Genomic DNA, 57671 nt, shown 5'->3' with positions numbered 1-57671 from the left:
TGCCGCTCGTCGTGTCACCGACGGCGACCAGCGCCGCGTTGGCGTCGAGCGCACTCGCCGCACGACCGGCGGTCTGACCCGCCACCGTCTGCTCCTCGCCGTCGGCGACCGGCGACAGCAGTACGAAGGCGATACCGTGCTCGACGAGGGTCTCCGTCGGGTCCAGTCCGCTCTGCGACGCGAGGTTGCCGGCGAGCTCGGCGACGACGCGGTCGTCCGAGGACACGCCGGGGGCCGTCTGGGCGATGGTCGACTGGCCGTCGAGCGTCTCCCCCTGGCCACGGATGACGACCGCGGTGATGGTCCCGTCGTCGCCGGGGGTGATGACGAGGGTGCCGAGCCGAGGATCGGTCTGCGTCGCGGCCGTCACGTAGGCGGGCAGCTGGCGACCGGAGCTCTCACGGACCACCGAGGTGCCGAGAGGCTGGGCGAGGGCGAGTGGGAGGGCGATCACCGCGGCGGCGAGGACCATGACCAGCGCCGGAACCGCCCGGAACCGTGGGATGCGGTCGAGGCCGAGGGTCGCAGCACCCACGATCCCGAGCCAGTACAGGCTGATCGCCGCGCCGGCCCAGACGGGGACGGCCGTTCCGGCGGCCGAGGCGAGGAGGAGATGCGTGGCGAACACGGCCGACACGAGTCCGAGGAACGCCGCGATGAGCAACGGGACGGCCCGTCGGGACCCCGGGAGGAACAGGGCCAGCAGAGCGAGGATCGCGAGCGGCGCGAGCAGCGCGGGCACCACGATGGCGGGAGCCGCACCCGGCAGTCCGAGCGCTGCACCGAGCTGGCTCCATCCACCCAGGCTGCCGCCGGGGAAGCCGAGGGACAGTTGCCAGCCGGACGCCGCGGTCGCAGGCGTCGCGACACCGGGGTCGGCGAGGATTCCGAGCCAGTTGTTCCGGTGGAGCCCCTGCTGCCAGATGAGCGGAGCGAACAGCGCGATGGCGGGGATCGGGACGAGGCCGACCCTGGCGACACCACGACCGGCGAAGACCATCGCGACGACCCAGATGACGAGCAACGCCGGGGCGAGGGACGGCGAGCTCGCGACGATCGCGGCGAACAGGAAGGCGCTCGTGCCGGCTGCGGCCCACGACCGGGACGCGACCACACCCGCGTAGAACAGCCAGGGCAGCAGGACATGGACGATGACGGCCGCGGGACGTCCATCGGCGAGTGCGGTCAGGAGCGTCGGGGCGAGCGCCCAGAGCAGCGCCGCCACCGCTCGAGGACCGCTGCGCTCCGTGAGCCGGGTGGCAGCGAACCAGGCGCCGAGCGCCGAGAGCGGCAGTGCGAGCAGGAAGAGGAGGACCAGGGAGAAGGACGGCTGCCAGAAGGTGATGGTCCCGAGCACTGCGAGGACCGCGCTGAACGGGTCGGCGGCACCGACGAAGCCGAGACCGACGTCGCGCCACCCGAAGCCGATGTGCTGCCAGAGTTCGCCGACCGTCGCCGAGAGCGGGAGGAGTCCCCCGCCGGTGAGGTACGTGGCTCCGAGGAGCGGAGCGAGGATCGCCGCTCCGATGACCGCCGTCGCGAGGACGACCCAGGCGCCTCCGCCGGAGAAGAAGCGAAGGTCGCGTTCCTCACCGATGAAGCCGATCTGCGTCGCCTCCCGCGCGAGCGCGCGTTTGCGTCGGACCTCGTCGAGTCGCATCCGCAGGCCGGCGATACTCGACCAGCCCAAGGTGCGGTTCTTCGCGAGCTGGCGCCGCGCACTCCCGACCTTCGTCCCGGAGAACGCGACGGCGAACGCCGCCGAGAGCTCGCCCAGCACGAGCTCGGGTTGCTTCTTCACGAAGTGGCCGATGACCCGCAGGATGGCGAGGGGCACGAGGCTGAGCCAGTGCACCGGGACCATGATCCCCGGCGCATAGACGAGGCGACGGTGGAGCTGTGCGGCGCGGGCCTGGCGGTGGCGACGGCGACGCGCGCCGAGCCGGTTCGACCAGGAGGGTCCGGCGATGCCTTCGCCGGCTGAGGCGACACGCGCCGTCGGCACGACCGCGACCAGGTAGCCCGCGAGGCGGGTCCTGATGCAGAAGTCGAGGGCGTCGTCCGCGACGAGGGCCTGGTCGAAGCCGCCCAACCGGTCCCACAGCTGATGGCGCACGAGCATGCCGGCCGGACCGACCGCCATCACGTCGTTCATCGTGTCGTGCTGGGCCTGGTCGAGCTCGTCCTCGACCACCGGGACCGCCGCCCCGAGGGTGGTGATCGTCTCGCCGTAGCGACGGAGGAACGACGCGTCGTCCCAGTCGAGGATCTTCGGGCCGGCCACACCGACGGACGGCGAGACCTCGAGGGCGCCCAACAGGGCGGCGAGCGCCGTCGGCTCGGGAGCCGTGTCCTCGGAGAGCAACCAAAGCATCTGCTCGGCGTCCTCCGGCTGATCGGTGACGCGGACGCCGGCGGCCACGGCCTGCGCGAAGCTGAGGTCCTCGGTCGAGGTCACGAGCTTCATGCCGGGGACGCGACCGAGTTCCTCGATCGTCGCCTCACTCGCGCGGGTGGCGACGGCGATGATCCCGTCCGCCGGACGGGTCTGGGCACGGAGGGCGTCGAGCGTGCGTGCGAGCGGCTCTGAGCCGTCGCGCACCACGAGAATCGCCGTTACTCGGGGAGACATCGGATTCAGACTAAGCGGGTCCGGCCGGAAGAGCGGGAACCGAGCGGGCGCGCCCCGAATCGGGGGCGTTCCGGTGAGCCGGGAGCGGTTCGGCCAGCGTTCGAGGAAGCGTCAGACGGCGCGCTTGCGCAGCTTCCGGCGCTCGCGCTCGGAGAGGCCGCCCCAGATGCCGAAGCGCTCGTCGTTCGCGAGCGCGTACTCCAGGCACTGCGACTTGACGTCGCAGCTGGTGCAGATCCGCTTCGCGTCGCGCGTGGATCCACCCTTCTCGGGGAAGAACGCCTCGGGGTCGGTCTGCGCGCACAGCGCATCGGTCTGCCAGGAGAGCTGGGTGTCGTCCTCGCCCTCCGCAGCGGGCTGACGGACGCCGGGGACTCCCAGATTGACCGGATCGACGAACCAGTCGTCGGGTACTCCGGCACGATACTCAGGAATCGCCATACCGTCTCCCCACCTACTCGTACCCTGCGCCACGCGGCGCGATACATAATTACACCCTTGTAGTTATGGTCGAGTCAAGTCGCACATCGTAAAGCCTCAATCGCGAGGTGAGGGTTCGCGACGCGCCGAGTGTGACCCGAACTGGGTGTCGGGGCACGTCGGGGCGGATCGTGCGGCCGCGCGACGTCAGTCGGCGGCGCGCCTGGCCCGCCATGCACTCTCCACCATCTGGCGCAGATCGTGTCGCATCCGCCAGTCGAGGTCGCGCGCTGCGAGCGCGCCGGACGCGACGATCCGTGCGGGGTCGCCCGCCCTCCGCGGCATGATCTCGGGGGTGAAGTCGATCCCGGTCACCTCCGCCATCGCGGTCATGATCTCGCCGACGCTCGACCCGTCGCCGCTCCCGAGGTTGTACGCCGCCTCGAGGGGCTCACCCGCATCGAGCCGCTTGGCCGCGGCGACGTGCGCGGCCGCGAGATCCGCGACGTGCAGGTAGTCGCGGACGCAGGTGCCGTCCGGCGTGGGGTAGTCGTCGCCGTTGATGCGGGGCGTGCGTCCGGCGAGGAGCGCGTCGAAGACGAGGGGGAAGAGGTTGTGCGGGCTCGTGTCGTAGACCTCGTCCGTCCCGGAGCCGACGACGTTGAAGTACCGCAACGAGGTGTGGCGAAGCCCGGTCGCGACACCCTGGTCGCGGAGCAGCCACTCGCCGATGAGCTTGGACTCGCCGTAGGGCGACTCAGGGGCCTTCGGGGTGTCCTCGGTGACCAGGTCGACGTCCGTGGTCCCGTACACCGCGGCGCTCGACGAGAAGACGATGCGCTCCACCCGGTGCTCCTCCATCGCGGCGAGCAGCATCGCGGTGGCCGTGACGTTCTGGGCATAGGTGTGGAGTGGGCGCTGCACGGAGACACCCGCGTACTTGTACCCGGCGACATGGACGACGCCGCTCAGCTCGAACTCGGAGAAGGTGCGCTCGAGGACCGAGCCGTCGAGCAGGGTTCCGCGGACGAACGGCACTCCGGCCGGGACGAAGCGCTCGTGCCCGCTCGACAGGTCGTCGAGGACGACGACGTCGATCCCCTCCGCCTGGAAGGCCCGAACCACATGGGCTCCGATGTATCCGGCTCCGCCCGTCACCAGCCACGCCACGATGTTTCCTCCAGGGAGTCCTCCACCTGCCGTGCTGCAGACGGAGTGACCAGACTACTGGAGGCGCGTGCGTCGTGCGCCGGCACGGCTGGGGACACGGCGATAGCCGTCGGTCAGGACGACACGGAGGGTCGCGGCGGAAGCGACGACCGCGGTGAGGACGATGATGATGCCGACGACGAGTGCGATGATGGACATGTCTGAAACTCTAGGAATGGCGAAAAACTGCCACCAGTGGCAGGATGGACGCAAAGCAGCACATTCCTGCCAAATCGATCATCCGGAGGTCCCATGCTGTCGAAGGTCGCCCTGCTCGCCATCCCGGGGCTGCAACCGTTCGAGTTCAGCGTCGTCTGTGAGGTCTTCGGCATCGACCGGTCGGACCAGGGCGGTCCCGCCTTCGACCTCCGCATCGTCACGAAGGACCCTGGACCGGTCCGGATGAACCTGAGCGACGACGGTGCGCGGGGCTTCGACATGATCGTCGACGACGACCTGTCGTTCGCGGCCGAGGCGGACCTCGTGGTGATCACCGGTCGTGGTGGATCGCGTGCCGGAGCGGTCGACGAGGCCTACCTCGACGTCCTCCGAGCGGCGGAGGCACGGGGTGCCTGGGTCCTCAGCGTGTGCAGCGGGTCGTTCGTCCTCGGTCAGGCCGGGCTGCTCGACGGTCGGCGCAGCACGACCCACTGGATGTACACCAGCGAGCAGCAGACGATGTTCCCGGGCACCACCGTCGACCCGGACGTGCTGTTCGTCGAGGACCGCAAGGTCATCACGGGCGCGGGGACCGCTGCCGGCATCGACGCGTGTCTGCACCTGGTACGACAGGAGTACGGCGCGGCGAGCGCAAACGTCATCGCCCGCCGGATGGTCGTCCCGCCACAGCGTGACGGCGGTCAGGCGCAGTACGTCCTCTCCCCCGTCGCGGCGCAGCAGTGCGAGTCCCTCGCCCCGGTGGTCGACTGGATGCTCGACCACCTCGCCGAGGACCTGCCCATCGGGCGCCTCGCGCGGCAGGCGCACATGTCCGAGCGGACCTTCGCACGCCGCTTCCGCTCGGAGCTCGGCAGCACGCCGGCGGCCTGGCTGAACCGGCAACGCCTGTTCCGAGCCCAGGAGATGCTCGAACGGACCGACCACGGTGTCGAGCGCATCGCGGCGGACACCGGGTTCGGCACCGCGGCGGTCCTCCGTCATCACTTCGACCGCGTCCTCGGCACCACGCCCGCCGCCTACCGGCGGAGTTTCGGGGTGCGGGAGAGCGCCTGAGCTGGGTGGACCGGACCACCCGGCCGGGCGGTCCGGCCTGGGTGGTCAGGCCTGGGTCGTCGCCAGGAACAGGGTCCCGGTCCCGGAGAAGCGCAGCTCCGCCTCGTCGGGCGTGATGAAGGCGTAGCCACCTCGACCGAGCTCGATGGACGAGGTGGCTCCGGTGATCCGCACCGAGCCGTCGACCACGATCGCGATCCCGGGGCCGGGGAGCCGGAACGACGACTCCTGCTCGGACGGCTCATCGGACAGGTCCACCCGCAGCAGCTCGAAGTCCGGCACGTCCGGGACGAAGAGGCTGAGCCCCCCACCCAGGTCCGTCGGGGTGAGCCACGGCACCGGCCGCGGCTCGAACTCCAGGACCTCGAGCAGCTCGGGCACGTCGACGTGCTTCGGGGTGAGCCCGCCGCGCAGGACGTTGTCGCTCGCGGCCATGAGCTCGACGCCGATGCCGCGGAGGTAGGCGTGGATGTTCCCGGCTGGGAGGTACAGCGCCTCTCCTGCTCGCAACGTCACGAGGTTGAGGAGGAGGGCGACCGCGATGCCGGGATCACCCGGATACTCCTGCGCGAGCCGCCCGACCAGGGCACGCTCGGCGTCGAACGCGCCCGAACCGGGAGCCGCGGCGGACACGACGAGGGCGTCGAGCAGCCCGCCGGGGAGCTGCTCGAGCAGGATCCGCACGGTGTCGCGGAGCCCGTCGGGGGCGGCCAGCATCCCCCGGAGCATGGTGATGCGCGCCGCAGCAGCCGGATCGGGCGCCGAGGCCACCAGCTCGGCGAGCAGCGCATCGGTCGCATCGAGCTCGCGGAACCCGCAGAGCGCCTCGAAGCCGTCCCGGAGGGCGACGATGAGTTCCGGCTTGTGGAGCGCGTCCTTGTAGTTGCGGTGCGGAGCGTCGAGCGGCACCCCTCGTGCGTTCTCGGCGGCGAAGCCCGCGGCGGCGCGGTGCAGGTCGGGGTGGGCCTGCAGCGAGAGCGGATGGGCCGCTGCGAGGACCTTGAGGAGGAACGGCAGCGAGCCGTGCCCGCCGAGCGCGGTGGGATCGGCGGCGAGCCAGCGCTCGAGGTCGGCGTGTCCCCCCACCGTCGACGGATCCGCGATCGGCGTCGGCGCCCCGGGGTGTGCGCCGAGCCAGAGTTCCGCCTCCGGACGTCCTGAGCGCTCGGACCCGAGCACCTCCGCGATCGCCGTCGACGACCCCCACGCGTAGTCACGAGGAGTGGCACGGAGCGGCACGAACATGGTGGGGCCCTTTCGACGGACGAGGGTGACGCGCCAGCCGGACCCTGGGGCCGCTTGGCGTCGTCCTACAAGCCGTGCGACGCGGTCGCCCGGCACCGTGCACCAAACTACCAAGCCGTTGTCCGCGCCGAGCACACCTGCCTAGGCTGGCCGGGACGCCGATCCGGCGCCAGCGGACGCAATGGAGCAACGGACCATGATCTTCGAACCCCTCGCCAGCGACTTCTACGGCTTCGAGAGCCTTCTGACGGCTCCCGAGCAGGAGGCCATCGCCCGCCTCCGAGCCTGGGCCGAGACCGAGGCGAAGCCGATCGTGAACGAGTACTGGGAGCGGGCCGAGTTCCCGAAGCACCTCATCACCCCGCTCCTCGAGCTCGACGTCGCCCGGTGGGCCTGGCCGGAGACGACGCCGTTCGAGAACAGCGCCGTGTTCCGCGGCCTCGCCTCGATGGAGCTCTCCCGGATCGACGCGTCGATCTCCACCTTCGTCGGGGTGCAGGACGGTCTCACCATGGGCTCGATCAGCGAGTGCGGCTCCCGGGAGCAGCAGGACGAATGGCTCCCGAAGCTCGCCTCCGGCGAGGTCCTCGGTGCCTTCGGACTCACTGAACCGCAATCGGGGTCGGACAGCGCACAGGGGCTCCGCACCACGGCGACGAGGGACGGCGACGACTGGATCCTGTCCGGCTCGAAACGGTGGATCGGCAACGCGACCTTCAGCGACATCACGATCATCTGGGCGAAGGACACCGCCGACGGTCAGGTGAAGGGCTTCATCGTGCCGACCGACTCCCCCGGCTACTCCGCGACCAAGATCGAGGGCAAGATCAGCCTGCGCATGGTGCAGAACGCCGACATCACCCTCGAGAACGTCCGGGTCCCCGAGCGCCTCCGGCTGCAGCACGCGAACTCCTTCCGCGACACGGCGAAGGTACTGCGACTCACGCGCGCCGGCGTCGCCTGGTCGAGTGTCGGCGTCGCTGTCGGCGCGTACGAGGCGGCGGTCGCCTACGCCAAGGAGCGCGTGCAGTTCGGCAAGCCGATCGCGGGCCACCAGCTGATCCAGGACCTGCTCTCGAAGTGCCTCGGGAACATCACGGCATCGATGGCGATGTGCGTCCGGGTCTCGCAGATGCTCGACGAGGGCACCCAGCGCGACGAGCACTCCGCGCTCGCCAAAGCGTTCTGCACCGCGCAGATGCGCGAGACGGTCGCGTGGGCACGGGAGATCATGGGCGGGAACGGCATCGTGCTGGACTACCACGCCGCCCGGTTCTTCGCGGATGCCGAAGCCCTCTACAGCTATGAGGGCACGCGGGAGATGAACGCGCTCATCGTCGGGCGGGCCATCACCGGCACTGCGGCGTTCGTCTGACCACCGCGCTGGACCAGGGCCTCGGTGGCGGCCGCAGCCGCTACCCTGGGGGCACGATGCTGTCCACCGAACCCGCCCCGCCCCGCCCGCCGGCAGCGCTGACGACACGCGCACTCGTCGTCAGGCACGTCGCGGTGTTCGCGACGTTCGCGGTCCTCGCCGGGACGTTCTGGACGAACCTCTTCACCATCTGGGGGTACACGGCGGTGGCCCTGGTCTCAGGCGGCGCCGCGCTCGCGTGCCTGATGGTCGTCCGCCCGAACTGGCGGCGCACCAGGGTGCCGTGGTCGCTCGTCGGTTACGGGGTGCTGTCGATCGTGTCGCTCGCCTGGTCCGCCTACCCCAGCGGCACGGCCGCGACCCTGCTCGGTGCGGCGCTGTGCACGATCCTCGGCGTGACCCTCGCCGGCTGCTTCACTTGGCCCGAGGTCATCCGGGTCCTCGGCCGTGCCGTGACGTGGGTGCTGTCACTGTCCCTCCTCTTCGAGTTCGTCGTCGCAGCGATCATCCGGCACCCGGTCCTCCCGAACTTCTACGCCGGGGACTCGGCGGACCCGCCCCTGCTCGACTACTGGTCGCGGGACCTCCTGTTCTCCGGAGGACGCATCCAGGGCATCTCGGGGAACGCCAACCTCCTCGCCGTGGTGGCGCTGCTCGGGATCATCGTCTTCGGGCTCCGGCTGGCGGCGCGCCGCGACGAGCCCGGCGCAGCCAGGCTGACCGGCCCGGAACGTCGCTGGACCCTGCTCGTCCGCCTCGGTCTCTCCGTCGTGATGTTCCTCCTGAGCTTCTCGACCACCATCCTGCTCGCCGCCGTGGTGACGGCGGTGGTCCTCGCCGCTGCACTCGCGATCCGTCGGGCGCCTCGCCCGGAGGCGAGGACACCGGTGTACCTCGGCTTCCTCGGCATCGGGGTCGTCGGCGCGGTGGGAGCGGTCGTCTTCCGGACGCAACTCCTCGGCCTCCTCGGGAAGAGCCCGGACCTCACCGGTCGACTCGACATCTGGGCGACCGTCTGGCGCCTCATCGAACAGCGGCCGGTCTTCGGTTGGGGTTTCTCGAGCCCGTGGGCACCGTGGGAGCCGCTCTTCACCGACCTCGTCATCCGACGCGGCGTCCGACAGCTCCAGGCGCACAACGCCTGGCTCGACGTCTGGTTCCAACTCGGCGTCGTCGGCCTCGTGCTCTTCGCCGCGGTCGTCCTGTCCATGTTGACCCGCACCTGGTTCCTCGCCGTCGACCGTCCACGCGTCGACCTCGACGCGCGGCGTCCGTACACGGCACTCTCGCTCGCCCCCGTCCTCATCGCGGTCTCCCTCGTCGTGCAGTCGGTCGCGGAGAGTCGGTTGCTCATCGAGTCCGGCTGGGTCCTCCTCGTGCTCCTCGTCGTGAAGACCAAGCAGGAACCCGCCTGGCCGATCCCCGCCGTCGCCGCGTCGTCCGATCTCGCACCCGCGCACCGGCGCGACGTCGTCGGCGGATGAGCCCGGCGTGAGACCGGCGGACTTCGACGCGTTCTCCGTCGCCGCGCGCGTCCTGTCGTCTGCGCCGTTGGCCGCCGCGTTCGCCACCATCGCCGTCGCGACCGCCTTCGGTGAGCACCTCGTCACGAGCCTGATCGGTGTCGCCGGGTTCAGCGCGATGCTCGTGGGCCTCGCGACGATCGGCACGGGCATCCTCCTCGCACGCCTCCCCATCATCGAGTGGCGTGGCCTCCTGCCGATCTCAGTCCTGCTGTTCCTCGCCTGGAGCGCGCTGTCGCTGGTGTGGAGCGCCACGCCGCTCGCAACCGTGCCCGCCATCGGCGGGCAGCTCGCGTGGGCCTTCATCGCCATCGTGATCGCGCTGACCCGTGACACCATCCAGATCGTCCGGGCGACGGGCACCGCCTTCCGCGCGCTCCTCGGCACCTCGCTGGCCCTCGAGGTCGTGAGCGGCGTCCTCATCGACACCCCGCTGCCGTTCCTCGGGATCAGCGGGAACCTCGCCTTCGGTGGCCCGTTGGAAGGGGTCTTCGGAAGCCGGAGCGCCCTCGGCATCGCGGCCCTGCTCGGTCTCGTCACCTTCGTCGTCGAATGGCGGACCCGTTCCGTGCGTCATGGGGTGACGATCGGGTCCATCGCCCTCGCCGCCGGGCTCATCCTGGGCACGCGCTCGCCGAGCGTCGCGCTCCTCGCCGCGGCCCTCGGCATCGCGACCGCAGTGCTCTACGTCTTCCGACAACTCCGACCGGAACTGCGCCGCACCTGGCAGTTCGTCCTCCTCACCGTCCTCGCGCTCGTCGGCCTCATCGGGTACCTCTTCCGGTCCGAGGTGTTCCGCGTCCTCGGTCTCGGGCTCGAGATCGAGCAGCGTTACGCACTCTGGCAGGAGACCCTGCGACGCCTGGCTCCGAGCGAGATCAACGGCTGGGGATGGACGGGCGGCTGGGTCTCCGACGCTGTCCCGTACCGGTTCATCGACGCTGGCCTCGGCCGCACGAACGACTCGGCGCTGAACGCCTACCTGGACGTGTACCTGCAGCTCGGACTGATCGGGCTCGCCCTGTTCCTCCTCCTCGGCGGCCTGGCGCTCGTGCGGACCTGGCTCATCGCGACCAACCGGCGGAGCGTCGTGCACGTCTGGGCTGCGCTCATCGTCGTGACCCTGCTCGCATCGGGCGCTGCCGAGAGCAGCCTGCTGCTGAGCGGCGGGTGGTTGCTCCTCGTGGTCTGCGCCGTCATCGGTGCCGGCGGGCTGAGCTGGCGGCACAAGCTCCCCGAACGCTGAACCCGGCCGCGGTTCCGGATCACCGTGCATCGGTTCCCGGGGCGACGACCGCTCGCACCGTCTGCGCGAGGATCCTCAGATCCACCGCAGCCGACCAGTTCTCCACGTAGTACAGGTCGAGATCGACCGAGTCGTCCCAGGAGAGGTTGGACCGCCCGCTGACCTGCCACAGTCCGCTCATACCCGGCTTCACCAGGAGGCGTCGCTGCGCGAGCAGGTCGTAGCGCTCGACCTCCCAGCCCCGATGGGGCCTCGGACCGACGAGGCTCATCGAACCACCGAGCACGTTCAACAGCTGCGGCAGCTCATCGAGCGAGTATTTCCGGAGGAGCCGTCCGATCGGCGTCACGAGCGGATTGTCCGGGGCCTTCGTCAGCAGTTCGTCCGCGTGCTGCTGCACCGCGAGGGCTGCCCCGGTGTCGGCGTCGGCGGCCATCGAGCGGAACTTCAGGATACGGAACGGGCGGCCGCGCAGACCGATGCGCTCCTGCCGGTACAGCACGGTCCCCCGACTCGTCGTCTTCACTGCGAGCGCGACCGCGAGCATGACCGGGGCCAGGAGCACGAGCAGCGTCGCGGACCCGATGATGTCGAACGTCCGCTTCGCCGCAGCCTTGGCCCCGGATATCTCGAGATGGTCCACGTGGATGAGCGGGATGCCGGCCACCGCCTGCAGGTACAGGCGGGTCGAGGCCACACCCGTGAGCGTCGGTGCGATGATGAACTTCACCCCGCGCTCGCTGAGGTCCCAACCCAGGCGTCGGAGATCTGCGGGGGTGAGTTCGGCGGGGCCGACGAGGATCACGGTGTCCGCTTGGACCTCCATCGCGGCGTCGAGGATCGACGGCCGCCCGGCGAGGACCGGGGCGTCCGCGATGCGTGCATCGTCGTCGATGCCCGGGGTCGCGACTCCCACCACCCGATGCCCTGCCCAGTCGCCCCGTCGCATGCGCTCGGCGACATGCACCGCGTGGTCGCGGTCACCCACGAGCAGCGTGCGGTAGACGAGCGCGCTTCCGCGCCGCCGCGCACGGAGGTGTCGACGGGCGCCCCAGCGGACCGCCAGGAGCAGGGCGACCCCGAGCGGCATGGCTGTGAGCAGGAACCCGCGTCCGATCTCGAGCTTGAGGAGGTAGGACGCCATCGCCACGGTGCCGAAGACCGTCGTCGTCACGACGACGACCCGTCGATACGGCGTCCAACCGTCCGCCAGGACCCGCGGGTGGCGCGACCGGGCAGCGGCCAGGGGCGACCACCACGCGACGGCGAGCGCGAAGGTGACTGCGGGATAGCCGAGGTCGAAGCGTCCGAACGACCCGACGACCTGCACGGTCCCGTGCCAGTACGCGTCCCACCACAGGAGCTGGGTCACGCTGAGCGCCACCGTGACGGCCAGGAGGTCGAGGACGAGGATCACGCGTGAGCACCGGCGCTCCCAGAGGCGTCGAGCTTCGACGAAGGGCATGACGGTGGCCTTCCTAGGTTCGGACCGATCCAGTCAGCCGGACCGGTCCCGGCTGGGGTCGCAAACGAGTCGACCGATGTTCGAGCATAATGTATTCCATCAACTCATATCCGCTGATGCGAGCGGGCCGGACGGAGTGCCATGACCTATCTCGAGACCATGCGTCGACGCACGGAAGCGGCGTTCACCGCATTGCACCGAGGCGTCTCCGAGCTCCACTACACGCAGTTCCCCGACCACAAGAACTCCGGCGACTCGGCCATCGCTCTCGGACAGGCCCGGTTCTGGCGGGAAAACGGCATCGCGGTCCGCACCACGTCGAGCGCCGGGAGCATGCCGGAGCGGGTCCGAGACTCGTCGATCCCGGTCCTCATCCAGGGCGGCGGCAATCTCGGAGGCCTCTACCCGGTGCTGAGCGAAGCCCGCTACGACCTCGCGGAGCGCCTCCCTGCCGACACGTTGCTCATCCAGGCACCGCAGTCGGTCGTGTTCCCCACGGATGCAGACCGCCGGGCGTTCTCCCGACGGTTCGCCGCCCGGCCCAACCTGCGGGTCGCCGTCCGCGACCAGACCTCCTACGACCTCCTCCGCGACGAGGTCGAGGACCTCAGCCTCTCGCCGGACGCGGTGCATCTCCTCGGCTCGATCAGCGCCCCCGAACCGACACAGCGGCGCATCGTCATCGCCCGGACGGACGACGAGACCTCGGGTCGGCTCGCGGGCTCCGAGAGCGCCGACTGGCCAGCCGACCCCCTGGACCTCCGGGCGCACGAGTGGCTCGGCTGGCGGGCGGCGAAGCACCCGGCCCTGAAGCCGCTCATGGCGCGGGAGCACGAGGCGTGGATGCGACGGGCGGAGCGCCGCTTCTCCGCGGCGGTCCGACTCATCTCCCGCGGCGAGGAGGTCGTCACGGATCGCCTGCACGCCATGCTGATCGCCCTGCAGATGGGACGCCACGTCATCGCGATCGACAACAACAACCGCAAGCTGACCAGGTACGCGGAGACCTGGTTCGGCGAGCTCCAGCCGTCGTTACGGTTCGAGCACGCTCCGCACACGCTCCGTCCGTGACCGCCCGGCAGTCTTCCGAACCCCTGACCCGGCGGGAACTGACCCGCGCCCGGGCCGACGCCGCCGCCCGCCGGACCGAGTACCGCCATCGGCTGATCCAGCGGACACCCGGGATCGGCGATCGCGGGCACCACCGTCCGTTCGTCGGCGGGTCGCTCCTCATGATCGCCTCACTCCTCGCGCTCGCCTGGGTGGCAGCCGAACAACCAGGACTGCCCGGGCACTTCGCGAATGACGAGGGCACGATCATCAGCGTGAACCGGGGGACGTTCACCGAGGCCGACTCGTCGTTCCAGCTCATCGCCGCGGTCTACCGCTGGATGGGCCTCGCCGAAATGCCGACGCTCGCCGCGCTCGTCGGTGTCGCGAGCTACCTGCTCGTCCTGACGGTGGCGATCTCACGCACCCGGACGACGACGGCCGAGTGGGTGGACTGGGCCATCATCATCTGCTGCGTCGCGCTCGCCGCCGTCTACCACGGCGCATACACGAAGGACCTGCTGACCGTGGGAGCGGTCCTCGCGCTCGTCGTCAACCGGGGACGAGGCCTGCCGGCCGAGCTGGTACCGGTGGCCGCGATGCTGCTGTACGCCCAGGGCTTCCGCACGTACTGGTTCCTCGTGGCCGGTCTCTACCTGGCGCTCCGTCTCGCACTGCGGGCGCGGCGCGGCTGGACAGCCACCCTGGCGCTCATCCTGGTGCTCTACGCCGGGCTGTCCGTCGTCTTCCCGCTGGTCGTCGGTGTCGACCTCGACCACTACCGCCTGATGGTGAACGAGCACCGCACCGCGGAATCGGTCAACACCTTGATCGTGCAGTTCTTCCCCGGTGCCGGCCCCGTGTCCGGGTTCGTCAACAGTGTCCTCACCTTCGCCTCGTTCGTCATCCCGATCCCGCTGATGCTCCGCGGCGGGGCGATCTACCTGGTCGTGGCGCTCGTCCTGCTCGCCATCTGGGGGTCGCTCATCGCCGCGATCCGGTCGGCGAGGATCCGAGCGCCCCGCGGCTCGTCGGTCCTCACGGCGTTCCAGAACCGGTTGTTCGCGGCGATCCTCGCGTTCCTGATCGTGCAGTCGATCTTCGAGCCGGACTACGGCTCGTTCCTCCGGCATCTCACACCGATGCTCATCGTCGCCGTGTGCCTCCTCCTGAGCCTGCGGCCCGGAGCGACGGGAGCCTCAGCCCGGCGGGGGCCGACATCCGCCGCATGCCGTCGGGGTCAGCGACCCGTGGGCACGACGGATGCTGCCGCGACGCGCACGTCGGCTGCGACGCGCACCCAGGAGAACGGACCCGCTGCAGCGAGCACCCCCGCCGTGGAGAGCGCCTGGTAACGACCGGCGTCGGCGAGGAGCTCCTCCAGCGCGTCGGCGAGCGCGGTCGACGTCACCGCCGTGGCCACGATGCCCGATCCTGACGCGATCGCCTGCTCGGCGAGTCCGCCGACCGGCGTCACGACGGACGGCACCCCGAGTGCCATTGCATAGGCGAGCACACCGGACTGACTGGCCTCGGTGTACGGCAGCAGGGCGATGTCGAAGCCGTCCACCACGTCGACGATCTCCTCCTGGGCGACCCAGCGGTTCTCCAGTTCGTCGTCCGGGTGGTGCAGGAGTGCGAGGGCGTCGTCGGTCCCGGACCCGACGACCCGAAGCCGGACGCGGACACCGCGAGCCCGCAGTTCGGTGATCGCCGCCACACCGAGACCGAGCCCCTTGTACGCCGACAGCCGACCGAAGCATCCGACGACCGGAACGCCCTCCCGGTGCGTCGACCGGACCACGGCACGGCCCGCATCGACCCGGTACGCGGCGTGGACGGTCTCGTGGACACGGTCCGCGCGGAACTCACCACGGGACGTGAGTGCAGCGGCGACCGGGGCGGAGAACACGATCGCTCCGTCCGTCGCCCGACGCTCGGCACGACGCAGGAGGTGCTCGAGCCGCGAGAAGTCCCCGGGGTGCATCGTCGCGTCATGGACGCAGAGCAGACTCCGACGACCACCGAAGCGGAACACGGGCGCGACCACCCCCTGCCAGAGCTGCTCCATCGCGATGACGACGACGTCGATGCGATGCCGACGGAGGAAGCGGTCGAGCCGGAGCGCCGCCCAGAGGAGGCGCGGGAGGCCGAGCACCGCGCCGCGCTTGTCGCGATACGTGCGGATCGTGAAGAACGGCACCCCGAGGGCGACGAACCGCTCCGCCACCTCGGCGTCGAGGGAATAGGACACGACGACATCGCAGCCGTCCTCCTGAAGCGCCTGAGCCAGTTCCTGGGCGAAGAGCGGGCCTCCCCCGGTCCGACCCCACTGCACGACCGCGACGCGCATCAGGCCACCTGCGGTATCCGGTACGCCTCGGCGAGGGCCGCCCGTTGGCGGGCCGGGGTGTGATCCTTGAGGCGTTCCGACCAGCGGGAGACGTTCCGCTCCGCCCAGGTGGCGAACGCCTCCGGGCCGGCCAGCCTCCGGGCGACCATCACCTCGAGGCCGCCGTCGAGGGTGAGGACGTCCGGGAGCGCCCCGAACGCGGCGATCGGGCGGACGAGCGTCGGGACGCCGGCCTGCACGGCCTCCAGGACGGCGAGCGGAAACCCTTCCCAGGCGGCAGTGTGGAGGTAGACGTCGCTCCGTGCAAGGCGCGAGCCCACCTCGGCGTGCGGGATCCAACCGGTGACCTGGACGCCGGCCGCCTCCAGCCGGGTGACGTCGTCGACGCGGCCGCCGCCCATCCACACGGGAGCGACCTCGACCCCGCCCGACCGGATCGACGCGACCGCCTCGGCGAACCGCATCGGATCCTTCTGCGGAGCGATGCGTCCGAGACTCGTGACCCGCAGCGGCCGATGGAGGTCCGGGTCATCGTTCCGGCGAGCGCTGGGAGGCGGAACCGCGACCACGTTCGGCACGTGGACCACCCGTGGCCGCAAGGGTCCGCGCCGTTCCGCGGTTGCCGCCTCCCCCTCGGAACAGGCGGCGATGGTCTCGACGTTGAACGAGAGCAACCATTCCACGGCACGGAACGCTCGACGACTCCATCGCGGGAGGTCGGCACGCTCGAACGCGTAACAGTGCGGGGTGTAGACGATGCGGGACCGCGGCGAGCTGCGCATGGCGACACGGGCGTACGCACCGGCGAAACTCGAGTGGGCGTGCACGATGTCCGCGCCCGTCCGACGCCGTGCGCTCCTGATCGCGCGCACGGCACCGAGCCGGCTCCGACCGAGCGCGGTGACCGACGCGAAGCGGTCGAACAGGCTCTCGTCGACCGATGCCCCCACCGGAACCTCGGCGAGCAGATGGTGTTCGACCCCGGCGGGCGCGTTCCGGACGTACGCGTCGATGGCGACCGGAATACCGCCCGCATAGCAATCGGTGACATGGAGAACGGTTGCGGTCATGGGGCGCCCTTCGATCGTCGACCGTCGAACGGGCGCGACGTGGCCAGCGCGCGCTTCCGGCAGCGAACAGTCTGATGTTCATCTAACATATGACATATATTAGTGCCACCACCAGCCTTGGGAGTTCACCGCATGCCCGCTCCGATCCGCCGCCTGTTCCGGCGGTGCACGCAGGTGTGGTCCAACGGATCCGGCCTCATGCGCGCGTGTGTCCTCCTCTGGTTGTTCGCAGGCGCAACCCCACGGCTCGCCGTCTTCGAAGGACGCTCTCCGTCGTTGCGGATCCTCGGGTCCTTCGAAGCGGGAACCCGGCTGAAGATGCGGGCCGTGACCCTGCGCTCAGCACTGTCGACCAGCCCCGAGGGCGAACTCATCCTGGGGGACCGCGTGTTCATCAACCAGGGCACCACGATCCACGCTCAGCGCTCCATCCGCATCGGCGATCGCGTCTCCATCGGTGATGGCGTCCGCATTTACGACACCGGATTCCATCCCGTCCGGCCCGAGCAGTCGGTCAAGACGGAACCGATCGTCATCGAGGACGACGTCTGGATCGCCGCCGGCGTCACGATCCTCCCCGGCGTCACCATCGGCCGGGGGTCGGTCATCGGCACCGGCGCCGTCGTGACCCGGCCCATCCCCGCAGGCTCCCTCGTCGCCGGGCCGGCCGCCGTCGTCATCGACGGGTTCGACGTCCCGGACGACTTCAGACGCACCGGGCGATGAGGCACACAGAGACAACAGACGTCGCCGGACTTCTCCGCGCCCAAACGATATGGTGGCATCCTCCCCCCGCGCCGGACCAGCCAGCTGGAGCATCATGCTGTCCATCGTCATCCCGTGCCGGAACGGCTCGCGGACGCTCGCATCCCAACTCGACGCCATCCTGGCGCAGGCGACGGACCTCCCCATCGAGATCATCGTGGCCGACAATGGCTCGACCGACACCACCGCAGAGCTGGTCCAGACGTTCCATGCTCACGACGACCGCGTCCGTCTGGTGAGCGCCCACGGGACCATCGGGATCAATCACGGGCGCAACGTCGGCATCCGAGCGGCCAATGGCCAGTACATCCTGTTGTGCGACGCCGACGACCTCGTGCAACCCGGCTGGCTCGCCGGCCACGCGCAGGCATTCACCCAAGGAGCCCTATGCGTGGGCGGCGGCGTCGAGTTCACCCTCGACGACGGTACGGTCATCGACCACATCCCGGGGGTCGTGACCGTGAACTGGGACGTCCCCTCGCCCATCGGCGCGAACTGCGGGTTCCGCCGGGAGGTCTTCGACGGCATCGGGGGCTTTGACGAGTCGTTCCGCGGAGGCGGCGACGAGACCGACTTCTTCTGGCGCGCGCATGCCGCGGGCTTCCCGACCACGGCGGTGCCGGACGCACTGGTCTCCTACGCCTTGCGATCGAAGCTCTCGGACGTCGCTCGGCAGTTCTTCGGATACGGCCTCGGAACCGTCGCCCTGTATGTCGCCCATCGAACCTGGGGAATGCCGAGATCACGGTGGTGGCAGGCTCCCGTCGTGATCGCGATCGCAGCAGCGCAGCTTGTCGCGCCGGACCCGCGACGACGACGCAAGGCTGTCGAGCGGATCGCAGTCCGCGCAGGTCGACTCGTCGGTAGCGTGCGGCATCGCACCATGTATCTCTGACGAGCACCGGAACCGCCCGGCGCAGTGCGCCCCCCCCGACCAGAGCGACGCCACGGTCACCACCACCACACCTTGTTCCGCCGCGCGTCGAGTCGATAGGAATCAGCCCGTGGACGCGAGGTGATCGGGACAGCGGGAACGCCGCCGACGAGGGTCCATTCCGGGACGTCTCGACTCACGACGGCGCCGGCCGCGACGACCGCCCCCTCACCGATCGTCACCCCCGGAAGGATCACCGCCCGAGCACTGATCCATGCGCGGTCGCCGATCCGGACCGCTTCTGACACGAAGGCGAAGTCATGCGAACGGAGGTCGTGCTGTGCCGTCCAGATCTGCGCGCCGCTGTTGATGCTCACGTGCGATCCGATGGACAGGCCGCCCCGCGCATCCAGCGTGACATCCTCCGCGACGAAGCAATCCTCCCCGAGCGCCAGACGGCGAGCCGCGCGGACCTGCAGTCCGTGATGGATCGCGCACCCTCCGCCGATGGCCGCCCCCCACGACCGGAGTGCCGCCACACGAACGTCATTGCTCGGCACTGAGGAGGCCGCCCGCAGGGCGACCATCTCGGCTGACCCGACGATCAAGCCCACTCGTTTCCGTACCATTCTTCATCCCCGCTCGAATCAGTCGACACGATCAACTAAAATACCGAGTATACAAACATCACATCTCATGAAGGGGACCTATGCTCTCGATCGTCATCCCCTGTCGGAACGGGGCGGCCACACTGCATCGACAGCTCGACGCGCTCCTCACCCAGGAAAGCGACGAGGCGTTCGAGATCGTCGTCGCGGACAACGGTTCCTCCGACTCCACGGCCGAGATCGTCAGGCGATACGCCCGTCTCGATGCTCGCGTCAACCTCGTCGACGCGAGCGGGAGACCCGGGATCAACCACGCCAGGAACAGCGGCGTGGCAGCCTCGCGCGGGCGGATCGTACTGATGTGCGACGCGGACGACGTCGTTCGACCGGGCTGGCTCACCGCCCATACCAGGGCGTTCGCCGCGGGTGCGGAATGCGTCGGCGGGGCGGTCGATCGACGACTGCCCGACGGACGCCTCGTCACCAGCGATGAGGGTGTCTACCGCACGCTGTGGAACGTCCCTTGGCCGGTCGGCGCAAACTGCGGCTTCGCACGAACGGTCTACGACCGCGTCGGCGGGTTCGACGAGTCGTTCGTCGGCGGCGGTGACGAGACCGACTTCTTCTGGCGCGCGGCACGACTCGGCTTCGAGACGATCGCGGTGCCCGACGCTGTCCTCGACTACACCCTGCGTGGCGACCTCCGCTCGGTCGCGAGGCAGTTCTTCGCCTACGGCCGCGCGAATGTCAGGCTGTACCGGGAGCACCGGCCCGCCGGTATGCCACGGTCGCCCTGGTGGTCCATGCCCGCGGCCGTCAGCTCCGGGGTCCTCCTCCTCCTGTCGAGCCGCCCGTCGAGCTTGCGGCGCCGTCGAGCAGTCGAGCGGCTCTGCTCTCGGGCCGGTCGACTCGTCGAGAGCCTCCGTCTCCGGACGCTCTACCTGTGACGCCTCGATGATCAACCTCGCGTGGTCGGTGCTCGAGCGGGTCCTGCCGCGCGCGGCCTCGGCGCTCATCATGCTCGTCTTGGCCGCGAGCCTCGCGCCGTCCGTCGTCGGCATGTACGCGTGGATGGTCCTCGCCCTCACGCTGGTCCAGACCGTCGGCGACACGGCCGCTCGGCAGACCGCCGTCGTCCACGACGGGACCGCTTCCGGGGCACGCTTCATCGGACGATTCCGGGTGTGGTCCGCCGTCGTCGGAGGAGCCCTCCTCTCGGTCGTCGTCATGGCGCTCCTCCTCACACACGCGGAGCAGGACCGGTGGCAGGCGCTCGCCCTCGCGCCGTTCGTCCTCGTCCCCGCCGCGTCGGCCGCCGGTATCGATGCCCTGGTCAGACTGCAGCGATCGGGGCGTTGGAAGGACATCGCATCGAATCAGGCATGGTCGTCGACCTGCTCCCTCCTGTGCAGCGTGCCGACGCTGGTCGCGACAGGGTCGCTCCTCGCGAGCGCGCTGCAGGCGCTCCTCGCCGAAGCCGGGTTCGCCGTCCTCAACCGTCGGCGAGCGGCGCGACTGGGACGTGGAGCAGACACCGGGACGCGACCCTCGGAGCTGACCGGCGGCGTGTTCCGCGACTACCTGCACACGGCGCTCTTCGCCCTCCTCGGTTGGGGACAGGGACAGACCGACCGCCTCTCGATCGGGGGTCTTGCGGGCGGGTCGCGCCTGGGGCAATACGCATTCGCCATGTCGTTGTCACGCAGCATCGGCGACGCGGCGGCGCTTGCCGCGGTCAACGTCCTCCGGCCGGCCCTCACCGAGGCGGCACGTGACGGCCGAGGGTCCGAGATCGTCGCGGTCACGGAAGCTTCGCTCCGACGATCGCTGGTCCTGGCGGTCGTGGCCGCCGTGGCGACGAGCATCGGGGTTGAGCTGATCGTGGCCCCCTTCCTCGCAGACGACTGGGACCCCGCCCTCGCACTCGTCCCCGTCCTCGCCCTGTCGGTCGCTCCCTCGGTCGTCGCCTGGTCGATCACAGCGGTCCTCCAGGCCGAGAGCCGGATGCGCTGGGCGAGTCCGATCAAAGCGGTCGGCGTGCTGCTGTCCCTCCCGGTCGGCCTCGTCGCCCTCCAGGACCTGCAGCTCGCGGCCTGGCTCGTGAACGCCCGGGAGCTCGTCGTGATGGCGCTGCTCCTCCTCGCCGCGCATCATCGGGCGCCCTGGCGGGGCGGCCTCATCGCCCTCGGCGTCGTCCTGGTCGGCGCGGCCATGTGGCATCTGACCCGAGGCTAGGCCGGCTGCAGCAGGTCCCTCACGATGTCCAGTGCCCCCTGGCTCGCATACCGCTGGTACTCGCCGCGGGGAGCACGCAGCATGACGGGGAGGATCCGTCGCCACCGAGCCGGGGCGAGATCGGCCCGGAACCGCTCGAAGGCCGCTTTGGCGACGACGGCCGAGCGATCGGCGAGCGGTGCGGGCTCACGGGCCTCGTCGAGCCAGGAAGCGAGCCCGGCGACGCGATCTGCGATGTCGCGGTTGCGCTGGCGCCCCGGCTGCATCAGCCTCGAGACCTTGTACGCCAGCGTCGGCTCGACGATCCCGATCTGGTTCGCGCCGTGCTGCCGGTAGTCGACGAGCGGTTCATCCAGGAACTCGATCGGTCCTCGTGATGCGGCGACGATCGCCAACCACTCGTCGTGGACCCACGGTGCGGGGAACGGCGCGGCCGCGTCGAAGACCGCACGTCGGAACATCGCGGTCGCGCCAGTGACGAGGTTGCGTCGCAGCAACACGCCGAAAGCATCACCAGCCCGGATCCCGTCGCGTTCGTGCGGGCCGATCGACAGCGACGCGAAGAGCGTGGTGCCGAGGGACACCCCGTCGGCTCCGACGAGCCGGGCGTCCGAGCACACCATCTGCAGCTCCGGACGCGCGTCGAAGGCGGCCAGGGCACGCTCGACGCGGTCGGGCCGCCACACGTCGTCCTGATCGGAGAGGACGATCAGGCTCCCCGTGGTCGCGCGGATCGCCCCCTCGAAGTTCTTCGTGACGCCGAGTGGACTCGGATTCCGCAGGACGCGCACCGGGACGGACGACTCAGCGGCGAAGCGCTCGACGATGGCGGATGTCCCGTCAGTCGAACCGTCGTCGCTGACCACGATCTCGCCCGGGAGCACGGTCTGCGCGAGCATGCTGGCCAACTGCTCTTCGAGGAACACGGCGCCGTTGTAGGTGCACAGGGCGACGGAGACGCGTCCGTCGACTGCTGCTGTTGCTGGCATGGACCCGCCCCTCACCGCTCATCGGACCGCGGACCAGCCTATCCCGCCCGCCCCACTGGTATCCTCGTGCCTTATGCCCCGCGTAGCCGTCGACCTCCTCTCGTACACCGGAACGAAAGGCGGTATGGAGACCTACGCGCGCGAGCTGTACCGCGAGATCGGCCGACTCGGCAGTGAATTCGAGTTCGTCGGACTCGCCAGCAAAGAGGGATACCAGCTCGACCGTTCCTGGTTCCCCGGGGACATGATCGACACCGGTATCAGCGGCGAGAACCGTTTCCGGTGGGCGATCGGCGAGCTCTGGTCGATCGGTCGTATCGCGAAGCGTCACGGTGCGGATCTGTTGCACTGCCCGGCTCTGCTCGGTCCTGCCCGGAGCAGCATGCCCACCGTGATCTCCATGCACGACATGCTCTACTGGAGCCAGCCCCAGATGATGAGCACCCCGGCGTTCACGGAACCCGTGAAGTTCATGGAGCGCCTGGGTGCACGGAACGCCAGCCGGATGATCACCATCAGTGAGGTGTCCCGGCGCGAGATCATCACCTACCTCGGCTTCCCGGCAGACCGCATCGACCTCATCCCCCTCGCCGGAACCGCCCTGCCGATGGGCGAACGACGACCGGACAAGGAGCACCCCTTCATCCTGGCGACGGGCAACCGGCGCCCGCACAAGAACTGGGCTGGTCTCATCAGGGCGTTGCCGCTCGTTGACGAGGCGATCCGCCCTCGGGTGGTCATCACCGGCAGCCACGGTGAGGACCCTCTGCGCGCCGTCGTCGACGAGGTCGGCATGCACGACTGGGTCGAGCTGCGATCCTGGTTGACCAGCGAGGAACTCGGTCACCTCTACGAGACCGCGACCGCGCTCGCCATGCCGTCGTTCCACGACGGCTTCAGCCTGCCCGCCCTCGAGGCCATGATGGCGGGGCTCCCCGTGCTCATCTCCGACATCCCCGTGTACCGCGAGGTCGCCGGCGATGCGGCCGAGTACTTCGATCCCCATTCGCTCGAGTCGATCGCCACTGCCATGACGACGGCGGTCAGTGACCCCGCACGGATGGCCGAACTCGCCGATCAGGGCAGGGAACGCGCCAAGCAGTTCTCCTGGGAACGCGTGGCGACACGCACGCTCGAGACCTTCCGGACCACACTCGCCTGACACGGCCGCGGCTGGCCGACGGGCCACCGCCATCCAGCCGCGTCGCCTCACTCCGACTGCGGCTGGATGACCGGGATCGACTCGGTGTCGGCCGGGCCGAGCGCGATGGTCGGCATCGAGACGGTGATGAGTGAGCCGTCGGCACGGCGGCTGCCCTCGATGTCGCTCGCGCTCGGCTCGCCGACGAGGTGCGGACCCTGGTTGTCGAGCGGAACGGTGACCGTCGTCCCGGCCTCGACGAGGACGTTGCCGCCGCCGACGACGAACGAGGCGGAATCGCCCTCCTCGACGGTGAACCGCATCTCGGTGCGCCGGACGGAGATGCGCACGCGCGTTCCCTTGACCGTGAGCCGGAAGGTGATGCCCTGCCAGTCGACCGGCAGACGCGGCGAGAAGGAGATCACGCCGCCGTGGTCACGCATCCCGGCGAAGCCGAGCACGAGCGCACTCCACACGCCACCGGTGGAGGCGACGTGCACGCCGTCCGGGGTGTTGCGGTGCAGGTTCGCGAGGTCGACGAACAGCGCCGACCAGAAGTACTTGAGCGCGAGACGCTGGTACCCGACCTCGGCGGCGATGATCGACTGCACGACCGCCGACAGGGTCGAGTCGCCCGTCGTCAGCGGATCGTAGTAGTCGAAGTCGGCGAGCTTCTCCTCGTCGGTGAAGTGGTCGCCCTGCAGGAGCAGCGCCAGCACGACGTCCGCCTGCTTGAGCACCTGGAACCGGTAGATGACGAGCGGGTGGAAGTGCAGGAGCAGCGGGAGGTGCTCGGGAGGGGTGTGGTCGAGGTCCCACAGCTCCTTCTCGAGGAACTGGGCGTCCTGCGGGTGGATGCCGAGCCGCTTGTCGAAGGGGATGTGCATGTGCTCGGCGGCGCGCTGCCACTCGCGGACCTCGGCGTCGTCGAGCGAGAGCCGCGTGACCAGGCGTTCGAAGGAGGCCGGATCGTCCTCGCGGAGGCGCTCCACGGCCTCGACGGCCGACAGCAGGTTCGACCGCGCCATGACGTTGGTGTAGAGGTTGTCGTTCACGACGGTCGTGTACTCGTCGGGCCCCGTGACCCCGTAGATGTGGAACGAGTCCTTGCCGTTCGCGCGCCAGAAGCCCAGGTCGGCCCACATGCGCGCCGTCTCCACGAAGATGTCGACGGCTCCGCGGGCGAGGAAGTCCTCATCCCCCGTCGCCGCGACGTACTGCCGCAGCGCATAGGAGATGTCGGCGTCGATGTGGTACTGCGCCGTGCCGGCCGCGTAGTACGCGGACGACTCGAGCCCGTTGATCGTGCGCCACGGGAACAGGGCGCCGTGCTGGTTGAGCTCGGTCGCGCGGGAGCGGGCGGCGTCGAGCATGTTCTGACGGAACCGGAGGGCGTTCCGCGCGACGAGCGGTGCCGTGTAGCTGAGGAACGGGAGGACGTAGACCTCGGTGTCCCAGAAGTAGTGGCCGCCGTACCCGGAGCCGGACACGCCCTTCGCCGCGACACCGCCGCCGTCCGTGCGTGCCGACGCCTGCGCCAGCTGGAAGAGGTTCCACCGGGTCGCCTGCTGGATGGCCGGCTGTCCGTGGACCTCGACGTCGGAGCGCGCCCAGAAGTCCTCGAGCCACAGCTCCTGGTTGCGGATCGCCGACTCGATGCCGTTCTCGGCGGAACGGTCGAGCGTGCGGGCGCAGCGGTCGGCGAGTTCCTTCGGAGGGACGGCGTTGGAGGTGTGGTAGCTGATGATCTTGGTGAGCTTCGTGGGCACACCTGCGCGGCCGCGGATCGTGTACACGTGCTTCGCGAGGTCGGCCTCGATGTGCGTCGAGACCTCGTATTCGTTCTCGGTCTCGATCGTGTGGTCGGCACCCGCCACGATCGTCATGCCGGAGTTCGTCGTCTGGTACCCGAGCATCGCGCGCGGACCGTCGATGAGCTTGTACCGCGGCTGCAGCACCCGCTCGGTGAGGGACTCCGCCTTGCGCGGGTCGCCCATCCCCGGCTCGGGTGCGTTCGTGAGGTAGTCGTCCTGACGGTCCTGCCGGTTGATGATCTGGCTGGAGAGCACGAGCGACGCGTCCGCGTCGAGCAACGTGACCTCGTAGTCGAGGACCGCGAGATGGCGGTCGGTGAAGGACACCATGCGACGGGAGCGGATGTGGACCCGCTTGCCCGAGGGCGTCCGCCATTCGAGTTCACGGCTGAGGACACCGGTCTTGAAGTCGAGGCGACGCTCGAAGCTCAGGAGGTCGGCGTCGTTGAGGATCAAGGGCTCGTCGTCGACGTAGAGGCGCACGACCTTCGTGTCGGGCGCGTTGACGATCGTCTGACCGACGCGGGCGAAGCCGAACGCCTCCTCGGCGTGACGGATCGGCCAGGTCTCGTGGAACCCGTTGATGAACGTGCCGTGGACGTGGCCGTCGCGGCCCTCCTCGACGTTGCCGCGGAAGCCGAGGTAGCCGTTGCCGAGCGCGAACAGGGTCTCGGTCGTGCCCTCGTCGTCCGCGTCGACATGGGTCTCGACGAGCGCCCAGTCGTCGAGCGGGAACCGGTGACGGTCGAGCGGGTCGCTGGTGATGTGGTTCATGCCTGGTCCTCGGAGGAGTCGTGGGGTGCCGTGAAGGTCTGAGAGTCGGCCGGATCGTCCGGCCCCGCTGTTCGCGAAGCCGACCGCAGTGGGTCGACGAGCTCGTCGAGGTCGTCGACCACGACGTCGGCTCCCGCATCGATGAGCGCCTGGTGCCCGATGCCGCGGTCGACGCCGAGCACGAGACCGAAGTCGCCACGTCGACCGGCCTCGACCCCGGAGTGCGCGTCCTCGACGACGACGCATTCAGACGGCGCGTAACCGAGCAGACGACCGGCCTCGACGTAGGTGTCCGGCGCGGGCTTGCCGGCGATCCCCTCGCGCGCGGCGACGACGCCGTCCATCACGACCGGGAACCGCTCACCGAGTCCTGCCGCTCGGAGGACGACCTCGGCGTTCTTGGAACTCGACACCACGGCGACCGCGAGCCCTGCCTCCTCGACCGTGTCGAGGAAGGTCGACGATCCTGGGTACGCGGCGATGCCGTCCGCTTCCAGGACGGCCGTGAACACCGAGTTCTTCCGGTTGCCGAGACCGCACACGGTCTCCAGCTCAGGCGCGTCGGTCGGCGAACCCTCGGGAAGCGTGATGCCGCGTGACGCGAGCATCGCGCGCACCCCGTCGTACCGCGGCTTGCCGTCGATGTACTGGAAGTAGTCGGCGTCGGTGTACGGCTCGGTGATCCCGTGGGCGACGAGCTCGTCGGTGAAGAGCTTCGCCCAGGCGTGCATGTGGATCTCGGCGGTCGGGGTGATGACGCCGTCGAGGTCGAACAGCACCGCCCGGCAGCCGAGGAGCCGCGAGGCCGCCTCGTCGAGGGTCAGGACGTCGTTCGATGGCGCGTTGATCGGCTGGGTCACGGTGCACGGTCCTCGTCGGTTTGGGGGAAGAGGTGGACAGTGGAACGGAAGCTGCTGCGGACCGGTGGGGCGGCCGCGCAGACCCAGCCTAGGAGAGTTTGGCCACCACGTCGTACACGCGGTCGATACCGGCGTGGACCGGGAAGTGGTGGTTGCCGACGAACAGCCCGTCCTCGTGGATCTTGTCGGCGGCGGGGAGTTCGGCCGGGACCTTCGCGTCGAGGTACTTCATGACCGGGTTCTTCGTGAAGTTGCCCGCCACGATGGGCCGTGACTCGATCCCCTCGGCAGCGAACGCCTGTACGACCTCCTTGCGTCGGCCGGCGAGCGCGCCCTCGAGCACGAGGGAGAAGCCGAACCAGCTGCTCTCGCCCTGCTCGCGCTGGATGCGCACGGAATCCAGGTCGGCGAAACGTTCCGTCCAGTACACGGCGTTCTCCCGACGACCCGCGATGAGCTGTGGGACCTTCTGGATCTGCTCGATGCCGATCGCGCCGGACATCTCGAGCGGACGGACGTTGTAACCGGGAAGCACGAAGCGGAAGAGGTCGTCCCACTCGTCGCCCGACTTGTCGTGGACGGCGTTCTGCTCGGGGAGTCCACGGGTCCAGCCGTGGGCCCGCAGCGAGATGAGCATCTGCGCCGTGGCCTCGTCGTCCGTCAGGATCATCCCGCCTTCCATCGTCGAGATGTGGTGGGAGAAGAAGGCGCTGAACGTGCCCATCGCTCCGACCGTTCCGGCGAACCGACCGTCGTCCTTCGCGCCGAGCGACTCGCAGTTGTCCTCCAGCAGGAGGAGACCGTGACGTTCGGCGAGTGCCGTGAGCGCCGCGAAGTCGTTCGGGTTGCCGAGGAGGTTGACCGCGAAGATCGCCTTGGTGCGCGGGGTGATGGCGGCCTCGGCGAGCGACAGGTCCAGGTTGAGGGTGTCGACGTCGATGTCGACGAAGCTCGGGATGAGGCCGTACTGCTGGAGGGGGTAGTAGGTGGTGGCCCACGACACGGCGGGCACCAGGACCTCGTCGCCCGCCTGCAGGTCGACCCGGTCGTCGAGGACGGCTGCGGCGATCGCGAGGAGGTTCGCGCTCGACCCGGAGTTGACCATGACGCCGAACCCGGCGCCGAACGCACTGGCGAAATCGCGCTCGAACTGCGCGACGAGCGGACCCATGGTGAAGCGGCCGCTGTCGACGACGCGCTGGATGGCGGCGTACTCCGCGGCATCCCAGGAGGAGGTGGCGAGGGGGAAACCGGAGTCGAAGGTGTCGTCGGTCATGCTGTCTGTGGCTCCTGAGCTGCGAGATAGGCGTGGTAGCTCGCGGCGACGCCGGCCGCGAGCGGGGTGGTGGGGTTCCAGCCGAGCGCACGGGCGGCGGCCGAATCGAGCAGGCGCTGGTGCACGCCGGAAGGCTTGGTGTCGTCGTACCGGAAGTGACCGGTGAAGCCGGCGGCGCGACCAGCTGCTTCGTAGTACTCGGTGATGCTGTGGTCGACACCCGGCCCGAGGTTGAGCGTGACGGGCCATGGGTCGAGTGAGCCGAGCTGCGTGACGAGCCACGCCGCGAGATCGGGCGTGTAGGTGAATTCGCGTCGGGCGGTGCCGTCGCCCCAGACCTCGACCTCGTCGGAGCCGCTCGTCACGGCGGCGTGCACCTTACCGAGGGCGGCGGCGATGAGGTGCGCCTGACCGTGGGTGTAGTCGTCGCCCGGGCCGTAGAGGTTCGACGGCACTGCTGCGCGATAGGCGAACCCGTACTGCCGACTCGCGTACTCGCAGAGCTTCGTCCCGGCGATCTTCGCGAGCGCATATCCCTCGTTCGCGCCCTCCAGCGTGCCGCTGAGGAGCGCGCCCTCACCGATCGGCTGTGGGAGCCCCTCGGGGTAGATCGCCGCGCTCGACACGTAGAGCAGCTCGGGGACGCCGGCGTCGATCGCGCCTCGGATGACCGAGGTGTCGATCAGGAGGTTGTCGAGCAGGAAGTCGGTGGGACGCTGCAGCTTCGCCTGGATGCCGGCTACCTTCGCGGCGGCGTGCACGATCGCGTCCGGCGACGTGCGCCCGATGAGGGCGGCGACGGCGGCACGATCGGTGAGGTCGGCGTCCGCGCGCGTCGCCACGATCAGTTCGTCGGCGGCGCGGAGCGTGGGCCAGACCTCGGCGATGCTCGAACCGAGCATGCCGGCACCACCCGTGAGGAGGACGCGCACCGCGCCTAGACCTCCGCGGTGTCGATGTAGGGCTTGCCCGACGCCTCGAGCTCGGCGACGTCGGAGTCGACCATGATCTGCGCGAGGCGCGGTGGCAGCACCTTCGGGGTCCAGCCGAGGACCGACTCGGCCTTCGCATAGTCGCCGATCAGCGCGTCGACCTCGGTGGGACGGAGGTAGCGCTCATCGAACTTGACGTACTTCTCCCAGTCGAGGTCGAGCCGCTCGAAGGAGAACTGGAGGAAGTCCTTGACCGTGTACGCGGTGTTGGTGGCGAGGACGAAGTCGGTCGGTTCGTCGGCCTGCAGCATCCGCCACATGCCCTCGACGTAGTCGGGCGCGTAGCCCCAGTCGCGGACGGCGTCGAGGTTGCCCATGTACAGGAAGTCCTGCTGGCCGGCGGCGATGCGCGCGGCGGCACGGGTGATCTTGCGGGTCACGAAGGTGCCACCACGCCGCGGCGACTCGTGGTTGAACAGGATGCCGTTGACCGCGAACATGCCGTAGGCCTCACGGTAGTTCCGGGTGATCCAGTAGGAGTAGACCTTCGCGACGCCGTAGGGCGAACGCGGGTAGAACGGGGTCTCCTCGTTCTGCGGCGGTGGCGTCGCACCGAACATCTCGGAGCTCGACGCCTGGTAGAAGCGGCAGTGGAGACCGATCTGGCGGATGGCCTCGAGGAGACGGACCGTCCCGATGCCGGTCGTGTCGCCCGTGTACTCGGGCTCGTCGAAGCTGACGCGCACGTGGGACTGGGCGGCGAGGTTGTAGACCTCGTCGGGCTGGATCTCGGCGAGCAGTGTTGCGAGGCGCGAGCCGTCGGCCAGATCGGCGAAATGCAACTGGAGTCGGGGCGAACCGTCGTGGGTCGTCTCGGGGTCGTAGATGTGGTCGATCCGGCCGGTGTTGAAGGTGGACGCGCGCCGCACGAAGCCGTGCACCTCGTACCCCTTCGACAACAGGAGTTCTGCGAGGTAGCTGCCGTCCTGGCCGGTGATACCGGTGATGACGGCCTTCTTGACGGGGGCTGGCGTCGTGGGAGCCGGCGTCACAGGGGTTTCAGTCATGGGGTTCCGCTCTGGATCGAATCGTGTGGTCGGGCCGGGCGTTCTTTCGAGGAATGCCGCACTGCCCGAGAAACGTTGCTAGCTTACCCGAGTGACGCTCGACATCATGATGCCCTTCTACGGACGCTTCGACCACTTCAGGGTCGCCGTCGAAAGCGTGCTCGCCCAGACCGATCAGGACTGGAGACTCGTCATCGTCGACGACGTCTACCCGGACCTCGCACCTGGTGAGTGGGCGAGGTCGCTCGGCGATCCGAGGATCGAGGTCTTGCGCAACGCCGAGAACCTGGGGGTCAGCCGCAACTTCGACCGGTGCATCGACCTCGCCACAGCCGATCGTTGTGTGCTCATGGGCTGTGACGACGAACTCCTCCCGGACTTCGTCGCCCGCATGTCCGTCCTTGCCACCGAGTTCCCGGAAGCCGATCTGATCCAGCCGGGCGTCGAGGTGATCGACGAGGACGGACACCTCGTACGGCCGGTGGGTGACCGGGTGAAGGCGCTGCTGCGCCCCCGTGGCCCGAAACCGGAGCTGCTGTCCGGCCAACGTCTGACGACCAGCCTCCTCCGCGGCAACTGGGCGTACTTCCCGTCGGTCAGCTGGAAGGTCGCGACGGTGCGACGCTTCGGATTCCGGCACGACCTCCAAGTCGTTCAAGATCTCGCGCTCATGATGGAGATCTTCCGGAACGGCGGATCACTCGTCGTCGACGACGTTCCCGTCTTCCGGTACCGGCGACACACCGGGAGCGTGTCGTCCTACACGGCGGTCGACGGACGGCGTTTCCAACAGGAGCGTCAGGTCTTCGCCGAAGAGTCGGAGCGGCAGCGCGCACTCGGCTGGACGAAATCGGCCCGGGTCGCGCGAACACACCTCACCTCTCGCCTGAACGCGATCCTCCAGCTCCCGAAGGCACTGTCGGCGAAGGATCGCGCCGGCCTCAAAGTCCTCCGCACCCACATCCTCTCCTGACGTCCGACGCTGGTGGATCGCCACGGCTGAGTAGGATTGGCGGCATGGCCACGCTTCTCGACCGAACCCTCATCGTCATGCCTGCGCTCAACGAGGAGGCCTCGGTCGGAGACGTCGTGCGCGAGGTGCACCGGAAACTGCCCGGTGTCTCAGTGCTCGTGGTGAACGACGGCTCGACGGACGACACCACGCTCGTGGCCTCCGCCGCCGGTGCTGCGGTGATCGAGCTACCGTTCAACCTCGGGGTGGGCGGCGCGATGCGCGCCGGCTTCAAGTACGCCATCGCGAACGGCTACCGCAACGTGGTGCAGGTCGACTCCGACGGCCAGCACGACCCGGAGGGTGTCGTCCGACTCGTGGAGGAGCTCGAGACGGCCGACCTCGTGCTCGGTGCCCGATTCGCCGGCGAGGGCGACTACGAGGTGCGAGGACCGCGTAAGTGGGCGATGGTCGTGCTCTCCGGCGTACTCAGCCGGATCGCCCACACCCGCCTCTCCGACACGACGAGCGGGTTCCGCGCGACGGGACCACGCGCCGTGCGTCTCTTCGCCGAGCACTACCCCGCTGAGTACCTCGGCGACACGATCGAGTCACTCGTGATCGCCGCACGCGCCGGATGTGTCATCAGGCAGGTACCCGTCGCCATGCGTCCGCGCGCCGGTGGCACTCCGTCCCACAACCCGGTCAAGGCGGCGAAATATCTGGCGAGGGCCGGACTCGCGCTCGCCTTCGCCCTGATCCGACCGCCGGTACCGTTGAAGGGCGAAGGAGAGGTGGTGACGGCATGATGCCGCTCGGTACCTACATCCTCGGCATCGTCGGAGCGCTCCTCACCCTCGGGATCGTCATCGAGATGCTCCGCCGCCGCTCCCTGCGCGAGCGGCACGCCGTCTGGTGGCTGATCGCCGGTCTCCTGGCGCTCGTCATCGGCGTCTTCCCGCAAGTCCTCGTCTGGGCGGCTCAGCTCATCGGCGTCGAGATCCCGACCAACCTCGTCTTCTTCGTCAGCATCTTCATCCTGTTCCTCGTCAGTATCCAGCACAGTTCGGAGCTCACCACGCTCGAACAACGTTCCCGCACGCTCGCCGAGGAGAGCGCACTCCAAGACCTGCGGATCAGGGAACTGGAACGGCGACTGGGCGAGCTGCAGCGGGACGACGGGTCCCGCGAAGCCTGAGCCTCGCGATCGGCTGGTCGACGAACCACCACAACCCGTAGCCGAAGGCGACCGAGACCGCGGCGGTGCAGAGGATGCTCGGGATCCAGTCGAGTTCGGGGTTGCCGTGGATGAGCAGCTGCTGGACGGGGAAGCCGATCAGGAAGATCCCGTAGCTCGGGTCGCCGAACCGACCGAGGGAACGCAGCACCGGGATCGGGCGTGATCCGAGGTACACCAGCAGGTAGGGCACCGTCACGTGCGCGACCGGCCAGGTGAGGTCGGGGACGACGACCATCACGATGGCGAGGATCGAACCAGCCGTCAGCGCCGCCGGACCCCGCAGGGGCAGCCGCCACTCACGGATGGCCGCTCCCGCGCTGAAGAACGCCCCGACCCGCAGGATGTCGTGGGTGAAGTTGCCCCAGACGATCCCGTCCGTGCCCACGGCTTCGAGCACCGGCGCGAGCCAGCACACGACGACCATGCCCGACCAGGTCGCGGCTCGCAGGCCCCGCAGCGGAATACTCCCGACGACGGGCACGAGCAGGTACAACACGAACAGAGGGCCGATCGACCAGAGCGCGCCGTTCACGGCGACCGGGTACGGGTTCGACTCGAAGACGCCCGGGAGGACGTAGTTCGGGAGGAGCGTGAGGTTGTCGGCGAGGAACACGAGCGTCTGGGGATGGCCGAGGTATTCCCCGGGCGGCAGGGCGGTCGCCGCCAGACCGATGCCGAGGACTGTGACGAGCAGCGCGACGAACAGACCCGGGAAGACCCGCAGGACCCGGGCGGCGACGTAACGCACCAAACGGGGGCGCCGCTCCCACGCAGCTGGCAGGAGGAACCCCGACACGACGAAGAACACCCACAGACCGAGCGCGGGGAGGTCGTCCATTCCGACCGGGCCGAACGGCGAGATGGCGTCGTCGAGGACGATCAGTGAGTGCCGCACCAGGACCACGAGCGCAGCGATGATCCGCAACCCGGCGAAGCTGTTCCCGGTCACGCACGCTCTCGCGGACGGCGGAGGAGCGCGACGGCGTGGACGACGAGGCCCGTCAGCGGTCCGATGGTGAGCGCGAGCAGCGTCCGCTCATGCAGCCCGAGAGGCAGGGCGAGCGCGGCGACGAGGACGAGCGCGGCAGCGACCCAGCCGGCACTGAACGCCCCGTGCTGGGAGCGGGACAAGGTGGCGGAGCCCGTGGCGCAGAGGACGCCGACCAGCCCGGCGGTCGCGATGAGCAACCCGATCGTCCCCCCGGCGAGCACCTCGTCGCGGCCGAAGAGCACGCCGAGCGCCCAGGGCCCGAGCCACCAACCGAGGAGGCCCAACAATCCGGCGGCGGCGAGGACCAGGACACCCAGTTTGACCACCCAGCTGAGGACCGCCTCGGCATGCGACCGGAACACGATCACCAGGTAGCTCTGCAAGGCGAGGACGACGATGACGATCGGTGCGCGCGTCAAGGTGATGGCGTACGTCAGTGAACCGAACGCGTCGGGCGAGACCGTGTCGCCGGTCGCCTGGATCACGAGCGGCAGACCACTCACCATGATCCCGGTCGCGGTCGACGCCACGACCGTGCGCAAGACGTTCCAAGTGAGCGGTCTCGGGCCGACGTCGATCGTGAAGCGACCGATCACCCCGGATCGGACGAACGGCCAGAGCAGGATCGGAGTCAGGACGAACGGTGCGACGACACCCCAGGCGAGGACATGGACGTCGTCGGTCGAGAGCAACATCACCCCGACGATCGCGAAGCGCAGGACGCCGTCGACGATGGTGAACGCTGCCACGGACGTCCACATGGCCAGTCCATACAAGACGCCGGCGGTGGCTGCCACGATCACGTAGGCCGAGAGGCCGATCACGAGCGGCAGGACGAGCGACCATCCGTCATCCGGGAACACCGTGCCGACCCACAACCAGGCGGACGCAGTGACCACCGCTGCGACGAGCACAGCCGCGACCACGGCGAAGTTGCGCACGACGGGCGCGCGCCTCGGAGCCGTCGCGGCACGGGTATCGACCGGACGCGATGCTCTGGCAACCTCCTGTTGCACACCGGAGAGCGCGCTGACCAACAGGTACAGCGCAGACCAGAACACGGAGAAGGGGGCGTACAGGGCGGTTCCGAGTGCCGCACCGGCGAGGAGCTGGAGGACGTATCCGGCACCGCCACCGATCGCGGTCGCAGCGAGGATGAGGACGGCCCCGTTCGGCCCGCGGCGTGCTGCTGCCGGGGGCGGAACGTCGCTAGCGCCGGAAATCCGAGCCTCCGTACCGCGCGGTCGGATCGAGGGGCGGGACACGCATGAGGTCGTCCCTTCATCTCGGAGCATGGCCCTCCGATCGTACAAGACGGTCGGCGGTTACCAGTCGCCCGAGGGCCGTACGGACCCCGAGACGGCTTCGGGCTCGCCGTGTCCGGGGCGGGCCTCGCGAACCGCCCTCCGGTCACCGGCCGCCCAGGCATGCCGACGGTAGGATGACTGACGGCTGCGATTCCGCGCGCGGACGGCGCCGCCGTTCGCTCGCCACCGATTGGACCGGACCTCCATGGCCTCGCCCCTCACCTCGTCCCCGACCTCGATGGAGACGACGCACCGTTGGGAGCAGCGTCGCTGGCTCACCTTCCTGGTCGCATTCATCGCCGTCCTCGTGCCGAGCATGCTCTGGGCGCTGGCCTCTCCGATCGGCTCGGTCCCGGATGAACCGTCCCACGCGATCAAGGCGGCAGCTGTGGCCCGCGGAGAACTTGTACCCGGCCCCTGGGCCGGAAACCCGACCCTGACGGCCGCGACCGTCCCCGAGAACATCGCGAACGCTCACGACCTCGTCTGTTTCGCATTCAAACCCGAGGTCACCGCCGACTGTCAGCTCCCGGTCCGCAACACCGACCAGACGCTCGTCACGACCGGCACGTCCGCAGGGCTCAACAGTCCCGTCTTCTACGTACTCGTCGGCTGGCCGTCATTGTTCCTCACCGGCGACGCCGCCTTCTTCGGCATGCGGATCGCCGGCGCGGTCCTCTGCGCGATGGCACTGGGGATCATGTTCATGCAGTTGACCCTGCTCCCCCGATTCCGATGGGCGGTCGCGGGAGCAGCAATCGCGGTCACCCCGATGGTCGTCTACCTCGCGGGGTCGATCAACCCCAACGGTCTCGAGGTCGCGGCCGCCGGTGGGCTCTTCGCCACCCTGCTCGCCACGTTCCGAGGGCGGCAGGTCGGCCGCCGCCTCGTCGAGCAAGCCGGCTTCGCGCTGCTCACCGCGTCATTCCTGATCAGCACGAGGAGCATCTCGCTGCTCTGGTTGCTCGTGATCGCCCTCGTCGCCATGCTGCTCGGCGAGCGCGACCGGATCCTGCGTCTGTTCCGCACGCCGATCGCATGGGCGCTCGTCCTCGCGCTCGGGGTCGTCGGGATCGCCTCGGTGCTCTGGTACCTGAACCCGCCGACCCTCGCCGCGCAGACGCCTCCCTCCGCGGTCAGCCCGGTGAGCCTCGCGTTCGTGTTCCTGTTCACCGAGCTCCAGACCGTCGATTTCCTGTTCGGGATGGTCGGCGTGTTCGGCTGGGTCGACACGAGCGCTCCATCGCTGACGATCGCCGCCTGGACGAGCTGTATCACCCTGCTCGTGGCCGTCGCCCTGCTCTGGGGCAAACGGAGCACGAAGTGGGCGATCTGGGTGTTGCTCGCCGTCTGCATCCTGGTCCCCGGCATCACCCAGGTGGCCGTCTATGCGCAGCACGGGTTCATCTGGCAGGGCCGCTACATGCTCGCCATCTTCATCTGCCTCCTCATCGCCGCCGGTGTCGCCCTCGACGACGCCGGTCTCGGTGCAGACGGCCGGGTTCGCCACTTCGTCACCGGCGCCTACGCGTTCCTCTTCCTCGGCCATCTTCTGGCGTTCGTCATGGTCCTGCGCCGGTACATCGTCGGCGCGAACGGCAGCTTGTCGGACATGGTCTTCACTGACGGCTGGGAGCCGCCGTTCGGCTGGAAGACGCTGGCCATCATCTTCCTGGTCGATTCGGTCCTCACGGTGGTGTTGCTCAGACGCGTCTTCGTCCGCTCAGCAGGCGCGGAGATCACCCGTGACGACCAGCTGGTGACTCCCGCCGAGCGCCTTGAGACCGCGGAGATCGAGCGCTTGGAGCCCGACTCGGTGCCTCAGCCGCGCAACCGGACCTGACCCGGAATCAGCTGTCCCGCCGTCGGGACCGTGAAGACGGTCCCGACGGCAGATCAGTGCGGGATGGTGAGGACGAGCGCGAAACATCCAAGCGCGACGATTGCAGTCGGTACCTGCATCGCTCGCCGCGGAGCGAACAGTGCGGCTGCGCAAGCGATCGTCAACGGGAGGAGCGACAGACCGTAGCGAGGCACCAGCGCGATGTATTGGCCGGTCATGACAGCGGACACCGCAGCGAGCATCGGCGCAGAGAAGATGGCCACCGCCAACACGGACGCCGCAAGGTTGCTGGACGAAGAGAGACCGGGCGATGATGCCCAGAGACCGACGACTCCGCCGACGACCAGCAGCGACAACACCCCGACTGGAACGATGGCACCGGGCCCTGTCTGCGCGGGATCGAGCGCACCCTCCGCCATCCCGGGCAGGAAGCGGAACAGTTCCTCCGTGAATGCGGCAAGCGAGAACGGGGCCGGGACGAACAGCGAGCCGGCATCCCCGACAGCCAAGGCTGATCTGACCGACAGCCAAGCGACCTCGCCAGCCGCCGACATCACGAGCGAACCGATACCGATGAGAACCGTCCGGTGCATCAGGACACTCTTGACCCAACCTCCGTCAGGCCGCACCCGGTATTCGCGTATCCGCTCCAACAGGAAGAACAAGGCCAAGGCTGCGAACGGCAGGAGGTTCTGCAGCTTGACAACCGTCGAAACGACGGCCGCAGCGCCGAAAAGCCACATCCACCGAGGATCGGTCCACGCTCTGACGGCAAGGTAGAACGCGACGGCTCCTGCCGTCATGGCCGTGGCATCGGTGCTGACATACGTGTTTGACCAGAAGGCCGCCGACGAACCGACGAGGAGTGATGCGAACGACGCGCTGAACACGACAGGGATACGCAGTCGACGGAGCGCGAAGAACAGAGCCACTGCGGCGATCGCAAGCCAGACCATGCCGGTCAGTCGAGCGGCGCTGATGAAGTCGACGCCGACCAAGATGAAGGGCTGCGCGAGGATCCGCGTGGCCGCAAAGGAGAAGGGCGTGTAGATGTCTGCAGTCGTCTTCCCGTCGTTCGGGAACCCCTTCGGATTCGCGATGCTGTCCGGGTTGCAATGGGTTGGCAATGGGTCGGATATCTGCCTGATGTTCCGGCAGGCGAGAAACTCCCTCGCCACCTCGCCGACCGACTCCCCACGACGCACGACGAACTGGGACGACACCTTCGACACGTAGTCGATGTACATGTACTCGTCGATAGGAGAGACGGTGTCATGTTTCGGTACGTGGACGCACACGAGGATGACGCTCGCCAGGATAAGGAGCACTGCGGCCAGCCGGTCCCACAAACGCGCCCGTCCGGCTGACGATCGCTTCTCGGCAACCTGCCGCACCCTCATGGCCCCGTAACGACCCGGTAGATGTAGAAGCGCAGTGGACCAGGCTGTACCGATTCGACGAGCTCGAGGCAAGGCTGGTCCGACTGCAGCTCTGACAAGACATACGACACGCGGTGCTGCGCGAACGATGCACACGAGTCGAAAGTCAAGAGGATCTGGTCGTCAGCTGGATTCCGAGGATCCGGAGCACCCTGCCCGAACGTCCACGACACGTTGGCCAGGCGATTCCACGCCTTCTCGTCCGTGCCGGCAGGATCGATCTCGTCCCAGATCTTCCGAGATGGAGCGCCCTGGAACCCGTTCAGGGACGGGAGGCCGGACTGAAGCAGCGCGATCGTGAGGAGCGACGTGTTCCCGGCCCCGACCCACGTTCCCGGAGCCTGCGCGTCCACCCGTTTCATCTCCTTGACGACGGAATTACCGTTCAAGTCGTACACCCCGGCGTAGACCGGGTTCACGGTCGCGCCGGTAGCCAACGATATGACCAGCACGATGGCGGCCCCCCAAACGGGCAGCCGCATGGTGAACGCGGTCACGGCGAGAACTGCCAGGATCGAGAGCACGATCCAGGTGTCATCGGCGGTCAATACCGACTGGAACGGCAGGAGGAACCAAGCGACGACGGCCGAGGTACCGGCGGCGGCGATTGCCGTGATCGCCACGACCCACCAGGGGACTCGCGCCATGCCGGAGGCCCTTCGCTCGTCCAGGCGCAGGGCGAGCATCACGATCAGCACGAGCGCGAGGAGCCCGAACGCGTATCGCAGCCGGACGAGCGGGACCCGGTCCAAGAACAGGAGGTGGGCAACGGGATCCCATCCGGGGATGAACATGAAGGCGAGCAGGAGCAGGCCGAGGGCGAGGAGCGCCACGGAAGTCCAGTCCACTCCGGTGCCGCGCTTGCCAGCGACGACCGTCCAGAGAAGCGGGATAGCGAGAAAGAGACCAATGAGCACGAAGGTGGCGGCCTCTGAGGCGTTGATGTCGAGCGGAATCCCCTCGGCCCGGTCGAGGTCGGCAGAGAACGGCGCAGAGAACAGTGCGACGACGTCACGGAGCGTCGCGGCACCGACGAGTTGACGACGTTCACCTGGATACACGGTCGAGCTGAGGCCTCGGATGGTGTCCAACCTCGTCAGCACCCAGACGACCAGCACCGCAGCTGCGGCGATCGCGGCGATCAACAGGCCTCGCAGGGACTTCAACCGCGTTCGGAGACCTTGAACGGACGAGGTGGAGGGTGTCGCCACGGCTCCGACGCCGAACGCGACGGCGACCAGCACCGCCGGCAGGATGAACGGGATGTACACCGTCGTCCCCACGGCGACCGCAAGGTAGGCCGTGACCAGCGGAAAGAGGATCCTCGGCCAATGTCCCCGCGTCCGCAGCAACCACACGACGGTCGTCATCACCAGCAGCGCCCACGCGGCGGGCCAGAAGGTGTTGGGTCCGAACCACCACTGGAAGAACGGAGCGAACGCGAACCCGATCGCGACTAGCCCGGCGAAGACGGGACGACGCGGCAGCAGCGTGACGGCGAACAGGTAGACGGACGCGATGAGTGACAAGAACGGCAACCACCACTTGAAGGCCATCCCGTTGTCCACGGGCAAGAAGGTGAATCCGAGGAGATGCGGCCTGAATGCCATGGACCAGTCGGACGTGGGCAGGTCCTGCAACGTAGAGGCATCGGTGCCCGCAAGGTTGTGGTTCACGATTGGGAGGCCTTGTTCGACCTGCGAGAGTGTCCAAGACGTGTTGACGGCCCACTCGTCACTCCGGATGCCCTGAGGAGCTCCCAACAGATGGTTCGGGTCCTCAGCAGAGTTGAACGCACCGTTCAAGATGCCTGAGGAACTGCCCGTAATCCCGCCGCCGACGAGACCGATGAAGACCACCAGCAGGAGGACGATCGGGACGAGGACGACCCGGCGATTCGGTAAACCTTCGTCGGTTGGTTCCATCGCCTTCGTGAGACGAAGGCGCAGTGGATCTCGATGGCTTCCCGGGGTCATGACCGCCTCAGTGTATCCGATCGTCCCAGGCCGACACGCATCGGCCCCACTCGCAGACTGCGAGCGGGGCCGATGTCAGCTGAACAATCTCGATCGAGGGATCAGTACCGGACGGACTTGCATCCGAGCGACGTGTTGGATCCGACACTCGGCCACGCCGTTCCAATTGCGATCGCGCAGATCTGCGATGTGCCTGGCTGGTCGAGTTTGAACGTCTCGGCGAAGCCGTGGGTCGGCCCCGCCCACGGGTACACCGCAGCGACATCCGCGCGCGTCGCCCCAGCGGTGTACGGGATGCCCCGCACCGAACCATCGGGCCGCGTGATGTAGAAGTGGACCTGGATCGGCATCGATGCCACCTGCTGATCGACAGCCCAGCCATTCACGGCGACCGAACCGTCCGCCGAAACCGTAGCGGAATCGAACCATCCGATCGGTGGAACCGCGGCGGTCGTGATCGTGCGGCAGGCGAGCTGCGTGTTCTTCCCGACGCTGAGCGGCGACACCGCGATGCCGTACACGCAGACGGTGTACTTGCCCTGCTTCGTCAGCGGAATCGACTCCTGGAACCCGTGAGACCCGGTGATGCCGAACACTCGGTTCACATCGTCGCGCGGCTTGTCGGCGTTCCGTCCGTAGCCGGTCGTCTGCCCATCAGGTCCGGTGACATAGATGTGAGCCGGGATCGAGCTGGCGGAGGCACCGGCGTCGAACGTCCATCCTCGGACGTTCAGGGCTGGTGCAGCCGGGTTCAGATCGAACGACACATCGTCGAGCGATCCCGACGGGAATGCACTCACCAGCGTCGTGCTCCGGCAGCCGAATGACGGGTTGGCCCCGACGTTCTTCCAGTACTTTCCGATGCCGTACACACAGACCTTGTAGGTGCCGGCCGCCGTCGCTGGAATGGACATCTCCCATCCGTGAGCGGCTCCCGCGCCGGGATAAGCGGCTCCGACATCGGGTCGGGCCTTGTTCGCCTGCTGCGCGGTCCCGACAGTGCGGCCATCGGGCGTCGTCACGTAGACGTGTGCCTCGTTGACCGCCGTGGCCACATCGGGGTCGAACGTCCAGCCACGAACGTTCAGCGCGGTCGAGGCGCCGGTCCCGGTGGTCGTGAAGTCGTCCCAAGAGCCCTTCGGAGGATTCTGCTCGATGGTCGTCGCCTGACAACCGAGGACTCGATTGTTGCCGGAGAGCCCGATGCCGTAGACGCAGACCTGGTAGGTGCCTCCCCGGTCGACGGGGATCTTCGTCGAGTACCCGTGGGCTGCCCCCGCCCCCGGGTAGGCGTTGCCGACATCAGGCCGCGAGCCGTTGGCCTGGAGCGGGGTCCCACGGACGCTTCCATCGGGATAGGTGACGTAGACATGCGCCTCAATGGACCGGGAGGGCTGATTGGCGTCGAAGGTCCAGCCGCGGACCGTGAGGGATCCGTTGGAACTCCCCGCCGCTGCACTGATCTCGTCGATCACGCCGACAGGGTTCGGAGCGTCGGTCGTCGATCCGAACCAGTCGGTGTACATGCGCCAGAAGTTCCGGTTGCCGTACGCACCGCACCCGTCGCCAGTGCCATAGAGATTGGCGAGCGCGGACGGATTCGGCTGGTAGGGGGTGTAGTTGTAGAGTCCCGCAGTGGCGGCGTTCTGGATGTAGACCTGGCTGCTCCCGCAGGCGGCGTTAGGACTGTACCTGACGGCGTTGACCCGGCCGGGAACATGATTCCAACGTGTGGGGTTCGCCTGGTAGTTCTTGAACTGCAAAGCGGCAGCGTAGACCTGGTTGAAGAACCCGTAGTAGTTCGAGTCGCAATCAGCCGTGTCCGGGCACCCATACCCGGTGGCGCTGCGGTACTGCCGGTCCGATGGCCAGCTGTCGGTGATGATGCCCTGCTCTTTCTCGAGCAGCACGATCATCGCCTTCTGGCTGAACCCGCAGGCGATACCGACCTTCGTGATGATTTGAGCTGCCGTCTCGTTACCCGAACCGGTGTAGGCCGCGCACCGACCGGCGACGGCGGCGCGAGACGGCGTCGCCTGGCGGTAGTCCTTAAGACAGGTGTAGCCGGCTCGACAGGACGGCACCGCCGCGTTGAGGAACGTCTGCACCTCGCCGGCGGACATCGCTCCGCCGTTGTAGAACAATTGGTCCGAGATGATGTACCCGGGATTGAAGTTCCTGGCGTCCGCAGCATTCGCGGGTTGTGCCGTCGGAATGAACGTGAAGAAGCCGACGAGCAGGGCGATGACCGCCACCATTGCCGGGGTGAAGCCGCGTCTCATGGGATCTCCAATACAGAGGTGGTGGAGGCGAGCTCCGGCGTAGTGGCGGAGGCATACTGCACAGCGACCGTCCAGGTACCCGTGCTCAACTCAGTAACGGGCACTTGGACAGTGCCGCATGTCGTGGTCGACTTGTCGGCAAGGCCTTCCGCTTCGCGCGTAACGACCGTGTCACCGAGGGTGAAGGAGAACGTGCATACGCCTCCGTTCTCCAGGACACCAGCGACGTAAGCCGAAGCTGAGGCACTTGCGCCGTCCTCATCCATGGAGGCGAAGACGAGGACGACCTCCGGGGGAACCGCGGTGGGCTGGGCGTCCTTGTCGATCTCGTTACCCGGGGCCAGGGTCGACGGCGAAATGGTCGGCTTCGGCGATGATGGTGACGCTGGGGCAGTGCAGGCGCTGAGTACAAGAGCCGCCATGGCGAGCGTCAAGGCACCCGGGCCGAACTTCCTCATTCGATGGTGCATCCGGGCAATTCCTCTCGCTGGCATGGGGGTACCCCCCGCTCAGGGTACCTGGCGGAGGGCGAGCAGCGCGACACTTGCGGAGCAGCGGCGTGGCACACTAGCCAGAATGTTCGCTGAGAATGCCCTGCCAGGTGGCTGCGACGCCGTCATCGAGTGCTTCGAACGACGGTTCACCGAACTCGCCCCGGTAGCGTGAGATGTCGAGCACGACACGATCGACGAAGGTCTTCGGCGCCGGTCGGGACGTCACCGTGAAGTCGATGCCCGTCACCCGCCGAAGCGAAGCCAGGACCTCGACCACGGACAGCCCGCCGCCACTTCCAAGGTTGTAGACCTCGTGCGCCGGGTTCTGCCCCGCCATCTCGGCGATCATGCGAACGACGTCGTCGACGTAGATGTAGTCGCGGACCATGGAGCCGTCACCCATCTGCACCACGGCCTCACCGAGCGCGATCTGGCGCAGGGCTATCGGGATCAGCCCCTGTTTCTTGTTCGGGTGCTGACGCGTGCCGTACGGATTCGATATCCGCAGAGCCGTCGACCGGAGCCCATGCATGGCCTCGAAATACCTGAGGTAGTGTTCGATCGTGAGTTTACCGATCGCATACGGAGACACGGGCAGGGTTCGGTCCGTCTCGACGTACTCGCGCTTGCCCTGACCACCGTAGATCGCTCCACCAGTTGAGGCGAAGAAGAATCGGTCAACCCCCGCGCTGGCGCACGACTCGAGCAGCTCGACCGTCTGAGCGACGTTCGTTCGAACATCCAGTGTCGGGTCGCTCTCCGCTGTGGCCGGTGTCGTGGTGGAGAGGAAGTGGAAGACGAGGTCCTGGCCCTGAACCGCCGACTCGAGATCTGAGCGGCTGAGGAATTCCCCACGCAGGATCGTGGCTGCCGAGCTTCGGAAGCTCGGCACACCGGAACCGCTGAACCGGTCAAACGCGGTGACCGTGTGCCCAGCGCCGACGAGTGCGTCGACGAGATGCGACCCGATGAACCCGTTGGCTCCGATCACCAGCGCCCTAGCCACGCATCGCCCGTTCGAACGCCTCGACGAATTGTCGACCGCTATCGTCCCAGCTGGTGTGCTCGAGCGACTCGGACATCGCGATGGAGCGCTCGAGCGCGTCCTCGCGCGAGACGACCTCCACGAGACGCTTGGCGATGGCGCCCGGCGCGGGTTGTACATATTCGATGTACGGGTTGTCGGAGACCAGGCGGTTGTTCGGAGCATCGTTGACGACCGGGGCCACCCCACTGGCGATGAGTTCGAGCGGAAGGAGCGACATGTTCGACAACGAGAGCACGAGCCCGGCTGCACAGCGGTTGTAGATCGGGTTCAGTTCCGAGATGGAGAGCCCGGAGAGGTTCTGGTACGGGAACGGGATGTCCCAGTCCGAGACGTCCCATCCCGCCATGTTGATGGTGTACTCCGGCCGCTGCTTCGCGAACTCCGCGAGCGCGATCACCCCGAGTTCGAATGCCCGTCGAGGTGTGACCGGTCTGGCGTAGAAGAAGATCTCCTTGCGAGGCTGGCGGTTTATCAGGCTGTAGTGCGTGCGATCGACCGAGAAGTCGAAGTGGTCCGTGGGCATGCCGTATTCGTCCCGCAGCTTCTTGGAGAGCCACCCGCCGGCAGTGATGCCGTGGAACGCGAACCGATAGGTGTTTTCGGCGAGAATGGCCTCAGATCCGGCCGGGTAAAACGCCGGCTCGAAGTCCTGCACGAAGTAGAAGCGGCGGGCCCGTGACGGGTCGCGGAACACCGGGTAGGCGGTTTCCCAACCGGTGGCGAAGATGGCGTCGACGTCTGCAGCGACCCCTCGCTCGTCGAGGTTGTGGACGCGAGCCTTGACGTCGGGGTAAGCCGGTGAGTCTCGCAGCAGTTGCTTGAGGTCGGCCTCCTTCACGATCACGCCGAGGCTGTTGTAGATGTACACGCTGCACGTGTGCCCCGCACGCTCGGCGTAGTCAATGAACCGGAAGAGGTTCTGGTGACCGCCGCTCGTCGCGCTCGGGGGCGACATCACCCAGGCAATGTGCGACTTGCGATCTGTGACCGTGATCGGATCGGAGAGCTGGGGGCCGGGCTCGGTCCAATCGACGGCGAGCGCATCCTCCATCTTGACCGGGAGGATCAGCTTCTTGCCCGCGAACCGTGCCTTGATGTGCAGCTCGACACGCTTCCAGAAGAAGCGTGGACCCTCGTGCTTCAGGACGGATGCCGCGTTCTTGAGGGTGTTGGTGATGGGTCTCATATCGGCGAACCGACCTCTTTATTCCGGGAACGGCCAGTACTGGGGCTGGTGCAGACGGTGACGCCAGCGACGACCGAGGGTCTCGAGCTCGTACGCCCGCACTCTCGCGTCGCGCGTCTTGGATTCGAAGTGGTACAGCTCGGCTCGCGGGGTCCAATACGCCCGGTAGCCGCGCTCCGCCACTTTCAGACAGAAGTCGACGTCGTTGAAGGCGCCCGGAAGGAGCGTGGTCATTCCGCCGACCTCCAGATACACCTCACGTGGGAACAGTGAACAGGCCGCGGTGACGCCGATGACCTCGCGCTCGACTTCGAAGGCGTGCTCCGGGCCGGCTTCACCACGTGGGACCTGCAGCCCGATATGGGTCGGGCTCCCCATCCAATAGTGGTGCCCGCCGTGCTGCACCGTGTCGTCCTCGTAGTACAGCATGCAGCCGGCCATACCCGCCCCCGGGAGCTGTGCAAGCGAGAGCAGGGATTCGATCCACCCCGGTGTGATGATCTCCACGTCGTCGTTCAACATGAGGATGTACTCGCCGACGGCGTTCAGGACACCGCGATTCGCCTTCGCCGCGAAGTTGAACGGCAGGTCGTAATCGACGATCACCAACCGATCGCCGAGTAGGCGCGTTGCCTCATCGATCACCGCGGCGTCCGGATCGGAGTCGACGACCAGCACGACCTCGAAGTTCTCGTACGTCGTCTTCTCGACCAATCCGCGCAGGGCGTGGAGGAGGTAGCTGTGCGGCGCACCACCCGGCTCGAGCGGCGTCCCCAACCGAGCCTGCGTCGGGATCACGATCGAGATGAGCGGGGCGCCGTGGATGGGCCGGATCGTCTCGTGCACACCATCGGCCGAGACCTCGAGCACGGTACCGCCGCCAGTGGCCGCCAGATGCGTTTCAAGGACGCGCCGTACCGCCCCGAGGCTCACAGGGGCGAACGCCCCGATCTCCCGGACGGCTGGAGCGTCGAACAGGACGCGCGGGATGTGGAGGACGACCGCTCCGGAGCGACTGGCCCGAAGCGTGAAGTCGTAGAGCTCCGCTCCGTCGATACCGTCTGAGAATCCACCCAACCCCTCGAGGAGGTCGCGTCGGAACAGCAGGAGGTCGCCGAAGTAGAACTGGCAGCGGAGACGCTCAGGCGCTGGGCCTTGTTTGCGCACGACCTCGATGCCGCCATCACGACGCACCGAGGACTCGTCGGTGTACACGACGCTCGCGTCGGGAGTCCGGAGCAGCCAGTCATCGATGGTCGCCAGCGCGTCCGAGGACGGGAGACCGTTTTCCGGCAGCACGGAGACGAATGTGCCGCCTGCTGCCGCGACACCACGAGAGACCGCGATGCTGAACGGTACGCCGACGTCAGCTGGGACGTGGACGAGTCGCGTGTCGGCGACGGTTTCGACGCCCTCGGCGCCGACGAGGACAAGTTCCCACCGCTGTTGCGAGGAGAGCGCGAGCTGCAGCGACCGGACCCTGGCCGCCGATGGCCTGAGCGCGACGAACGAGACGAGCGGACCGTCGTTTCGGGGTTCCGCGGAGTGCGTCACCATGTCTCAGGCACGCCCGCGCTTCAGGATCCGCAACGGCGTCAGCACCAGTCGCCCGGCCTTCCAGGTGCGGGTGGCGTGCACTGCGGCGAGCTGCTGTCGGAGCCCCTGCATCTCCCGCTCCAGGACGTCGAAATCGTCCTTGGTCGGCGAGAAGTAGATGGATGCTCGCGCGAGCTCCGCCTCCAGTCCGATGACCCTGTCGACAAGGGCGAGCACCCGCTCCTCACTGGCCAACTGCTCGGGGGTCGGACGTTTCGTCGGCATGGAGATTCCCTTGGTCGTGGGCGCTGGACGGCTTAACTCCACGAGTCTAACATCGGGCGTTCCAAGCAGACCGACGGTAGAAGCGGCGTCAGCGTCGGCGGAGACGCTCGACGATCCGGCGCCCGGGCGCGGTCATCCTCCATGCCGTGCTGTCCCTGATCTCTGCAAACCGGGACCGCTCTGCCTCCACGGCCTCGTCCAGGCGACGGGCGTGCTCGCGAAGCGCCTCGATCTCGCCCCGGAGGACCTCGACCTGGTGTCTGGACCCGGCGAGGTCGGCGTCGCGCTCGGCTCGCGATTCGATCACCGAACCTAGTCGCGCGTAATCGCCGCGAATCCGGTCAGGTTCTCGTCGTGCCGCGGCGAAGAACTGTCTGACCGCCACCGGAAGGTCCGGACCTATCCCGAGCACACCGAGCCCGTGTCCGTGTTCGAACTGGAAGCTGGTCTCGGGATGACGTGCGGCGAGGTCCGCCCACAGTCGATGCACGCCGAACCCACGGTCGAACTCGAACGTGTCGTGGAACAGCACAACCGCGGTGGGCGCCAGCTTCGGCAGATAGGTCTCGAAATCCTCGAGCGCGTCCTCGTACCGATGCCGTCCATCGATATGCAGCAGCTCTATCGATGCGTCCGGGAATTCTGCGACGGCGTCACTGAAATAGGACCGGATCAACCGCGAGAACGCTGCGTAGTCACGATCGTTGATCTCGCTGACCGAAGCGTAGACCTCGTCGCCGTAAAAGCCCGCGTGTTCATCGCCCTCCCAACTGTCGATGGCAGCACACCTCGTCGACAAGCCGAGTCTCGCGACCGCCTCACAGACCGCAAAGTAGGAGAAGCCGTTATGGGAGCCGAGCTCGACATACGTATCCGGCCGCAGCGCATCGATCAACCAGAACATGAACGGAGCGTGCTCGTGCCATGCAGACGGGACGAGGTGGGACGGCGTCCAGTAGGACGCCTTGCCAATCCAGGGCACGGCCGTCTCGCGGAGCAGTGCGTCCGACGGTTCCGCTTGTTCGTTCCTCGTCATGTGCGTCCTTCCGTCGGATCGATCCCGCCCCTGGCGGACGACCGAAAGCCCCGGTCGTGCACGGCTCCACCCTAGGACACCGCCACCACCACGGGCGGCCGAACCCCGGACGATCGAGGCTCCAAGGGATGACGCGCCGCCCGCCGGTCTCTCAGCCTGGCTACGGTATATTGACCGGGTTACGCCCTTCACCACCCGACCCCAAATCGAGGCTCCATGCAGTATCTCAGGGATCTGGCATCCGCCAGGGAACTCCTGGCGAATCTCACTCTCCGAGACATTCGTGGTCAATACCGTCGTACCATCCTCGGTCGACTGTGGTCGCTCGTCAGCCCGCTGTCGTCGATGCTGGTGTACTCCTTCGTCTTCTACTTCCTGCTCCGCGCCGAGCCGGACCCGGGCGACCCCAGCGGTCTGCACATCTTCGCGGTGTGGCTGCTCTGCGGGCTCCTGCCTTGGTCCTTCTTCTCCGGCGCACTCACGTCGAGCATGAACGCGATCGTCGGTGGCGCCAGCCTCATCACCAAGGTCTACTTCCCTCGCGTGGTGTTGCCGGTGTCAGCCGTGCTGACCATGGGGTACAACTGGCTCTTCGAGATGGCGGTGCTCGTCCTGGTGCTCTGCGCTGTCGGAGGCTGGGGGGTCCTGCTGTGGCTGCCGCTCGTCGCGGTGTTCATGGTCGTCCTCGCCGCCTTCGCCACCGGAGTCGGCCTGCTCCTCGCGATCGCAAACGTGTATTTCCGGGACACCCAGCACCTGATCTCGATCCTGCTGCAGATCTGGATGTACCTCACGCCGATCATCTACCCCCCGTCGCTTGTGCAGACTCAATCGGATCGCATCGGTGGCCTGCTGGGCACGGACATCACGATCATGAACATCTACGAGCTCAACCCGATGTACCACTTCGTCGCGGTGTTCCGAAACCTCATGTACGACCAGCGCTGGCCCGACCCGTCCGATGTGCTGGCTTGCGTCGCTTGGGCGCTCGTCGCCCTGGTCGGTGGGTTCCTGGTGTTCACGCGCAAAGAGAAGAGACTGGCCGAAATCCTATGACCGAAACCGCTGTCCACGTCGAGAACGTGAGCAAGAAGTTCCGCCTGTACCATGAGCGAAACCAGAGCCTGAAGTCGGCCATCATGCGCCGCAAGGTGTCCGTGCACGAAGATTTCTGGGCGCTGCGCGACATCTCTTTCGAGGTCCCGACCGGTTCCACGTTCGGACTCATCGGCAGCAACGGTTCAGGCAAGTCAACCCTGCTCAAATGCCTCGCGCGCATCCTCTATCCGGAGACCGGCACGATCACCGCCAACGGCAAGGTTGCGGCACTCCTCGAGGTCGGTTCGGGGTTCCACCCTGAGCTATCGGGGCGCGAGAACGTCTTTCTCAACGGATCGATCCTCGGTATGAGCCGCAAAGAGGTGCAACGGAAGTTCGACGACATCGTCGCCTTCTCCGGGGTCGAGCAATTCATCGATCAGCCGGTGAAGAACTACTCCTCCGGCATGTACGTCCGCCTTGGATTCTCCGTGGCGATCAACGTCGACCCCGACATCCTGGTGGTGGACGAGGTCCTGGCGGTCGGTGACGCGGAATTCCAGCAGAAGTGCTTCCAGAAGTTCGAGGACTTCAAGAAGGCGGGCAAGACGGTCATCCTCGTGAGCCATTCGATGGGCTCCGTCAAGCAGATGTGCGATCACGCTGCTTGGATCAACAAAGGCGACCTCGAGCTCGTCGGCGAGGCCGACCCAGTGATCGCAGCCTATGAGGCGACGTATCCGCATCAGCCCTAAGGAGCTGCCGGGAGCTCGTCACACGACGGGGAGTCACGCGGGCGGCTCGCACAGCTCGACGATCTCCCCGAGGTTCTCGTCGCTCTGATTCGACGTCCCCGACGTCGACGCCACTGCCAGAGGGACGCTATGAGGATCGCGGCGGCGGCCACGAGGCTGATCAGTAACCCCAGAGACCTGCCCGGCACCTCGTAGCTGATGACCACCTCATGAATGCCGCCGGGGACACGGATCGCTGCCCCGGCATGTTCCGCTTCGAGCAGCGGCACCGCTGTACCGTCGATCGTCGCCGACCAGCCCGGGCGCCGCAGGGAATCCTCGATGACCACCCACCCGGCGCCATCCGAGGTCACGGCGAAACGTTGCTCGCCGTCCGGTTGTTGCGTCGAGGGAGAGATGGTTGCCGACGAGTCCTCGTTGGGAGCCATATCCGCCCGGTGTTCGAGCAGGACGGTGTCGCTCGAGAGATCGGGATCGTCCATCATCGAGACGCGTCGAGTCGGAGAGCTCTCCACGACAGCTGAGTTCGCCCAACGGACGCGCGCGAACGCGGACTGGCGTTCGAGGATCGTCGCATCGCCCGTGTGCACCACGCGCAGAGTGTCGGCCACGGGACGGACGACGGAGAGGGCTATCACGTCAGGGCTAGCAGCATCCTGAGGAATGAGGCCCGTGCCGTGGGAGAGCGTCAGCTCAGCGTGCCACGATGTCGACTCCGGAATCCCCTCCCCGACGACAGCTACGGAACGAAGCCCTTCCAGATGCGGGTACCAGGTCGCCGTCCTGGCGAGCTGTGCACCGGTGGCATCATCGACCAGTCGGACGACGAGCCGGGAGCCGTCCGGCGCGTCTTGGACCCCTGAGGCGAACCTGAAGAACACGCTCCGCACCGGGCCTACTCGGGACGCGGACCGAACCGGAGTCTGGGAACCGAACGGGATAGTGCCAGGCCCCTCCGACGCGGATTCCACCGTTCCCGGTACCCCGAGGTTCGGATCGACGATGACGTATCGCACGCCGAGCCGGTCGAGGATCGGCGATTCGATCGACTCATCGAGCGTTCCGTTGCGGAGCGATGAATACGTGGCCGAGATGAACCCGTCAGGCTCGACCTGCTCGAGGAGCTGCTTCCATTCGCGAGTGTGGTACGCATGTCCTCCGACCGACCGGACCCCGTACATGGTCGCCGTTCCGGGGAGCATCGTCTGTTCGGCGGTCGCGAAGCGGTCCTCGCCCACATGTTCCTGCAGGAACGCGATCGCCGGTGTGACCGGATAGACGGTGTTCGACGGGGACTTCGGCCACCAGCCGTCTGCAACCACGATGGCCGGACCGACGACGAGCAACGGAACGGCACAGATCGCGACGGTCTTCGCGAGCTGCCAGGGCACAGCGACCACGAGCACCGCGACCGCCAGAACGATGCACGCGATCCAGATCGCCGACACCGCCTCCGCCTTCACTTGATCGGCAAGGGCCCGAAGCTCCGGTGCAGCAATCGAGCGAAGGGCGGAGTCGACACCGTTCACCACGAGCAACACCACGGCTGCGCCGAACGCGATGCCGACGCCCGGCCACGTGAGGTTCGCCACGAGACCGCTCGGCCGAGCCTCCGGCTCGGGTTCTGAAATCCCGCCGATCCGGAGCAGCGCCGTCACCCCGAAGGCGGCGAGCACCGCGGCTAAGAAGCCGGCGATCACCCGGAGTCGCGCGATCGGATTGTTCGAGAACACCGGTAGCGTCTGCAACGCCTCGAGCAGAGGGCCTCCGATGTAAATCACGACGATGCACCCGACGAGCGCGGTCACGATGAACCAGAACGGGCCGGCGCTGTGACGACAACGTGCCCGGAGCACAATGGCGAGTAGCCCGAGGACCACCGCGGCGACACCGATATACGAGAACCGCTCGATCGCTGAATCGACTGGTTCCGGTCCCGCCTCCGCCGCGGCCAGCACACTGGGGATGACCGAAGACAGGAGATCAAGCAGACTCAACCGCATCTCGGACGATTGACGCCGAACACTGAAGTCGATGACGCTCGACGCGTTGATCACGAATGGAAGGAGGACGAATGCGGACAGTGCGAATCCGCCGAGCAGCCCGAGAACGCCGGTCACAGCGACCCGGACGATGTCCAGGAACCGCTGCCGCAGGACGAGGACCCGCACGACGACATACAGTGCACCGAACATGAACCCGTAAGCGGTGACGGCGGGGAATCCGCCCAGGATCATGGAGGCTGCCACGAGAGCGAGCGGCACAGCGTCGAAGAACGACCGTCGCGTCGCCACCCGGTCGAACGTCCAGAAGAGCAGCGGGATCAACGCCGCAACCTGGGTCTGCGACCAGTTCGTCCAAGCGATCATGAAGCCCGAGGAGAGGAAGATGATCGACGCTACGGGCCACGCCGGGTGCGGAACCCTGAGTCGCCCGAGGAACAGGGCCATGCCGAGCGCCACGACGGCTATCTCGATGAGCTTCGAGATCCCGGGAGCGTAGGCGAGCGGCACGAACCACCACGCTACGGACAGCGGCGAGTAGATTCCCGAGTTGGGCAGGCCGCCGAGCTCCGCGCCACCCGCCACGTATGGATTCCAGGCGGCCAGTTCTCCGGAGCGCGCCGCCTCGGCGATCGCCCAGGTCTGGGGCGTCACGGTGTCGATCGTATCGCCGACGAGGCCGTTGATGATCGGGTGCGTCGAAGCCAAGGAACTCGACCACGGGGCGAAACCGGTTAGGAGATCAGTACCGAGGAACGTGCCGACGCCGACGAGCGGGAGCCCGATGGTGAGGAGCGTGAATGCGACGAGCGCAGCCCACGCGACGATCGAGACGACGCGCTCCAGCCAGGGGGAACCGTGGGACGGGCGGATACGGTCTTCGTCCGTGCCTGAAACAGCCACTGCCCGCCTTCACCGTCGACCTGATGTCCACTCCAGTATGCCGGAGTCGGGACCGTCTGAGGTGTCACGCTCGAGGAGCCGGCCGATACAGTGGGAGACGCCGAACGCCAACGGAAGGACCCGGATGAAGCTCGTTGTCCAGATCCCGTGCCTGAACGAGGAGCGGACCCTCCCGCTCGTCCTGGCGTCGATTCCGAAGACGATCCCCGGTGTCGACGAGATCGAGATCCTCGTCGTCGACGACGGCTCGAGCGACCGCACCGTCGAAGTCGCGCGGGAGCACGGCGTGCACCACATCGTGCGTCACACTCGCAACATGGGCCTCGCCCGGTCATTCAGAGACGGTGTCGACCATGCGCTCCTCCACGGCGCCGACATCGTCGTCAACACTGACGGCGATAACCAGTATCCGCAGCAGCGGATCGGCGACCTCGTCCAGCCGATCCTGCGCGGCGAGGCGGACATCGTCGTCGCCGACCGGCAGACCGCATCGATCGAACACTTCTCCCCGTTCAAGAAGACGATGCAACGCATCGGTAGCCGAGTTGTCAACGTGGCGGCAGGGACCGATCTCCCCGACGCAGCCAGCGGGTTTCGCGCCTACTCCAAGCACGCGCTGATCCGGCTGAACGTCGTAACGCGGTTCAGCTACTGCATGGAGACGATCATCCAGGCGGGATACAAGCGGCTCGCGATCACGAGCATCCCCGTGACCACCAACCCGAAGACCCGGGAGTCACGGCTCTTCCGCAACATCGGGGAACACATGGTCCAGTCAGGAGTGGCGATCACGCGCGCCTACCTGATGTACCGGCCGTACGTCGTATTCGCCGGTCTCGGCCTCCTCCTCGCGATCGGCGGGCTCGTTCCCTTCGTCCGGTACGCCATCCTCATGACGATCGGCAGCGACGGCTCACACCTGCAGTCACTCCTCGTGGGAGCGACCCTACTGATGGGTGCGCTGTTGTCATTCGCCATCGGGGTGCTTGCCGACCTCACGAGGATCAATCGGACTCTGAGCGAGGACACCCTCGACCTCCTTAAACTCCAGCGGTACGGCGACTGACCCGCGCGAGGCGCGATCACAGGAGACGGCCGCACTCCATGAGCGATCATTGTGCCGTCGAGGCGCGCTCCGAGAGGATGTCGAGCATCAGTGCGCGGTAGCGATCCCCTGCACCCTCGATCGTATAGTCACTCGCTCGATCGAGCGCTCCGCGGGCCAGACGAGCACGAAGCTCGCCGTCGCCGAGGAGGCGGGTTATTGCGTCGGCGAGAGCCGCCGTATCGCCGGAGGGAACGAGCACCCCGCTCACGCCGTCGACGACCGCCTCATCCAGGCCGGGCAGGGCAGAAGCGACGATGGCGACCCCCGCAGCGAGCGCGTCCAATAGGGCGACGGGCAGACCGTCCTGATCGCCGGACGACGCGAGCACGGAGGGGAAGACGACCAGTCCGGCCGCGCGGAACTCCACGGCGAGCGCGGTGCGGTCCAACTGCCCGAGGAAGGTCACGGGTAGCCCGGCGGCGGCGGCGGTCAATTCCGCGCGGAGTGGACCGTCCCCGCCGATCCGCAGTTCCCAGGATCGCTCGGGGGGCAGGGACCGCAGCGCGGCGAGGAGGATCTGTACCCCCTTCTTCTCCACGAGCCTGCCGACAAAGAAGATGCGTGTCGGCGGCGCGTCCCCGCGAGGTGACGGGTCGCTCGTGCCAGCCTCCATGGCCAGTGGTACCGCGGCCACACCTGGTCTCCTGGTACCCATGGGAAGGACCGAGACGCGCTCTCGCGGGGCGCCTAGCGCCGCGGCTCGATCGGCCATGTCGCGGTTCATGACGGTGACCCGGTCGGCATCGAGGAGCGCACGCCGCTTCAACCAGCGCACTGGCGCGAGGTCGAGTGCATAGATATCCCCACCCGGCGACGTCAGGAGCTTCGGGACCCCTGGAGCCGCGAGCACTGCGATGATGCCTTGGGGCACGATCCAATGGACGTGCAACACGTCAGGACGGAACGAACGTACGGCACGCCTCGTGGCGATGAACTGCGCGATCAGCAAGCTCGGCAGCTGCAGCCAACGCGACGGCCGCTTCCTGAGGTTCTCCAGGATCGCGCCATGCGCGAGGTCTTCGAAGGCTCGGGGGAAGTACCGATAACGATGGACGGTGACGGGCCCGTCCCGCTCCACAGCACGACCTCCGGGGACGGCGGGCACAAGGGCGAGCACGTCGAACTCCGCACCTTCCTCCACCGCCAGGTCTCGGACGAAGGACGGCGTGCCGTCGTCGGCCCGGCCAGGCCACGTGGAGGCGAGGACGAGCAGACGGGGTCGTGACATGCAGCAGCTCCGGTCCTGGGCGGGGGTGGGTCCCGCTGTCTACGGGATAATGGGCTCTTCCCATGAAGACGCTCTCCCAGTATAAGAAACCGATCCAGCTCGGTTTCGCGATCCTCGTGGTGGCGTTCATCGTCGGGACCGTCGCCGTCAACTGGGACTCGTTCACCTCGAGCGTCGCCCGGATGGACCCGCGATGGCTCCTCGGATCCCTGCTCGCCGGTTTCCTCGGTGTCTGCTGCTCGATGCTGACGTGGCGGTCGATCGTGCTCGCGTTCGGGTATCGGATCACCATCAGGGACGCGTCCTTCGTCGTATTCGTGTCCCAGATCGGCAAGTACCTGCCCGGCGGCGTTTGGCCGATCGTAGCTGGCAGCCAACTCGGACGACGGGCCGGTCTGCCGAGGACGACGACTGCCGTCACCCTGACGGCCCAGCTGGGGGTGAGCCTCGTGACCGGGTCCACCCTTGCGGCAGGTGCACTCCTTGGCTTCCCCGCACTCCGCGGATACGCGTGGCTCCTCGTGGGTTGTATCGCACTCGGGACCTTCGCGGTCCTGCCGCCCGTGTTGCGACGGATCCTCAGGGTGATGTTCAGGTTCTTACGCCGTTCCGATCAGCTGCCGACGCTGCGCACCGGCTCACTCCTCGCCGCCGTGGTGTGGTCCCTGCTCAGTTGGGCGTGGTTCGGGGTGCACATCTGGGCGATTCTGAGCGCGCTCGGTACGGTCGACCCTGCAGCCCTTCTCCCTGCCGTTTGCGGCTACGCCCTGGCCTGGGTGGTCGGGTTCCTCGCCATCGTCGCTCCGGCTGGCGCCGGGGTCCGCGAGGCGATCCTCGCCCTCGCGCTCACCAACTCCGTGGCGGCGTCGAGCATCCTCGGCATCGTCCTCGTCAGCCGGTTCGTCTTGATCCTCGTCGACGTCGCCGTGTGCGGATACGCGATCCTGCGCGGTCGGGTGGTAGGGATCGAGCCGCTCACCACTGCCGAGGACGAGCCGGACGATACGACGGGACCCGACCCACACTGAGCATCGATCCGGTCCCGTCGAGACCGGACGATCAGCTCTGCTGCGCGAGGAGCGTCTGCAGGTAACGCCCGTACCCGCTCTTGACCAATGGTGCGGCGAGGACGGCGAGCTGGGCATCGTCGATCCACCCGGCGCGCCACGCGATCTCCTCGACACAGCCGACCTTGAAGCCCTGGCGGTCCTCGATGACGCGCACGTACTCCGACGCCTGCATCATCGACTCGAAGGTGCCGGTGTCGAGCCATGCGGTACCGCGGTCGAGGACCTGGACTTGGAGTCGGCCCTGCTCGAGATAGCGCTCGTTGACCGTGGATATCTCGAGCTCGCCCCTGGCCGACGGCTTGATCGTCTTGGCGATCTCGACCACCGAGTTGTCGTAGAAGTACAGGCCGGGGACGGCATAGTTGCTCTTGGGTTTCGTGGGCTTCTCCTCGATGGAGATGGCCGTGAAGTCGTCGTCGAACTCCACGACGCCGTACGCGGTGGGATCAGCGACCTGGTAGGCGAAGATGAGCGCCCCGTCGATCGTGCTGTTGCTCCGCAACGCCGAACCGAGGCCAGTCCCATGGAAGATGTTGTCGCCGAGCACGAGCGCCACGCTCTCGTCGCCGATGAACTCCTCGCCGATGATGAACGCCTGAGCCAATCCATCCGGCGACGGCTGCACGGCGTACTCGATGCGGATGCCGAGGTCGTCACCGTTACCGAGGAGGGCACGGAACTGGTCGTTGTACTCCGGCGTCGTGATGATGAGGACGTCCTTGATCCCGGCCATCATCAGGGTGGACAGGGGGTAGTAGATCATCGGCTTGTCGTAGATCGGCATGAGCTGCTTCGAGATGCCCTTGGTGATCGGCCACAGCCGCGTGCCGGATCCTCCGGCGAGAATGATGCCGCGCATCGGGTCACTTCCTCTGAGATCGGTGCTACCAGACTTGTCGGCGCAGGAGCGCAAACCAGGGTACCGGCCCCGCGAACGGCGGCCAAGTCTGTGCGTGCCCCCAAGATCCTGGAGGTACGGTCCGATAGCCTGTCCACCGTATCAAGGACAGAAGGAGAACCCGTGGCCGACAGCGAGACCCAAGCGAGCGACACGCAGGACAGTCGGGTGCTGCAAGCCGAACTCCTTCGATTGCGGGATGCCCTCGAGGGTGCCGAGGCGGAAGCCAGGGCCGCCCGGGCACGCGCCCAGGCCGCCTCCGTGGAACTAGACGGATTGCCATTGGCTCACGAGAACCTCCGACTCCGTGATGAACTCGCGCACGCGCGCGTCACGGCGCACTACTTCGAATCGCTCTATCTCCGTGTGTCAGCGGAGCGGGAACGCGACCACGAGAAACTCGTCAACGAATTCACCGGTTCACGCACCTGGCGCATCGGCGCCGCGGTGATGAGCCCGCTCGGAATCGCCAAGCGTGTGCGAGGGAAGCGCTCGTGAGCTCCACCTCGACCGAGACGGTTCCCCGGTTCTCCATCGTCGTCCCCCTCTACAACACCTCGCCCTTCCTCCTGCAGGAGATGGTCGCCTCGGTCCAGCTCCAGACCTTCACCGAGTGGGAGCTCATCCTCATCGATGACGCGTCACCGGATGAGGCGACTCGAGTCTCCGCTCGGGCGTGCGCCGCGTCGGATGCCCGGATCCGGCTGACGGAGCTGCCCGAGAACCGCGGCATCGCCGAGGCCTCCAACGCGGGAATGCGCGAGTGCCGAGGTGAGTTCGTCGCACTCCTCGACCACGATGACACGCTCGACCCTCGTGCGCTCGACCTCGTCGACCGCGCCATCGACGCTGCTGACGACATCGATTACGTGTACACCGACCAGGACGTCATGACGG

At 67.7% G+C, this 57671-nt stretch carries 50 protein-coding genes (2 of these 50 cut by a window edge); 21 read left to right on the top strand and 29 right to left on the bottom strand.

Going from position 1 to position 57671, the window contains the following annotated elements; all coding sequences use genetic code 11:
- The 4 genes from IFT89_RS02190 to IFT89_RS02175 all read right to left on the bottom strand — a co-directional run.
- On the bottom strand, positions 1-2632 hold the 5' portion of the coding sequence (locus IFT89_RS02190) for a glycosyltransferase family 2 protein (protein WP_194645521.1). 734 nt of this gene lie to the left of the window's left edge; 2632 of the gene's 3366 nt are visible here — the first part of the coding sequence; its start codon is at positions 2630-2632; its stop codon lies off the left edge, out of view.
- 111 nt (positions 2633-2743) lie between these two features.
- A complete protein-coding gene (locus IFT89_RS02185) occupies positions 2744-3073 on the bottom strand; it encodes a WhiB family transcriptional regulator (protein ID WP_079002812.1) in 330 nt (109 codons plus the stop codon).
- A 186-nt stretch (positions 3074-3259) separates the two neighbouring features.
- Positions 3260-4222 carry a UDP-glucose 4-epimerase GalE gene (gene galE / locus IFT89_RS02180; RefSeq protein ID WP_064295220.1) on the bottom strand — a complete coding sequence of 321 codons (963 nt, stop codon included), beginning with the start codon at positions 4220-4222 and terminating at the stop codon, positions 3260-3262.
- A gap of 54 nt (positions 4223-4276) precedes the next feature.
- A complete protein-coding gene (locus IFT89_RS02175; protein ID WP_202938089.1) occupies positions 4277-4420 on the bottom strand; it encodes a hypothetical protein in 144 nt (47 codons plus the stop codon).
- A gap of 93 nt (positions 4421-4513) precedes the next feature.
- On the opposite strand from IFT89_RS02175, the gene IFT89_RS02170 reads away from it, so the two are divergent.
- Positions 4514-5494 carry a GlxA family transcriptional regulator gene (locus tag IFT89_RS02170; protein WP_202938088.1) on the top strand — a complete coding sequence of 327 codons (981 nt, stop codon included), beginning with the start codon at positions 4514-4516 and terminating at the stop codon, positions 5492-5494.
- A gap of 45 nt (positions 5495-5539) precedes the next feature.
- Here IFT89_RS02170 and manA read toward each other — a convergent pair whose 3' ends face one another.
- Positions 5540-6739: a mannose-6-phosphate isomerase, class I gene (gene manA / locus IFT89_RS02165; protein ID WP_202938087.1), complete on the bottom strand. Its 1200-nt coding sequence runs from the start codon at positions 6737-6739 to the stop codon at positions 5540-5542.
- A gap of 196 nt (positions 6740-6935) precedes the next feature.
- Between manA and IFT89_RS02160 the strand changes: the two genes are divergently transcribed.
- From IFT89_RS02160 to IFT89_RS02150, 3 genes are read left to right on the top strand one after another with little or no spacing between them, the layout of a single operon-like run.
- Positions 6936-8114 carry an acyl-CoA dehydrogenase family protein gene (locus IFT89_RS02160; RefSeq protein WP_202938086.1) on the top strand — a complete coding sequence of 393 codons (1179 nt, stop codon included), beginning with the start codon at positions 6936-6938 and terminating at the stop codon, positions 8112-8114.
- Between the two features lie 56 nt (positions 8115-8170).
- Positions 8171-9598, top strand: coding sequence for an O-antigen ligase family protein (locus IFT89_RS02155; RefSeq protein ID WP_191941448.1), 1428 nt, complete (start codon positions 8171-8173; stop codon positions 9596-9598).
- Positions 9599-9605: 7 nt separating this feature from the next.
- Entirely contained in the window at positions 9606-10883 is a 1278-nt protein-coding gene (locus tag IFT89_RS02150) for an O-antigen ligase family protein (RefSeq protein ID WP_202938085.1), read from the top strand.
- Between the two features lie 19 nt (positions 10884-10902).
- Here IFT89_RS02150 and IFT89_RS02145 read toward each other — a convergent pair whose 3' ends face one another.
- On the bottom strand, positions 10903-12348 hold the full coding sequence (locus IFT89_RS02145; RefSeq protein ID WP_202938084.1) for a sugar transferase: 1446 nt from the start codon (positions 12346-12348) through the stop codon (positions 10903-10905).
- Between the two features lie 141 nt (positions 12349-12489).
- On the opposite strand from IFT89_RS02145, the gene IFT89_RS02140 reads away from it, so the two are divergent.
- A complete protein-coding gene (locus IFT89_RS02140; protein ID WP_202938083.1) occupies positions 12490-13419 on the top strand; it encodes a polysaccharide pyruvyl transferase family protein in 930 nt (309 codons plus the stop codon).
- A complete protein-coding gene (locus IFT89_RS02135) occupies positions 13416-14753 on the top strand; it encodes a hypothetical protein (protein WP_192018514.1) in 1338 nt (445 codons plus the stop codon). Before IFT89_RS02140 ends, IFT89_RS02135 begins: the two co-directional genes overlap by 4 nt.
- Here IFT89_RS02135 and IFT89_RS02130 read toward each other — a convergent pair.
- Both IFT89_RS02130 and IFT89_RS02125 read right to left on the bottom strand, forming a co-directional pair.
- Positions 14639-15751: a glycosyltransferase family 4 protein gene (locus IFT89_RS02130; RefSeq protein WP_202938082.1), complete on the bottom strand. Its 1113-nt coding sequence runs from the start codon at positions 15749-15751 to the stop codon at positions 14639-14641. The two genes, IFT89_RS02135 and IFT89_RS02130, sit on opposite strands and share 115 nt — an antisense overlap.
- On the bottom strand, positions 15751-16821 hold the full coding sequence (locus IFT89_RS02125) for a glycosyltransferase family 4 protein (protein WP_202938081.1): 1071 nt from the start codon (positions 16819-16821) through the stop codon (positions 15751-15753). Before IFT89_RS02125 ends, IFT89_RS02130 begins: the two co-directional genes overlap by 1 nt.
- A gap of 132 nt (positions 16822-16953) precedes the next feature.
- Here IFT89_RS02125 and IFT89_RS02120 point away from each other — a divergent pair, with 132 nt between their 5' ends.
- Positions 16954-17547 carry an acyltransferase gene (locus tag IFT89_RS02120; RefSeq protein WP_191941455.1) on the top strand — a complete coding sequence of 198 codons (594 nt, stop codon included), beginning with the start codon at positions 16954-16956 and terminating at the stop codon, positions 17545-17547.
- A 94-nt stretch (positions 17548-17641) separates the two neighbouring features.
- Positions 17642-18481 (top strand): glycosyltransferase family 2 protein, encoded by an 840-nt coding sequence (locus IFT89_RS02115; protein ID WP_192018512.1) that lies wholly within the window; start codon positions 17642-17644, stop codon positions 18479-18481.
- 56 nt (positions 18482-18537) lie between these two features.
- On the opposite strand, the gene IFT89_RS20685 is transcribed toward IFT89_RS02115, so the two are convergent.
- Positions 18538-18837 (bottom strand): acyltransferase, encoded by a 300-nt coding sequence (locus tag IFT89_RS20685; protein WP_307783387.1) that lies wholly within the window; start codon positions 18835-18837, stop codon positions 18538-18540.
- A 332-nt stretch (positions 18838-19169) separates the two neighbouring features.
- On the opposite strand from IFT89_RS20685, the gene IFT89_RS02105 reads away from it, so the two are divergent.
- Both IFT89_RS02105 and IFT89_RS02100 read left to right on the top strand, forming a co-directional pair.
- Positions 19170-20015, top strand: a complete 846-nt coding sequence (locus IFT89_RS02105; RefSeq protein WP_191941457.1) for a glycosyltransferase — start codon at positions 19170-19172, stop codon at positions 20013-20015.
- Between the two features lie 7 nt (positions 20016-20022).
- Complete coding sequence (locus tag IFT89_RS02100; RefSeq protein WP_202938079.1) at positions 20023-21303, top strand: lipopolysaccharide biosynthesis protein; 1281 nt, start codon at positions 20023-20025, stop codon at positions 21301-21303.
- On the opposite strand, the gene IFT89_RS02095 is transcribed toward IFT89_RS02100, so the two are convergent.
- Positions 21300-22292, bottom strand: a complete 993-nt coding sequence (locus IFT89_RS02095; protein WP_202938078.1) for a glycosyltransferase family 2 protein — start codon at positions 22290-22292, stop codon at positions 21300-21302. The two genes, IFT89_RS02100 and IFT89_RS02095, sit on opposite strands and share 4 nt — an antisense overlap.
- Before the next feature lie 73 nt (positions 22293-22365).
- Between IFT89_RS02095 and IFT89_RS02090 the strand changes: the two genes are divergently transcribed.
- Complete coding sequence (locus IFT89_RS02090; protein ID WP_168223278.1) at positions 22366-23454, top strand: glycosyltransferase family 4 protein; 1089 nt, start codon at positions 22366-22368, stop codon at positions 23452-23454.
- 47 nt (positions 23455-23501) lie between these two features.
- On the opposite strand, the gene IFT89_RS02085 is transcribed toward IFT89_RS02090, so the two are convergent.
- The 5 genes from IFT89_RS02085 to gmd all read right to left on the bottom strand — a co-directional run bounded on the left by IFT89_RS02085 (position 23502) and on the right by gmd (position 30156).
- The gene (locus IFT89_RS02085; protein WP_137243373.1) at positions 23502-26021 is read right to left on the bottom strand and encodes a glycoside hydrolase family 65 protein; all 2520 of its coding nucleotides are present in this window, start codon (positions 26019-26021) and stop codon (positions 23502-23504) included.
- A complete protein-coding gene (locus IFT89_RS02080) occupies positions 26018-26845 on the bottom strand; it encodes an HAD family hydrolase (RefSeq protein WP_202938100.1) in 828 nt (275 codons plus the stop codon). The genes IFT89_RS02085 and IFT89_RS02080 overlap by 4 nt, the downstream gene beginning before the upstream one ends.
- A 124-nt stretch (positions 26846-26969) precedes the next feature.
- A complete protein-coding gene (locus tag IFT89_RS02075; RefSeq protein WP_202938077.1) occupies positions 26970-28157 on the bottom strand; it encodes a DegT/DnrJ/EryC1/StrS family aminotransferase in 1188 nt (395 codons plus the stop codon).
- Positions 28154-29089, bottom strand: a complete 936-nt coding sequence (locus IFT89_RS02070; protein ID WP_202938076.1) for an NAD-dependent epimerase/dehydratase family protein — start codon at positions 29087-29089, stop codon at positions 28154-28156. The genes IFT89_RS02075 and IFT89_RS02070 overlap by 4 nt, the downstream gene beginning before the upstream one ends.
- A gap of 5 nt (positions 29090-29094) precedes the next feature.
- Positions 29095-30156 (bottom strand): GDP-mannose 4,6-dehydratase, encoded by a 1062-nt coding sequence (gmd, locus tag IFT89_RS02065; protein ID WP_137243375.1) that lies wholly within the window; start codon positions 30154-30156, stop codon positions 29095-29097.
- Between the two features lie 91 nt (positions 30157-30247).
- Between gmd and IFT89_RS02060 the strand changes: the two genes are divergently transcribed.
- From IFT89_RS02060 to IFT89_RS02050, 3 genes are read left to right on the top strand one after another with little or no spacing between them, the layout of a single operon-like run.
- The gene (locus tag IFT89_RS02060) at positions 30248-31129 is read left to right on the top strand and encodes a glycosyltransferase family 2 protein (RefSeq protein ID WP_137243376.1); all 882 of its coding nucleotides are present in this window, start codon (positions 30248-30250) and stop codon (positions 31127-31129) included.
- A gap of 44 nt (positions 31130-31173) precedes the next feature.
- Positions 31174-31917 carry a glycosyltransferase family 2 protein gene (locus tag IFT89_RS02055; protein ID WP_137243377.1) on the top strand — a complete coding sequence of 248 codons (744 nt, stop codon included), beginning with the start codon at positions 31174-31176 and terminating at the stop codon, positions 31915-31917.
- Positions 31914-32306: a DUF2304 domain-containing protein gene (locus IFT89_RS02050; RefSeq protein ID WP_228501983.1), complete on the top strand. Its 393-nt coding sequence runs from the start codon at positions 31914-31916 to the stop codon at positions 32304-32306. Before IFT89_RS02055 ends, IFT89_RS02050 begins: the two co-directional genes overlap by 4 nt.
- On the opposite strand, the gene IFT89_RS02045 is transcribed toward IFT89_RS02050, so the two are convergent.
- Both IFT89_RS02045 and IFT89_RS02040 read right to left on the bottom strand, forming a co-directional pair.
- Positions 32245-33297, bottom strand: coding sequence for an acyltransferase family protein (locus IFT89_RS02045; RefSeq protein ID WP_202938075.1), 1053 nt, complete (start codon positions 33295-33297; stop codon positions 32245-32247). The two genes, IFT89_RS02050 and IFT89_RS02045, sit on opposite strands and share 62 nt — an antisense overlap.
- Entirely contained in the window at positions 33294-34604 is a 1311-nt protein-coding gene (locus IFT89_RS02040; RefSeq protein WP_202938074.1) for a hypothetical protein, read from the bottom strand. Before IFT89_RS02040 ends, IFT89_RS02045 begins: the two co-directional genes overlap by 4 nt.
- A 247-nt stretch (positions 34605-34851) precedes the next feature.
- On the opposite strand from IFT89_RS02040, the gene IFT89_RS02035 reads away from it, so the two are divergent.
- Positions 34852-36489, top strand: coding sequence for a DUF2142 domain-containing protein (locus IFT89_RS02035; protein ID WP_202938073.1), 1638 nt, complete (start codon positions 34852-34854; stop codon positions 36487-36489).
- A gap of 53 nt (positions 36490-36542) precedes the next feature.
- Here IFT89_RS02035 and IFT89_RS02030 read toward each other — a convergent pair whose 3' ends face one another.
- The 9 genes from IFT89_RS02030 to IFT89_RS01990 form a co-directional block, all read right to left on the bottom strand.
- Positions 36543-37736, bottom strand: coding sequence for a hypothetical protein (locus IFT89_RS02030; protein ID WP_202938072.1), 1194 nt, complete (start codon positions 37734-37736; stop codon positions 36543-36545).
- A gap of 149 nt (positions 37737-37885) precedes the next feature.
- Entirely contained in the window at positions 37886-39853 is a 1968-nt protein-coding gene (locus tag IFT89_RS02025; RefSeq protein WP_441004804.1) for a DUF7657 domain-containing protein, read from the bottom strand.
- A 152-nt stretch (positions 39854-40005) separates the two neighbouring features.
- Complete coding sequence (locus IFT89_RS02020) at positions 40006-42186, bottom strand: hypothetical protein (protein ID WP_202938070.1); 2181 nt, start codon at positions 42184-42186, stop codon at positions 40006-40008.
- Positions 42183-42644, bottom strand: coding sequence for a hypothetical protein (locus IFT89_RS02015; RefSeq protein WP_202938069.1), 462 nt, complete (start codon positions 42642-42644; stop codon positions 42183-42185). Before IFT89_RS02015 ends, IFT89_RS02020 begins: the two co-directional genes overlap by 4 nt.
- A gap of 109 nt (positions 42645-42753) precedes the next feature.
- Positions 42754-43671, bottom strand: a complete 918-nt coding sequence (locus tag IFT89_RS02010; RefSeq protein WP_307783385.1) for an NAD-dependent epimerase/dehydratase family protein — start codon at positions 43669-43671, stop codon at positions 42754-42756.
- A gap of 7 nt (positions 43672-43678) precedes the next feature.
- Positions 43679-44914: a rhamnosyltransferase WsaF family glycosyltransferase gene (locus IFT89_RS20085; protein WP_202938067.1), complete on the bottom strand. Its 1236-nt coding sequence runs from the start codon at positions 44912-44914 to the stop codon at positions 43679-43681.
- Between the two features lie 18 nt (positions 44915-44932).
- Positions 44933-46471 (bottom strand): glycosyltransferase family 2 protein, encoded by a 1539-nt coding sequence (locus IFT89_RS02000; RefSeq protein WP_202938066.1) that lies wholly within the window; start codon positions 46469-46471, stop codon positions 44933-44935.
- A gap of 3 nt (positions 46472-46474) precedes the next feature.
- Positions 46475-46735 (bottom strand): hypothetical protein, encoded by a 261-nt coding sequence (locus IFT89_RS01995; RefSeq protein ID WP_202938065.1) that lies wholly within the window; start codon positions 46733-46735, stop codon positions 46475-46477.
- An 88-nt stretch (positions 46736-46823) separates the two neighbouring features.
- On the bottom strand, positions 46824-47771 hold the full coding sequence (locus IFT89_RS01990; RefSeq protein ID WP_202938064.1) for a class I SAM-dependent methyltransferase: 948 nt from the start codon (positions 47769-47771) through the stop codon (positions 46824-46826).
- A 216-nt stretch (positions 47772-47987) separates the two neighbouring features.
- Here IFT89_RS01990 and IFT89_RS01985 point away from each other — a divergent pair, with 216 nt between their 5' ends.
- Together IFT89_RS01985 and IFT89_RS01980 are read left to right on the top strand one after the other, a co-directional pair.
- On the top strand, positions 47988-48827 hold the full coding sequence (locus tag IFT89_RS01985; protein ID WP_202938063.1) for an ABC transporter permease: 840 nt from the start codon (positions 47988-47990) through the stop codon (positions 48825-48827).
- Complete coding sequence (locus IFT89_RS01980; protein ID WP_202938062.1) at positions 48824-49564, top strand: ABC transporter ATP-binding protein; 741 nt, start codon at positions 48824-48826, stop codon at positions 49562-49564. Before IFT89_RS01985 ends, IFT89_RS01980 begins: the two co-directional genes overlap by 4 nt.
- On the opposite strand, the gene IFT89_RS01975 is transcribed toward IFT89_RS01980, so the two are convergent.
- Positions 49561-52470 carry a hypothetical protein gene (locus tag IFT89_RS01975; RefSeq protein WP_202938061.1) on the bottom strand — a complete coding sequence of 970 codons (2910 nt, stop codon included), beginning with the start codon at positions 52468-52470 and terminating at the stop codon, positions 49561-49563. The two genes, IFT89_RS01980 and IFT89_RS01975, sit on opposite strands and share 4 nt — an antisense overlap.
- Before the next feature lie 124 nt (positions 52471-52594).
- Between IFT89_RS01975 and IFT89_RS01970 the strand changes: the two genes are divergently transcribed.
- Positions 52595-53536 (top strand): glycosyltransferase family 2 protein, encoded by a 942-nt coding sequence (locus IFT89_RS01970; RefSeq protein ID WP_202938060.1) that lies wholly within the window; start codon positions 52595-52597, stop codon positions 53534-53536.
- A 46-nt stretch (positions 53537-53582) separates the two neighbouring features.
- Here IFT89_RS01970 and IFT89_RS01965 read toward each other — a convergent pair whose 3' ends face one another.
- A complete protein-coding gene (locus IFT89_RS01965; protein ID WP_202938059.1) occupies positions 53583-54806 on the bottom strand; it encodes a glycosyltransferase family 4 protein in 1224 nt (407 codons plus the stop codon).
- A gap of 62 nt (positions 54807-54868) precedes the next feature.
- On the opposite strand from IFT89_RS01965, the gene IFT89_RS01960 reads away from it, so the two are divergent.
- Positions 54869-55834 (top strand): lysylphosphatidylglycerol synthase transmembrane domain-containing protein, encoded by a 966-nt coding sequence (locus IFT89_RS01960; RefSeq protein ID WP_202938058.1) that lies wholly within the window; start codon positions 54869-54871, stop codon positions 55832-55834.
- A gap of 31 nt (positions 55835-55865) precedes the next feature.
- Here IFT89_RS01960 and rfbA read toward each other — a convergent pair whose 3' ends face one another.
- Complete coding sequence (gene rfbA / locus IFT89_RS01955; RefSeq protein ID WP_202938057.1) at positions 55866-56735, bottom strand: glucose-1-phosphate thymidylyltransferase RfbA; 870 nt, start codon at positions 56733-56735, stop codon at positions 55866-55868.
- Positions 56736-56897: 162 nt separating this feature from the next.
- On the opposite strand from rfbA, the gene IFT89_RS01950 reads away from it, so the two are divergent.
- The gene (locus tag IFT89_RS01950) at positions 56898-57272 is read left to right on the top strand and encodes a hypothetical protein (protein ID WP_202938056.1); all 375 of its coding nucleotides are present in this window, start codon (positions 56898-56900) and stop codon (positions 57270-57272) included.
- Positions 57269-57671: the 5' end (the start) of a glycosyltransferase family 2 protein gene (locus tag IFT89_RS01945; protein WP_202938055.1), read on the top strand. Its footprint extends 1151 nt past the window's final position; 403 of the gene's 1554 nt are visible here — the first part of the coding sequence; the start codon lies at positions 57269-57271; its stop codon lies off the right edge, out of view. The genes IFT89_RS01950 and IFT89_RS01945 overlap by 4 nt, the downstream gene beginning before the upstream one ends.

Source organism: Plantibacter sp. CFBP 13570 (assembly GCF_014841395.1).
In the GTDB taxonomy this organism is placed as follows: domain Bacteria; phylum Actinomycetota; class Actinomycetes; order Actinomycetales; family Microbacteriaceae; genus Plantibacter; species Plantibacter auratus.
The sequence above is the reverse complement of the archived record's forward strand: the minus strand, read 5'-3'. Positions and strand labels throughout refer to the sequence as shown.

Bases quoted from the DNA above. Each gene is read 5' to 3' on its own strand.
- IFT89_RS02185 (WP_079002812.1), bottom strand. From the start codon at position 3,073: ATGGCGATTCCTGAGTATCGTGCCGGAGTACCCGACGACTGGTTCGTC.
- IFT89_RS02175 (WP_202938089.1), bottom strand. From the start codon at position 4,420: ATGTCCATCATCGCACTCGTCGTCGGCATCATCATCGTCCTCACCGCG.
- IFT89_RS02170 (WP_202938088.1), top strand. From the start codon at position 4,514: ATGCTGTCGAAGGTCGCCCTGCTCGCCATCCCGGGGCTGCAACCGTTC.
- manA (WP_202938087.1), bottom strand. From the start codon at position 6,739: ATGTTCGTGCCGCTCCGTGCCACTCCTCGTGACTACGCGTGGGGGTCG.
- IFT89_RS02160 (WP_202938086.1), top strand. From the start codon at position 6,936: ATGATCTTCGAACCCCTCGCCAGCGACTTCTACGGCTTCGAGAGCCTT.
- IFT89_RS02155 (WP_191941448.1), top strand. From the start codon at position 8,171: ATGCTGTCCACCGAACCCGCCCCGCCCCGCCCGCCGGCAGCGCTGACG.
- IFT89_RS02145 (WP_202938084.1), bottom strand. From the start codon at position 12,348: ATGCCCTTCGTCGAAGCTCGACGCCTCTGGGAGCGCCGGTGCTCACGC.
- IFT89_RS02140 (WP_202938083.1), top strand. From the start codon at position 12,490: ATGACCTATCTCGAGACCATGCGTCGACGCACGGAAGCGGCGTTCACC.
- IFT89_RS02130 (WP_202938082.1), bottom strand. From the start codon at position 15,751: ATGCGCGTCGCGGTCGTGCAGTGGGGTCGGACCGGGGGAGGCCCGCTC.
- IFT89_RS02125 (WP_202938081.1), bottom strand. From the start codon at position 16,821: ATGACCGCAACCGTTCTCCATGTCACCGATTGCTATGCGGGCGGTATT.
- IFT89_RS02120 (WP_191941455.1), top strand. From the start codon at position 16,954: ATGCCCGCTCCGATCCGCCGCCTGTTCCGGCGGTGCACGCAGGTGTGG.
- IFT89_RS02115 (WP_192018512.1), top strand. From the start codon at position 17,642: ATGCTGTCCATCGTCATCCCGTGCCGGAACGGCTCGCGGACGCTCGCA.
- IFT89_RS02105 (WP_191941457.1), top strand. From the start codon at position 19,170: ATGCTCTCGATCGTCATCCCCTGTCGGAACGGGGCGGCCACACTGCAT.
- IFT89_RS02100 (WP_202938079.1), top strand. From the start codon at position 20,023: ATGATCAACCTCGCGTGGTCGGTGCTCGAGCGGGTCCTGCCGCGCGCG.
- IFT89_RS02095 (WP_202938078.1), bottom strand. From the start codon at position 22,292: ATGCCAGCAACAGCAGCAGTCGACGGACGCGTCTCCGTCGCCCTGTGC.
- IFT89_RS02090 (WP_168223278.1), top strand. From the start codon at position 22,366: ATGCCCCGCGTAGCCGTCGACCTCCTCTCGTACACCGGAACGAAAGGC.
- IFT89_RS02085 (WP_137243373.1), bottom strand. From the start codon at position 26,021: ATGAACCACATCACCAGCGACCCGCTCGACCGTCACCGGTTCCCGCTC.
- IFT89_RS02075 (WP_202938077.1), bottom strand. From the start codon at position 28,157: ATGACCGACGACACCTTCGACTCCGGTTTCCCCCTCGCCACCTCCTCC.
- gmd (WP_137243375.1), bottom strand. From the start codon at position 30,156: ATGACTGAAACCCCTGTGACGCCGGCTCCCACGACGCCAGCCCCCGTC.
- IFT89_RS02055 (WP_137243377.1), top strand. From the start codon at position 31,174: ATGGCCACGCTTCTCGACCGAACCCTCATCGTCATGCCTGCGCTCAAC.
- IFT89_RS02050 (WP_228501983.1), top strand. From the start codon at position 31,914: ATGATGCCGCTCGGTACCTACATCCTCGGCATCGTCGGAGCGCTCCTC.
- IFT89_RS02035 (WP_202938073.1), top strand. From the start codon at position 34,852: ATGGCCTCGCCCCTCACCTCGTCCCCGACCTCGATGGAGACGACGCAC.
- IFT89_RS02030 (WP_202938072.1), bottom strand. From the start codon at position 37,736: ATGTACATCGACTACGTGTCGAAGGTGTCGTCCCAGTTCGTCGTGCGT.
- IFT89_RS02025 (WP_441004804.1), bottom strand. From the start codon at position 39,853: ATGGAACCAACCGACGAAGGTTTACCGAATCGCCGGGTCGTCCTCGTC.
- IFT89_RS02020 (WP_202938070.1), bottom strand. From the start codon at position 42,186: ATGAGACGCGGCTTCACCCCGGCAATGGTGGCGGTCATCGCCCTGCTC.
- IFT89_RS02015 (WP_202938069.1), bottom strand. From the start codon at position 42,644: ATGAGGAAGTTCGGCCCGGGTGCCTTGACGCTCGCCATGGCGGCTCTT.
- IFT89_RS20085 (WP_202938067.1), bottom strand. From the start codon at position 44,914: ATGAGACCCATCACCAACACCCTCAAGAACGCGGCATCCGTCCTGAAG.
- IFT89_RS02000 (WP_202938066.1), bottom strand. From the start codon at position 46,471: ATGGTGACGCACTCCGCGGAACCCCGAAACGACGGTCCGCTCGTCTCG.
- IFT89_RS01995 (WP_202938065.1), bottom strand. From the start codon at position 46,735: ATGCCGACGAAACGTCCGACCCCCGAGCAGTTGGCCAGTGAGGAGCGG.
- IFT89_RS01990 (WP_202938064.1), bottom strand. From the start codon at position 47,771: ATGACGAGGAACGAACAAGCGGAACCGTCGGACGCACTGCTCCGCGAG.
- IFT89_RS01985 (WP_202938063.1), top strand. From the start codon at position 47,988: ATGCAGTATCTCAGGGATCTGGCATCCGCCAGGGAACTCCTGGCGAAT.
- IFT89_RS01980 (WP_202938062.1), top strand. From the start codon at position 48,824: ATGACCGAAACCGCTGTCCACGTCGAGAACGTGAGCAAGAAGTTCCGC.
- IFT89_RS01970 (WP_202938060.1), top strand. From the start codon at position 52,595: ATGAAGCTCGTTGTCCAGATCCCGTGCCTGAACGAGGAGCGGACCCTC.
- IFT89_RS01965 (WP_202938059.1), bottom strand. From the start codon at position 54,806: ATGTCACGACCCCGTCTGCTCGTCCTCGCCTCCACGTGGCCTGGCCGG.
- IFT89_RS01960 (WP_202938058.1), top strand. From the start codon at position 54,869: ATGAAGACGCTCTCCCAGTATAAGAAACCGATCCAGCTCGGTTTCGCG.
- rfbA (WP_202938057.1), bottom strand. From the start codon at position 56,735: ATGCGCGGCATCATTCTCGCCGGAGGATCCGGCACGCGGCTGTGGCCG.